Origin of the sequence: Shewanella sp. NKUCC05_KAH (assembly GCF_019345585.1) — a bacterium.
In the GTDB taxonomy this organism is placed as follows: Bacteria; Pseudomonadota; Gammaproteobacteria; order Enterobacterales; family Shewanellaceae; genus Shewanella; species Shewanella oncorhynchi.
The window spans coordinates 57,672-115,342 of record NZ_JAHKQZ010000001.1 but is presented as its reverse complement, the minus strand read 5'-3'; the positions used below and the strand labels follow the sequence as shown (position 1 = coordinate 115,342).

General features: G+C 43.2%; 59 protein-coding genes, 3 tRNA genes and 1 pseudogene (2 of these 63 cut by a window edge). 41 read left to right on the top strand and 22 right to left on the bottom strand.

Going from position 1 to position 57,671, the window contains the following annotated elements; translation table 11 throughout:
- The 3 genes in view from KO533_RS00570 to KO533_RS00560 are tightly spaced (at most 3 nt apart) and all read left to right on the top strand, a layout consistent with a single transcriptional unit that may run on beyond the window.
- Positions 1-500: the 3' portion of a CheR family methyltransferase gene (locus KO533_RS00570; RefSeq protein ID WP_028759906.1), read on the top strand. It extends 346 nt beyond the left edge of the window; the window shows 500 of its 846 coding nt (coding positions 347-846); its start codon lies off the left edge, out of view; it ends in the stop codon at positions 498-500.
- Positions 487-1,107: a chemoreceptor glutamine deamidase CheD gene (gene cheD, locus KO533_RS00565; protein WP_105252529.1), complete on the top strand. Its 621-nt coding sequence runs from the start codon at positions 487-489 to the stop codon at positions 1,105-1,107. The genes KO533_RS00570 and cheD overlap by 14 nt, the downstream gene beginning before the upstream one ends.
- A 3-nt stretch (positions 1,108-1,110) precedes the next feature.
- Complete coding sequence (locus tag KO533_RS00560) at positions 1,111-2,160, top strand: chemotaxis response regulator protein-glutamate methylesterase (protein WP_219252389.1); 1,050 nt, start codon at positions 1,111-1,113, stop codon at positions 2,158-2,160.
- A 108-nt stretch (positions 2,161-2,268) separates the two neighbouring features.
- Here KO533_RS00560 and KO533_RS00555 read toward each other — a convergent pair whose 3' ends face one another.
- Complete coding sequence (locus KO533_RS00555) at positions 2,269-3,903, bottom strand: diguanylate cyclase (protein ID WP_028759909.1); 1,635 nt, start codon at positions 3,901-3,903, stop codon at positions 2,269-2,271.
- Between the two features lie 391 nt (positions 3,904-4,294).
- Here KO533_RS00555 and KO533_RS22820 point away from each other — a divergent pair, with 391 nt between their 5' ends.
- The 7 genes from KO533_RS22820 to KO533_RS00525 all read left to right on the top strand — a co-directional run bounded on the left by KO533_RS22820 (position 4,295) and on the right by KO533_RS00525 (position 9,098).
- On the top strand, positions 4,295-4,528 hold the full coding sequence (locus KO533_RS22820; protein WP_263172147.1) for a hypothetical protein: 234 nt from the start codon (positions 4,295-4,297) through the stop codon (positions 4,526-4,528).
- Complete coding sequence (locus KO533_RS00550) at positions 4,417-4,974, top strand: class I SAM-dependent methyltransferase (RefSeq protein ID WP_263236197.1); 558 nt, start codon at positions 4,417-4,419, stop codon at positions 4,972-4,974. The genes KO533_RS22820 and KO533_RS00550 overlap by 112 nt, the downstream gene beginning before the upstream one ends.
- Positions 4,964-6,025 (top strand): HNH endonuclease signature motif containing protein, encoded by a 1,062-nt coding sequence (locus KO533_RS00545; RefSeq protein ID WP_219252387.1) that lies wholly within the window; start codon positions 4,964-4,966, stop codon positions 6,023-6,025. The genes KO533_RS00550 and KO533_RS00545 overlap by 11 nt, the downstream gene beginning before the upstream one ends.
- Before the next feature lie 19 nt (positions 6,026-6,044).
- Positions 6,045-7,202 (top strand): DUF1570 domain-containing protein, encoded by a 1,158-nt coding sequence (locus tag KO533_RS00540; protein WP_219252385.1) that lies wholly within the window; start codon positions 6,045-6,047, stop codon positions 7,200-7,202.
- Positions 7,203-7,317: 115 nt separating this feature from the next.
- The gene (locus tag KO533_RS00535) at positions 7,318-7,746 is read left to right on the top strand and encodes a hypothetical protein (protein WP_219252384.1); all 429 of its coding nucleotides are present in this window, start codon (positions 7,318-7,320) and stop codon (positions 7,744-7,746) included.
- Between the two features lie 21 nt (positions 7,747-7,767).
- Positions 7,768-8,352, top strand: coding sequence for a hypothetical protein (locus tag KO533_RS00530; RefSeq protein WP_219252380.1), 585 nt, complete (start codon positions 7,768-7,770; stop codon positions 8,350-8,352).
- Between the two features lie 119 nt (positions 8,353-8,471).
- Complete coding sequence (locus KO533_RS00525) at positions 8,472-9,098, top strand: Fic family protein (RefSeq protein ID WP_219252378.1); 627 nt, start codon at positions 8,472-8,474, stop codon at positions 9,096-9,098.
- A gap of 3 nt (positions 9,099-9,101) precedes the next feature.
- Here KO533_RS00525 and KO533_RS00520 read toward each other — a convergent pair whose 3' ends face one another.
- Positions 9,102-9,257 (bottom strand): hypothetical protein, encoded by a 156-nt coding sequence (locus KO533_RS00520; RefSeq protein ID WP_173913200.1) that lies wholly within the window; start codon positions 9,255-9,257, stop codon positions 9,102-9,104.
- A 206-nt stretch (positions 9,258-9,463) separates the two neighbouring features.
- Entirely contained in the window at positions 9,464-11,074 is a 1,611-nt protein-coding gene (locus KO533_RS00515) for an ABC-F family ATPase (protein ID WP_131524739.1), read from the bottom strand.
- Positions 11,075-11,751: 677 nt separating this feature from the next.
- Here KO533_RS00515 and KO533_RS00510 point away from each other — a divergent pair.
- From KO533_RS00510 to KO533_RS00475, 7 genes are all read left to right on the top strand, one after another.
- On the top strand, positions 11,752-12,366 hold the full coding sequence (locus KO533_RS00510) for a VF530 family DNA-binding protein (protein ID WP_219252376.1): 615 nt from the start codon (positions 11,752-11,754) through the stop codon (positions 12,364-12,366).
- Between the two features lie 1,528 nt (positions 12,367-13,894).
- A complete protein-coding gene (locus tag KO533_RS00500; protein ID WP_105253121.1) occupies positions 13,895-14,863 on the top strand; it encodes a helix-turn-helix domain-containing protein in 969 nt (322 codons plus the stop codon).
- Complete coding sequence (locus KO533_RS00495; RefSeq protein ID WP_173496905.1) at positions 14,860-16,053, top strand: EAL domain-containing response regulator; 1,194 nt, start codon at positions 14,860-14,862, stop codon at positions 16,051-16,053. Before KO533_RS00500 ends, KO533_RS00495 begins: the two co-directional genes overlap by 4 nt.
- A gap of 3 nt (positions 16,054-16,056) precedes the next feature.
- Positions 16,057-16,356 carry a hypothetical protein gene (locus KO533_RS00490; protein ID WP_219252374.1) on the top strand — a complete coding sequence of 100 codons (300 nt, stop codon included), beginning with the start codon at positions 16,057-16,059 and terminating at the stop codon, positions 16,354-16,356.
- The gene (locus KO533_RS00485; RefSeq protein ID WP_219252372.1) at positions 16,346-18,250 is read left to right on the top strand and encodes an ATP-binding protein; all 1,905 of its coding nucleotides are present in this window, start codon (positions 16,346-16,348) and stop codon (positions 18,248-18,250) included. The genes KO533_RS00490 and KO533_RS00485 overlap by 11 nt, the downstream gene beginning before the upstream one ends.
- Positions 18,251-18,425: 175 nt before the next feature.
- Positions 18,426-19,460: a sensor domain-containing diguanylate cyclase gene (locus tag KO533_RS00480; protein ID WP_219252370.1), complete on the top strand. Its 1,035-nt coding sequence runs from the start codon at positions 18,426-18,428 to the stop codon at positions 19,458-19,460.
- Positions 19,461-19,632: 172 nt separating this feature from the next.
- Positions 19,633-20,421 (top strand): CLCA_X family protein, encoded by a 789-nt coding sequence (locus KO533_RS00475; protein WP_219252368.1) that lies wholly within the window; start codon positions 19,633-19,635, stop codon positions 20,419-20,421.
- Positions 20,422-20,549: 128 nt separating this feature from the next.
- Here the strand turns inward: KO533_RS00475 and KO533_RS00470 are convergent, their stop codons facing one another.
- Together KO533_RS00470 and KO533_RS00465 are read right to left on the bottom strand one after the other, a co-directional pair.
- Positions 20,550-21,512 carry a hypothetical protein gene (locus KO533_RS00470; RefSeq protein WP_219252365.1) on the bottom strand — a complete coding sequence of 321 codons (963 nt, stop codon included), beginning with the start codon at positions 21,510-21,512 and terminating at the stop codon, positions 20,550-20,552.
- A 175-nt stretch (positions 21,513-21,687) separates the two neighbouring features.
- Positions 21,688-23,775 (bottom strand): TonB-dependent siderophore receptor, encoded by a 2,088-nt coding sequence (locus KO533_RS00465; protein WP_219252645.1) that lies wholly within the window; start codon positions 23,773-23,775, stop codon positions 21,688-21,690.
- Positions 23,776-23,903: 128 nt separating this feature from the next.
- Between KO533_RS00465 and KO533_RS00460 the strand changes: the two genes are divergently transcribed.
- The 7 genes from KO533_RS00460 to KO533_RS00430 all read left to right on the top strand — a co-directional run bounded on the left by KO533_RS00460 (position 23,904) and on the right by KO533_RS00430 (position 31,217).
- Complete coding sequence (locus tag KO533_RS00460) at positions 23,904-25,073, top strand: PepSY-associated TM helix domain-containing protein (RefSeq protein WP_219252364.1); 1,170 nt, start codon at positions 23,904-23,906, stop codon at positions 25,071-25,073.
- Positions 25,073-25,549, top strand: a complete 477-nt coding sequence (locus tag KO533_RS00455; protein WP_105252512.1) for a hypothetical protein — start codon at positions 25,073-25,075, stop codon at positions 25,547-25,549. Before KO533_RS00460 ends, KO533_RS00455 begins: the two co-directional genes overlap by 1 nt.
- A 271-nt stretch (positions 25,550-25,820) precedes the next feature.
- Positions 25,821-28,007, top strand: a complete 2,187-nt coding sequence (locus KO533_RS00450) for a TonB-dependent siderophore receptor (RefSeq protein WP_219252363.1) — start codon at positions 25,821-25,823, stop codon at positions 28,005-28,007.
- A gap of 641 nt (positions 28,008-28,648) precedes the next feature.
- Positions 28,649-29,107, top strand: a complete 459-nt coding sequence (locus tag KO533_RS00445; RefSeq protein WP_113940432.1) for a hypothetical protein — start codon at positions 28,649-28,651, stop codon at positions 29,105-29,107.
- 184 nt (positions 29,108-29,291) lie between these two features.
- Entirely contained in the window at positions 29,292-29,921 is a 630-nt protein-coding gene (locus KO533_RS00440; RefSeq protein WP_219252362.1) for a DsbA family protein, read from the top strand.
- 815 nt (positions 29,922-30,736) lie between these two features.
- Positions 30,737-30,922 (top strand): CsbD family protein, encoded by a 186-nt coding sequence (locus KO533_RS00435; RefSeq protein ID WP_028759929.1) that lies wholly within the window; start codon positions 30,737-30,739, stop codon positions 30,920-30,922.
- A 142-nt stretch (positions 30,923-31,064) separates the two neighbouring features.
- Positions 31,065-31,217: a DUF3309 family protein gene (locus KO533_RS00430; RefSeq protein WP_346014695.1), complete on the top strand. Its 153-nt coding sequence runs from the start codon at positions 31,065-31,067 to the stop codon at positions 31,215-31,217.
- A 423-nt stretch (positions 31,218-31,640) separates the two neighbouring features.
- Here KO533_RS00430 and KO533_RS00425 read toward each other — a convergent pair whose 3' ends face one another.
- The 4 genes from KO533_RS00425 to KO533_RS00410 all read right to left on the bottom strand — a co-directional run bounded on the left by KO533_RS00425 (position 31,641) and on the right by KO533_RS00410 (position 34,152).
- Positions 31,641-31,943 (bottom strand): ferritin-like domain-containing protein, encoded by a 303-nt coding sequence (locus tag KO533_RS00425; protein ID WP_028759930.1) that lies wholly within the window; start codon positions 31,941-31,943, stop codon positions 31,641-31,643.
- 388 nt (positions 31,944-32,331) lie between these two features.
- A tRNA-Val gene (locus tag KO533_RS00420) sits at positions 32,332-32,408 on the bottom strand.
- Between the two features lie 37 nt (positions 32,409-32,445).
- Positions 32,446-32,522, bottom strand: a tRNA-Val gene (locus tag KO533_RS00415).
- A 250-nt stretch (positions 32,523-32,772) separates the two neighbouring features.
- Complete coding sequence (locus tag KO533_RS00410) at positions 32,773-34,152, bottom strand: MATE family efflux transporter (protein ID WP_168827724.1); 1,380 nt, start codon at positions 34,150-34,152, stop codon at positions 32,773-32,775.
- 33 nt (positions 34,153-34,185) lie between these two features.
- On the opposite strand from KO533_RS00410, the gene KO533_RS00405 reads away from it, so the two are divergent.
- Complete coding sequence (locus KO533_RS00405; RefSeq protein ID WP_028759933.1) at positions 34,186-34,809, top strand: riboflavin synthase; 624 nt, start codon at positions 34,186-34,188, stop codon at positions 34,807-34,809.
- 34 nt (positions 34,810-34,843) lie between these two features.
- Here the strand turns inward: KO533_RS00405 and KO533_RS00400 are convergent, their stop codons facing one another.
- Positions 34,844-35,044 (bottom strand): CPXCG motif-containing cysteine-rich protein, encoded by a 201-nt coding sequence (locus tag KO533_RS00400; protein WP_028759934.1) that lies wholly within the window; start codon positions 35,042-35,044, stop codon positions 34,844-34,846.
- A 249-nt stretch (positions 35,045-35,293) separates the two neighbouring features.
- A complete protein-coding gene (locus KO533_RS00395) occupies positions 35,294-35,527 on the bottom strand; it encodes a hypothetical protein (protein WP_131525575.1) in 234 nt (77 codons plus the stop codon).
- A 291-nt stretch (positions 35,528-35,818) separates the two neighbouring features.
- Between KO533_RS00395 and thrS the strand changes: the two genes are divergently transcribed.
- The 4 genes from thrS to rplT all read left to right on the top strand — a co-directional run bounded on the left by thrS (position 35,819) and on the right by rplT (position 38,945).
- Positions 35,819-37,747 (top strand): threonine--tRNA ligase, encoded by a 1,929-nt coding sequence (gene thrS, locus KO533_RS00390; protein ID WP_219252359.1) that lies wholly within the window; start codon positions 35,819-35,821, stop codon positions 37,745-37,747.
- A 3-nt stretch (positions 37,748-37,750) separates the two neighbouring features.
- On the top strand, positions 37,751-38,293 hold the full coding sequence (infC, locus tag KO533_RS00385) for a translation initiation factor IF-3 (RefSeq protein ID WP_012089240.1): 543 nt from the start codon (positions 37,751-37,753) through the stop codon (positions 38,291-38,293).
- 84 nt (positions 38,294-38,377) lie between these two features.
- Positions 38,378-38,572, top strand: a complete 195-nt coding sequence (gene rpmI / locus KO533_RS00380; RefSeq protein WP_006081653.1) for a 50S ribosomal protein L35 — start codon at positions 38,378-38,380, stop codon at positions 38,570-38,572.
- Positions 38,573-38,588: 16 nt separating this feature from the next.
- Positions 38,589-38,945 carry a 50S ribosomal protein L20 gene (gene rplT, locus KO533_RS00375; RefSeq protein WP_006081652.1) on the top strand — a complete coding sequence of 119 codons (357 nt, stop codon included), beginning with the start codon at positions 38,589-38,591 and terminating at the stop codon, positions 38,943-38,945.
- Positions 38,946-39,210: 265 nt separating this feature from the next.
- Here the strand turns inward: rplT and trxB are convergent, their stop codons facing one another.
- Positions 39,211-40,164: a thioredoxin-disulfide reductase gene (gene trxB / locus KO533_RS00370; RefSeq protein WP_219252356.1), complete on the bottom strand. Its 954-nt coding sequence runs from the start codon at positions 40,162-40,164 to the stop codon at positions 39,211-39,213.
- A gap of 336 nt (positions 40,165-40,500) precedes the next feature.
- Positions 40,501-41,616 (bottom strand): alanine dehydrogenase, encoded by a 1,116-nt coding sequence (ald, locus tag KO533_RS00365; RefSeq protein WP_028759938.1) that lies wholly within the window; start codon positions 41,614-41,616, stop codon positions 40,501-40,503.
- A 179-nt stretch (positions 41,617-41,795) separates the two neighbouring features.
- Between ald and lrp the strand changes: the two genes are divergently transcribed.
- From lrp to KO533_RS22720, 7 genes are all read left to right on the top strand, one after another.
- Entirely contained in the window at positions 41,796-42,302 is a 507-nt protein-coding gene (gene lrp / locus KO533_RS00360) for a leucine-responsive transcriptional regulator Lrp (protein ID WP_006081649.1), read from the top strand.
- Positions 42,303-42,643: 341 nt separating this feature from the next.
- Entirely contained in the window at positions 42,644-45,409 is a 2,766-nt protein-coding gene (locus tag KO533_RS00355) for a DNA translocase FtsK 4TM domain-containing protein (RefSeq protein ID WP_219252354.1), read from the top strand.
- Positions 45,410-45,464: 55 nt separating this feature from the next.
- Positions 45,465-46,091 carry an outer membrane lipoprotein chaperone LolA gene (gene lolA, locus KO533_RS00350; RefSeq protein ID WP_219252352.1) on the top strand — a complete coding sequence of 209 codons (627 nt, stop codon included), beginning with the start codon at positions 45,465-45,467 and terminating at the stop codon, positions 46,089-46,091.
- Between the two features lie 8 nt (positions 46,092-46,099).
- Positions 46,100-47,431, top strand: coding sequence for a replication-associated recombination protein A (locus KO533_RS00345; RefSeq protein WP_219252350.1), 1,332 nt, complete (start codon positions 46,100-46,102; stop codon positions 47,429-47,431).
- Positions 47,424-47,798, top strand: coding sequence for a fluoride efflux transporter CrcB (gene crcB / locus KO533_RS00340; RefSeq protein ID WP_028759942.1), 375 nt, complete (start codon positions 47,424-47,426; stop codon positions 47,796-47,798). Before KO533_RS00345 ends, crcB begins: the two co-directional genes overlap by 8 nt.
- 18 nt (positions 47,799-47,816) lie before the next feature.
- Entirely contained in the window at positions 47,817-49,103 is a 1,287-nt protein-coding gene (gene serS, locus KO533_RS00335; RefSeq protein ID WP_219252348.1) for a serine--tRNA ligase, read from the top strand.
- A 19-nt stretch (positions 49,104-49,122) separates the two neighbouring features.
- Positions 49,123-49,245: a hypothetical protein gene (locus KO533_RS22720; RefSeq protein WP_028759944.1), complete on the top strand. Its 123-nt coding sequence runs from the start codon at positions 49,123-49,125 to the stop codon at positions 49,243-49,245.
- Between the two features lie 99 nt (positions 49,246-49,344).
- Here KO533_RS22720 and KO533_RS00330 read toward each other — a convergent pair whose 3' ends face one another.
- The 6 genes from KO533_RS00330 to punR all read right to left on the bottom strand — a co-directional run bounded on the left by KO533_RS00330 (position 49,345) and on the right by punR (position 52,681).
- On the bottom strand, positions 49,345-49,683 hold the full coding sequence (locus tag KO533_RS00330; RefSeq protein ID WP_219252346.1) for a TusE/DsrC/DsvC family sulfur relay protein: 339 nt from the start codon (positions 49,681-49,683) through the stop codon (positions 49,345-49,347).
- Positions 49,677-49,958 carry a sulfurtransferase complex subunit TusB gene (tusB, locus tag KO533_RS00325; RefSeq protein WP_219252344.1) on the bottom strand — a complete coding sequence of 94 codons (282 nt, stop codon included), beginning with the start codon at positions 49,956-49,958 and terminating at the stop codon, positions 49,677-49,679. Before tusB ends, KO533_RS00330 begins: the two co-directional genes overlap by 7 nt.
- Entirely contained in the window at positions 49,958-50,314 is a 357-nt protein-coding gene (gene tusC / locus KO533_RS00320; RefSeq protein WP_028759947.1) for a sulfurtransferase complex subunit TusC, read from the bottom strand. The genes tusB and tusC overlap by 1 nt, the downstream gene beginning before the upstream one ends.
- Positions 50,315-50,328: 14 nt before the next feature.
- Positions 50,329-50,718, bottom strand: coding sequence for a sulfurtransferase complex subunit TusD (gene tusD / locus KO533_RS00315; RefSeq protein WP_028759948.1), 390 nt, complete (start codon positions 50,716-50,718; stop codon positions 50,329-50,331).
- Between the two features lie 69 nt (positions 50,719-50,787).
- The gene (locus KO533_RS00310; protein WP_028759949.1) at positions 50,788-51,447 is read right to left on the bottom strand and encodes a Bax inhibitor-1/YccA family protein; all 660 of its coding nucleotides are present in this window, start codon (positions 51,445-51,447) and stop codon (positions 50,788-50,790) included.
- Between the two features lie 331 nt (positions 51,448-51,778).
- On the bottom strand, positions 51,779-52,681 hold the full coding sequence (punR, locus tag KO533_RS00305) for a DNA-binding transcriptional activator PunR (RefSeq protein ID WP_028759950.1): 903 nt from the start codon (positions 52,679-52,681) through the stop codon (positions 51,779-51,781).
- Between the two features lie 115 nt (positions 52,682-52,796).
- Here punR and punC point away from each other — a divergent pair, with 115 nt between their 5' ends.
- Both punC and KO533_RS00295 read left to right on the top strand, forming a co-directional pair.
- On the top strand, positions 52,797-54,068 hold the full coding sequence (gene punC / locus KO533_RS00300) for a purine nucleoside transporter PunC (protein ID WP_219250788.1): 1,272 nt from the start codon (positions 52,797-52,799) through the stop codon (positions 54,066-54,068).
- Between the two features lie 80 nt (positions 54,069-54,148).
- Positions 54,149-54,239: transfer RNA gene (locus KO533_RS00295), tRNA-Ser, on the top strand.
- Positions 54,240-54,432: 193 nt separating this feature from the next.
- Here KO533_RS00295 and KO533_RS00290 read toward each other — a convergent pair.
- Both KO533_RS00290 and KO533_RS00285 read right to left on the bottom strand, forming a co-directional pair.
- Positions 54,433-54,996 carry a hypothetical protein gene (locus tag KO533_RS00290; protein ID WP_219252342.1) on the bottom strand — a complete coding sequence of 188 codons (564 nt, stop codon included), beginning with the start codon at positions 54,994-54,996 and terminating at the stop codon, positions 54,433-54,435.
- On the bottom strand, positions 54,993-56,606 hold the full coding sequence (locus KO533_RS00285; RefSeq protein ID WP_219252340.1) for an MATE family efflux transporter: 1,614 nt from the start codon (positions 56,604-56,606) through the stop codon (positions 54,993-54,995). The genes KO533_RS00290 and KO533_RS00285 overlap by 4 nt, the downstream gene beginning before the upstream one ends.
- Before the next feature lie 384 nt (positions 56,607-56,990).
- Here KO533_RS00285 and KO533_RS00280 point away from each other — a divergent pair, with 384 nt between their 5' ends.
- Positions 56,991-57,137 (top strand): hypothetical protein, encoded by a 147-nt coding sequence (locus KO533_RS00280; protein WP_219252338.1) that lies wholly within the window; start codon positions 56,991-56,993, stop codon positions 57,135-57,137.
- Between the two features lie 72 nt (positions 57,138-57,209).
- Here KO533_RS00280 and KO533_RS00275 read toward each other — a convergent pair.
- A pseudogene (locus KO533_RS00275) lies at positions 57,210-57,468 on the bottom strand (transposase); the annotation flags it as partial.
- Here KO533_RS00275 and KO533_RS00270 point away from each other — a divergent pair.
- On the top strand, positions 57,380-57,586 hold the full coding sequence (locus tag KO533_RS00270) for a hypothetical protein (RefSeq protein ID WP_219252650.1): 207 nt from the start codon (positions 57,380-57,382) through the stop codon (positions 57,584-57,586). The pseudogene KO533_RS00275 and the gene KO533_RS00270 overlap by 89 nt on opposite strands.
- 60 nt (positions 57,587-57,646) lie before the next feature.
- Positions 57,647-57,671: the 5' end (the start) of a heavy-metal-associated domain-containing protein gene (locus KO533_RS00265; protein ID WP_173247046.1), read on the top strand. Its footprint extends 224 nt past the window's final position; only the first 25 of its 249 coding nucleotides appear in the window; the start codon lies at positions 57,647-57,649; its stop codon lies off the right edge, out of view.

The following is a 57,671-nucleotide window of genomic DNA, read 5'->3' as shown; positions in this document are numbered from 1 at the left end:
GGGAAGAACCTTACTCGATTGCGATTGTCGTCGCTGAACATTTCAACAGTTTTAAAACGCCTATCGAGATCATTGCTTCCGATATCGACAGCGGCGTGCTTAAAAAGGCTGAAATGGGTATTTATCCCTTAGACAGGATCGATACTGTTAGCGATATTCGCAAGAAACGGTTTTTTCACCGTGGAAGGGGTTCACAGTTGGGCAATGTGCGCGTGGTGCCCGAATTAAAGCAGATGCTCAAGTTTACCCGCATCAATTTGCTCGATTCTTTTTGGCCGCTAAAAACGCCAATCGATGTGATTTTTTGCCGTAATGTAATGATTTATTTCGATAAAGAAACGCAGGAAGTCATATTAAAACACATGATGAACTCCCTTAGCGAGGATGGGCTTTATATTGCGGGACATTCGGAAAATTTTAATATGTTCCCGCAAATCATCACTGCCGTTGGTCAAACAACCTATCGGCCAGTGAAGGGGCTCATGAGTGCTAAAACCTAATATCGAATATGCCATTGCAGAGCCGAATCGCTATCACGATCATCATTTTGGTTGCGATGCGGTAAAAATATTACCCGGTGAGTATTTTGCAACCCGTGAAGATACCATGATAGTGACAGTGTTAGGCTCCTGCGTCTCAGTGTGCTTGTATGATCCTAAGCTCAAAATCGGCGGAATGAATCACTTTTTATTGCCAAGTGACAATAGTAATTGTACTGGGGTGCTCGCCGATTCAGCCCGTTACGGTGTGTATGCCATGGAGTTGTTAATCAACGACTTGCTCAAGCTTGGCGCACAGCGCAATTCACTCGAAGCTAAGGTGTTTGGGGGCGGTAATATGTTACGTAGTTTTACTGTGCACAACATTGGTGAGCGTAATGCTGAGTTTGTGATTGAATACCTCAATCTTGAAAATATCCCTATCGTTGCTGCCGATTTACTCGATGTGTATCCGCGCAAAGTGTATTTTTTCCCCCATTCGGGCAAAGTGAAAGTCCGTAAAATTAAATCCATGCATAACAGCACAATTCTTGACAGGGAAAGTGAGTACCGTTTACGGGTTCGTAATTTACCTTCGGGCGGCGACGTTGAACTATTTGGTGATTAAGTTATGACGATCAAAGTGTTAGTTGTTGACGATTCTGCGCTAATGCGCAGCTTGCTCGGTAAAATGATTGAGGCTGACTCTGAACTGTCTCTGGTTGGGCTTGCTGCCGATGCCTACGAGGCCAAAGATCTGGTGAACCAATTTCGCCCCGATGTGATTACCTTAGACATCGAAATGCCCAAAGTAGATGGTTTAACATTTTTGGACCGCTTGATGAAAGCCAGACCCACTGCGGTAGTGATGATTTCATCGTTAACCGAGCAGGGCGCTGATGCGACCTTTAATGCCTTGGCCTTAGGCGCGGTGGATTTTATCCCTAAACCGAAATTAGACTCGCCCCAAGGTATCCATGATTATCAGGATTTGATTTTAGATAAGATCAAATCTGCCGCGAAAGCCAAAATCATCAAGCCGCAGAAATTTGTTGAGCCAGTACGCCCTGTTTCAAGTAAGCGGCCAATATTGGCCAATACAACCCTGACACAGCATTTAGTCGCGATAGGCGCATCTACTGGCGGTACTGAAGCCATTCTTTATGTATTACAACATTTACCCGCGGCTATGCCGCCGATAGTGATCACCCAACATATGCCAGCGGGGTTTACCCGCACTTTTGCGGAACGTTTAAATCGACAGTCACGGATTACTGTCAAAGAAGCCGAGCATGGGGAACGACTCTTACCCAGTTATGCCTATGTTGCACCTGGGGATCATCACCTTGAGATCATCAAAGTGGGTGGTAGTTATAAAGTCAAATTAACCCAAGATGAAAAGGTCAGTGGCCACAGACCTTCGGTCGATGTGATGTTTACGGCCTTGGCCCAATGTGCCGCGCCCAATATCAGCGCGATGATTTTAACCGGTATGGGCAAAGATGGCGCCGAAGGCATGGTGGCGCTACACCAAAAAGGCGTCACTACATTTGCCCAAGATGAACAAAGTTGTGTGGTATTTGGCATGCCACGAGAAGCAATAAAGTGCCGTGCAGTAGATTATGTGGTGGAGTTATCGCAGATGCCGAGCAAGCTCATTAACCATTTAAGCTCACTGTGACCGCCCACGCTGAGTGGGATTAAAAAGTAACGAATAGAGCGTGAGTCTCGCAGGAAGATCATTACGCCGAACTGATTTGTGTGCTGCAGTGGCTCATTCTGTTTAGGGTTAGTCAGTCGTAGAAACCACGAGCTGATTTCTACCTAAACGCTTAGCTTCGTAAAGGTTTTTATCTGCCAGTAACAGGCAATCTTGAAATTCCTCACATTGATCCGAAAAGGCTAAACCGCCGCTGAGCGTCACCTTAAATTCGACGCCATCTTCAACAAATACGATATGGCTAAAGCTTTCACGGATCGCATTCAACTTGGCAATCGCCAGTGGTTTTTGCATATCTGGCAGCACTAACATAAATTCTTCACCACCGTAGCGGCCGGTAAAGTCAGTTTGACGTAAGGATTGTTGTAACAGGTGGGCAAATGCCAACAACACCTTATCACCACCGGAATGACCATAAGTATCGTTGACCTTTTTGAAGTGATCTAAATCGAACATAGCGATACAAACTTGAGAGTTAATCCGTTTCGCTACGTTAAAACAGCGTCTCGCAGCCACCAGAATTTGGGTATGATTTAACAGCCCAGTTAAGCTGTCGCGACTAGCCGAACTGCGAATATCATGACCCCGTTGCGCACGGGAAATCACCTGCGCGACGAATAAACTCGGTGCGGTTTGCTTTGAAATTAAGTCATCTGATCCCGCTTGTATGATGCTGACCTTATTCTGCATCGTATCGTCTGAGCTCAACACGAGAATTGGGCTCGAGGTGTATTTATCCAATTGGCGGATCATCTTTGCCAGCTCAAGCCCGTTCACTTCGGGCATGTACAAATCGAAGATAAACAAATCAGGCTCAAATTGCTCAAGGGCAGGCAAGACTTGCTCGGCACTGGACAACCCTTTTACCATCAAACCATGGCTGCGTAACAGGCTTGAAAAGTAATCCACCATAGATTGTTGATCATCCACCAGTAACACCTTAAGCGGCTGTTTCTCTGACATCTTGAGAGATTGATGGATTTTGCGCACCAATAAAGTGGTTTCCGCAGGTTTAACAAAATATTCGCTGACGTTGGCACGAATGGCCAATAGCCGCATGTCAAAATCCCCCCGCGAGGATAAAACAAATACTCGGGTATTGTTCTTCTCAAACTCAGTGGCAGCTTCGAACAAGGCCTCTTCAGTCCAATCGGGTAGAATTAAATCTAATAAAATCAGATCGAAGGGCGTTTTATTTTGCACCACCAGAAAGCTCGTGAAATTCAAAAAATGCTGCACACTAAAACCGAACTCTCGCAGCTGCTTTGTGATCATAGCGCCGACATTCCCATCGTCTTCTATGATGGCAATATGGTGCTCATGGCGCGCCTTTGACGGTTTATAGGGGCTTTGCTGCATTTGCGCCTCTACTACTGGCGCCGACGGTTGGCCGCGCATATTGTTTTGTAACAACTGGTGGAAGAGGGTATCTAAGCCTTTGATCGTAGGAAGTTCGGGGGCTGGCGCATTGAGCAGCCCCTTAAGCAGCAACTCCAGTTTATCGACTATGTGTTTGGTATCTGATAACCCAAAGGTCTCGCTCGACCCTTTTAAGTTATGCACCTCTCGGTACACGGCAGACAGCATGTGTGCGTCCCAATTTTTACGCAATGAAATCCACAAGGTAATGATTTGTTTCTTTTTATCCGGCAGTGCATGTAAAAACTGTCGTTTAAGTTGCTCTAACGAATCTTCAAAACTCATAGGCAATAGATATCCTAAATAATTGAGCCCTAGGTCTTAATCTCTATGTAGACGCTACGCCAAGACGTTAAAACCCGTTCACTCCAACACTGAAATGGAAACTGCTCTGGAGAAGCATGTAACAGATTTAATCAATTGCACTTATCTTTACACTAACTCATAGAGTGTAAACCACTGCGACAAAAACGACGGGGAAATGCTGAGATTGCATAGGTATTGATAAGAATTTTGGGTCGAATAGCCGAAATCAGCACAGTGATCGCGAACAACATAATGCTAAATATTTTATGCAAAACAGCATGATAATGATGACATATATTTTTTATCAAATACGACTGTGATAAGTTAGCGTCTGTAAAAACAATCACTTGTTGCAAAAGGATCGTTGTCAGTGAGCACAGTGTTTTATAATGACCACGCCGAAATACTCGCGGCACAGTATTTGTCTAAAACCTTTGAAGAAGTGCATTCGAGTTGGTTGCATCATCTTTTGCCTCTACTTACCAAAAATACATTGTCGATATTGGATGTGGGAGCAGGTTCTGGGCGGGATGTGCATTATTTAGCCGAAAAACAGAGGGCAAAGAGACACAAATTATTGCAGTCGAACCTGCGGTTGTTTTAGCGAAAATGGGGCAGGTGTTAACTCGGGATCTACCCGTGCGTTGGATTGAGGATGGTTTACCTCAGTTGCAAAAAGTGGTTGGCCTAGCGCAACAGTTTGATCTGATTTTACTCAGCGCTGTGTGGATGCATTTATCTCCCTCAGAGCGCCCACTTGCACTAGCAACACTCTCACGCTTACTCAATTCGACTGGACTTTTAGTCATCAGTTTGCGCCATGGCCCAAGCCCCGATGCGCGCGTTATGCACCCAGTCAGTGCCGATGAACTGCTCACACTTGCTGCAGATTGTCAGCTACGACTTTTAGATTTGAGCCAAGATGAAACCGATAAACTCGGTCGCTCACAAGTGCATTGGCAGACGTTAGTTTTTACACCCAAACTGATGCCAAACGTAAATGCACCTGAAGCAAGCGTTATTATTCAGGAGCGACTGAATGCCGATTGATGCGAGAAGACAAGTTGAATTTATTAGCTATTTACAACGTCTGTTAGTTGAAGGGGATTTCGTTGCAACTTACAAATTTGCCTTACTGCATGCGATCGCCGATATCTGTATCGAACGGCCATTAATACTCAATGCCGATCCTGCGCTGAAAACCGCCATCAGTATTGATGATTTGGTAGAGAAGTTTATTGAACTTTACTGGCAACACTCTTTGCCTTTTGGTGCCAATGATGGGTATTTTGTCTTGATCCAAAATAGTGGAAAGCAATCAGCCTTGATCAACAGTTTGATTGAACTACGCCATCAAGGTGTTAACAGTCTATCCCAGTTAAAAGCGCATCTTAGTTATCCAGCTTTATTGCGTAAAACGCGCGGTACGTTTAAAGATGGCCCCTTATGGCGCTTACAAAACTTGTCACGTAATGAAGAATGTTTTCTTTATCCCCATGATAAAACGAAAAATTACATCGAGTTGAATCCGGGTATCGCATTTTGCTTCAGGCGATTTCACGATTTAGTGGTGTCATTGGCTCGTACTCAATGGGTACAAAAAATCGCCGAGTTTCCAGCAAATCAAGTGATTATAGGCAGTAAAGGCAATTTAAGTGAGTTTCTGTTTGGTAGCGACAGACAGACGATCACCCATGCTAGACCTGTACTGCTTGATATCCAAAAAGGCCAATGCTTCTATTGCCAAAAATCATTAAAAGAAACAGGCGAAGTGGATCATTTTATCCCTTGGGCACGATATCCTAATGATTTAGGCCATAATTTTGTCCTCGCACATAGCAGTTGTAATAATCAAAAACGCGATCATCTTGCCGTTCAGCACCATAAAGATAACTGGTATGAGCAAAATATTATCCAGCATGGCCAAACGTTACACTCTGAACTCAGTCGATATTTCGTCTGTGAGAGTGATCGCTCTGAAGCCATTACGACTTGGGCTTATCAGCTTGCAGGACAAAATCGCTCGCCTCTCTGGCTCGATAAAAAGACCTTTGTGCCTTTTAATGCATTAGACAATGACCTGTCAAATACTGCAATTTAGAGATTGAGGAAAACGGGCGATGGATAGCCGATTCAAGCGTAGTTTTTTGATGTTGTTCATCATGGCGATTTTAGCGCTACTGATTGATCATTATCATGGTCGTTGGTTTCGTGTTGAGTTTTCCCAAGTATTTGCAGAGCTAGCTCAGCCGTTACAGCAAGTTTGTATAAAACAGAATTGGCAATGGTGTTCAGCGAGCTCTATGCCATTAATGACTCGTGTTAATGATCTGCCTAATATTAATCAGCAAGTAGATGAATATCATGGTGAAGATCAGTACCTAGGTTGTGATTTGTTGACAGTGCAAGAAGGACGCATTGCACAACAAAAAGTGGGGGGTGTTTATACTTGGGTTGATGAGAATGGCATAACTCATTTTTCTGATGTAAATAATGCATCAGCTGAGAGTAAGTTAACTCAATATACTGAACCGAAATACAATTTCAAATTGCACATTGATTCCTTAGTCAGTACTCCTCCGCCATTTTTTAGGGACCGACTGACCAGCACTATCAATCAAATTGATCAAATTTATCGTCAATATCTACCCAAGCGCCCCCTACAGCCCATTAAGGTTAACTTGATGCTTGCAGGTAGTTTAACTGCGTACAATAAACTTAAAAGACAGTACGCATCCACGGTAGGTGCAAGCCAAGGATTCTATTCAAGTCAGCATAATTTGGCCGCAGTTTGGCACAGAGAAGATGCTCAAGCGTTTCGTACTGCAATTCACGAAAGCGTTCATGTCATTAATGCGGGTCAATTTGGTCATACTCCGCGCTGGTTTAATGAAGGCATGGCGGAATATTTTGAATCGCCCGCTTTTCTAGAAACGATTGATACAAATAATCGCTATGATGCCATCATTCAAAACAATACCAGCCGAAGTCGCGCATATCGTGTCGTCGACGAATCTATTCCTTTATCAATGGGATTGAGTGAACTATTAACGGCTTCAGACCATGATTGGCAGGGGCAAAAACAAGCTGCGTTATACCAGCATGCTCACAGTTTTATGGCTTTCCTCTTTAGCACTCGCCAAGGTCGAGTGACCTTAAAGCAGCTTTTGCTGCAATTGAGTGAGCAACGCTGCCAAGCTAAAGTAATCGATGAACTATTTACACGTTATCCTGATGGTATCAAACAACTGGATCATGATTGGAAAACGTGGCGTTGATTCAGTTTAAAAATCTTAATTATCTATTTTTAAAGGAAAGGTATGACAGAGTTACTAAAAGGGATTATTTCAATTTCACTTTTATTGATAATACATGTCTAGTTTTGGAGGTTCGATGATGAAATCGATTTTCTTACTGCCCATATCTGTGCTTGTGCTGATAGGTTGTACAACGCCTAAATCGCCGAGCGAAGTCTATGACGAGTACAATGCTAAGGTACAGCAGGGGATGAGTTATCAAGAGGACAAGGCTTACTATACCCAACGTAAGCAAGCGGATGTTGAGTCTAAGTTCCCACAGTATATGCAGCAGATGAAGCTGTCCCGCGATGAAGTGATCGCATCTTATCTTTCATTTTCAAAAGCGGCTGCCAAGTGCAAAGCACTCACCTTAGTGTCGCAGGTGATAGAAGGGGATACGGCCGTTCTTGAATATGCACAAAAAGATCTCTGTGGTAATGCATCGGAGGCGAATGAAAAACAAAGAATTAGCATGATAAATGAAGGTGGTTGGAAAATTGATGAGCTCCAAATTAGTCTCTAAATCATTTGGAATATCGTATCAATGACAGGATTTTATGAGTTTTTTAGCCTGCCAAACGGAGTCGAGGTTACTTGCCCCCATTGTGCTGGCAGCGCCACTTTTACCTTTGCCCATGTTTTTCGTTTAGAGAAAAAAGATGTGCATTTATTTGAGGGTAGGCAGTTTGAGATCAAGCAGTTTAATCAAAGATTTGCTCAGAAATGGACAGGTGTGCTGTTTTTCCCTCCGCTATTGGATGCATCTTGGCGGGAAAAATTGCCAGAAAAATACCAAGGTACTTCGACTTGGGAACATAGGGCAAACAGTGCTTTTACAGATGGTACAGATCTTGGTCTTATTTGTTGTTATCAGTGTATGGCAAAACAGAAACATCTACTTGAATGGCCCAATGACGCATTTTATTCCCTTGAGTTTAAAGGTCATTCACTTTGGGCATTTAATAAACAGATGATGCTTCAGATCCGTGATTATATTCAGGCCAAAGATCGCAATGCGGTATTCGAGTCTGAGCCGATAGTCATTCGACATTTGCCGACAATTTTTAAACTGGCTAAAAATCGTGAGATATTGGTTAAAAAAATTAATAAGCTAATTTATAGCCCATAGTTTCTACATACCTATTTCAAAGACTTGTGTGGTCAATCTCATCGAGTAGTTGTGTTAAGTTGTCTGTGACTCGGATATTTGCTTTTCTATTAGTTATTACAGTTAGCGGGTCTATTATCATGTCGAAATATCATATTGGCACTACCGAGGATGAATTCGAACCCGGTTCTGGCGGCCATATACTTCGTAACAAACTCGCGATAACCGATGAAGAGGATATGGCAGAGGTAGAGACTCAGTTGTTACTAAAGCTTTATGAGTACGTGTTTCAATCTGGTGTTATTGAAAGCGAGCATCTATCGGTTGGTATGCTCTTTGATTGGCATCGAAAATGGCTCGGTAATGTTTATTACTGGGCTGGTGAGCGGCGTACAGTCAATATGGGAAAAGGTGGTTTCGAATTTACGGCAGCGGCTCAAATACTTAAGTCTCTCACTCAGTTTGAAAAGGAATATTTAAGCAAGTTCAATGGTTTAAATTCGTTTTCTAGAGACGAAGTTGTGAGTTACTTGGCTGAAAGTCATGTGGAATTTATCCTAATTCACCCATTTAGAGAGGGAAATGGACGTTTGTCACGTTTGATACTCGATGTGATGGCAGTAAAGGCGGGTTATCTCCCACTTGATTATGGGATTTGGGAACAAAATAGAGATTTTTATTTTAAGTCAATTCAAGCAGGGTTGGGTGGGGATTATCAACATATGGCTCGTTTGGTAAACGATGTGCTCAGCGCTAAAAACGAATGAAGTTTAGGCTAAGGTCAAATGACTGAAACGGCTTTTTTTGGCCTTCAATTTTGCTTCAACTTCAGCCGTAGTTTTACCCGTCTCAATAGCGGTTGAACTGGCCACAGCGCGATAGAGTCGATTTTGAGTCACTTGTGTGTTTTTTGATTTAGTTTTCATCGGATCAACCTCAATTAAGTGCATGAATTATAGCACTCTAGATAACGAATAGACAGCTGTGTATCCAAGGCCCAAAGCAGCAATACTTCATGTTTTACCAATCATATCGCTCTTTAGATATCGATAAAAAGTCGTCAGTAGGCTCTCCAATGACGACCCTTTTAATCAAGCTGACATAGCCGATTAAGGTTTATCAAAGCACAACATTACGCGCTTTTTCTCGCTTCCATTTCAGCTTGACTTGAAAGGTACTCATCGAAAGTGCCTTGGAAGTTAATCACTTTTTTATCTTTAATATCAATGATACGTGTTGCGAGTGACGATACAAACTCACGGTCATGACTGACGAATATCAAAGTGCCTTCAAAGTCTTTCAACGCATTATTGAGTGCTTCAATGGCTTCCATGTCCATGTGGTTAGTCGGTTCGTCCATGATCAGCACATTGATGTCTTGCATCATTAACTTACCGAATAACAAGCGGTTTTTCTCTCCGCCTGAACAGTTACGGGCTTTCTTATTTGCGTCATCTTCGGTGAACAGCAGACGGCCTAACATGGCGCGTACCATAAGATCGTTGTGCTTAGGTTGGCGCCACTGTGACATCCAATCCATTAATGTGTAGTCATTATCAAATTCGTCACTGCTGTCTTGTGGACAGTAGCCGATTGATGCGTTTTCTGACCACTTGATCACGCCTTTATTATGTTCTAAATCATTGACTAAGCAACGTAGGAAAGTGGTTTTACCCACGCCGTTTTCGCCGATAATCGCTAATTTTGCACCGGCTTCGAGGATTAAGTCGCCGCCTTCGAATAGCAGCTCACCATCAAACCCGTGGGCCAAATCTTCGAGGATCAGTGCTTGGCGATGCATTTTCTTGCCAGCATCGAAACGAATAGAAGGGTGAATGCGGCTTGATGATTTCACTTCATCAAGCTTGATCTTGTCCATTTTTTTCGCGCGCGAGCTAGCTTGTTTTGCCTTAGATGCGTTGGCTCCGAAGCGGTTGACGAAGTCTTGCAGTTCTTCGATTTCAGCACTTTTCTTGGCGTTGCCCGATAATAATTGTTCACGGATCAAAGACGATTGTGCAAGGAAGTATTCGTAGTTACCAGGGTAAATGCGCAGTTCGCCGTAATCGATATCGGCCATGTGGGTACAGACGGCATTCAAGAAATGCCTATCATGGGAAATAATGATCATGGTGCATTTGCGTTTGTTCAACTCGGCTTCTAACCAGCTAATGGTATGTATGTCCAAGTTGTTGGTTGGTTCGTCGAGCAGCAAAATATCTGGGTTGGCAAATAGTGCTTGTGCCAACAATACCCGCAGTTTCCAACCCGGTGCTACTTGTTGCATTAGGCCGTAATGGAAAGATTCTTCAATACCCGCTTCGAGCAGAATTTCACCGGCGCGGCTTTCGGCGCTGTAGCCATCCATTTCGGCAAATTCACTTTCAAGATCGCCAACGCGCATGCCATCTTCTTCGGTCATATTCGGATTGGCGTAGATTGCATCGCGTTCCTGTTTGACTTTCCACAGGGCAACATCCCCCATGATCACCGCATCGATCACACTGTATTGTTCAAACGCGAACTGATCTTGGCTTAGGGTACCGACTTTTAAGCCGGGCGTGATGGACACATTGCCAGAGGTTGGCGCTAACGCTCCGCTGAGGATCTTCATAAAGGTCGATTTGCCACAGCCATTCGCGCCGATCAAACCATAGCGGTGACCGTTGCCAAATTTCGCTGAAATGTTTTCAAACAATGGCTCAGGGCCAAACTGCATCGTGATGTTCGCGGTAGAGATCAAAGGAGCTTTCCTAGGTATTTGCTAACGGGGATTGTGACAAACAAGCCTCAAAAAATGAAACATGCGCTTCACCCACTCTAAGCCAAAACATTAAAGTTGGGATAATAAGGTCGCGGAGTATACAGACTAAGGGCTAAAGATGCGAGCAAGGATGTGATGCGCAGCTATAAATCGAGCCGTTTCAGTTGCGTTTATTTTGAGGTTGACCCAAGGCATCAGCGGATCATAGGTAAAATTTAGAAACGGGTTTGAGCTTGATGCTGAGTTCATACCTGTTAGCGTGATATCGCGGATATGCAGATTAAAACTGTCAGCTGCGGCGTATTTTCTTTACCTTAAAGCAGATGCCAAACCTCGCTAGCGCAAATAAAAGAAGGCGTTTAGCTTATTTACCGTTATTATTCCCGCAGTTTTGTCGAGCAGCAGATTTTACGGCTAATATTTAATGGCTCAGTTTGGAGGCTTTAGGTCCGTAAGATTTAAGATCTAAGCATCACGAGCAATAAGGCTTAACGCCCTATGCTATTGCCGTAGCAACGTCAGTGGCTTATAACTTCATAACTTAAGTGATTTCTCTAATCGCGAATTTTAGTAGCGAATTGAGTCACTCGTTTAACAACTCAAAACCGTAAACTAATACAGTAAACTCAGCCAATAGGGCTGAACTTGGAATTCCCATGATTGAAGAGCAACAGAACAACCCATTACACGGCCTCAAACTCGAGACAATGATCACTGAGTTAGTCGATTTTTATGGCTGGAAAATTTTATACGCGGCATTAAAGCTAGGTTGCTTTAACACCAACCCGACCATTGAGGCCTGTATTATTTTCCTCAAGAAGACTGAGTGGGCGCGGGAGAAAGTGGAAAACTTTTACCTGTATCGATTCAAGCGTATGCCTAAAGCCATCGGTGAACAGTTTGATCTTAAGCCACGCGAACGAGGTTTTGCCTCAGGTATCGCGCCGCGTAAACCGATGGAACTCACCATAGAATCTATCGCTAAAATGCAGGCACAAGCCAGCGCCGAGTACGAAGCGGGTAATAAACGTCCTAACTCTGGTTATGGCTCAGGTAAGAACTTTGGTAATGGTTCAGGTTCAGGTAAAAGCTCAGGTAAAAAACCTACGGGTGGACGTGGCACCGGCTCTGGATATGGTTCATCGAATAGCAACTCACAGCGCCGCAACGAACCCAGAAACGAGCCAAGAAACGATTCAAGAATGACTGAGCGTTCAGGACCAAGCCCATCGACGGATGACAACGATCCGTGGGGCACTAAACGCGGCTAATCCCATGTCTGCCGAATTGAGTGGGCATGGTTTTTCACAGGCGTTAGTTTTACATTCGTGATTTACAGTGACTAGCCTCAACTTGCTATTTTCGTACCCGTAAAAAAATTAGCTCTGGTATGAGTTAGCTTTTGTAAGAGTCGTTTTGAAGTCATGGCTCTGGTTGTATGATAGAACATCTGATTTATCGCCTGATTTAAAGAGAAGAGGTTAGCTGTTGAATACAGCCAACCTCTTTTTTATGATTAACTATTCACTTTATTGCATTAAGGTGAGAAAAATCTCGGGGATTATAGTTTTAGACTTGCATATTAAGTGCATAACCAGTTAATTCATCAATTTGCAATCAGATGGTGCCGGTTGCTCATTTTTACGACCAATACCAGCACCTTCTCTAACACCTGTGCTTTATACTTTGTGCCTTTTGTTTATCTTAGTCTGCTAAATGTCCAGAGTTAACGTCAAGTTGTTTGACGATACAGCTCCAAGGTAACCATTTAAATGTTTGATTATCTTTGGGTAAGTAGTTTTAGCCGTCTTGCTCCACCAGCATTCCCTGTTGCCAAACGCCGCTGCCGACTTGCAGATGCGTAACGGTCAAACCATAGGTTTCGGCGCTGCCGTCATTCAGCGCCAAGGGATATGTCAATCACTACTATATGCGAACTGCGGTTAGGCTTAGTGGTTGGTATTCTTTTGTGTCTAATGCGGGATAACTTAAGTTTGCCTGACATAGCGGAAAAACTGACAATGGGCCCAGCCACCTTAAAACGGTGTTTGGCCGAGATGGATTTAAACTTTGGCCAACTTGCCGATACTTGCTGATGAGACCCGTTTAATCAAAGCACGCTATGACTTAGCGACACCTGCGCAAGATGCTCACAGTATTCTTCTTTATGCTTCAGCGACGCCAGTGATGATAGGCGTTCCTTTAAACGCTGGACTGGCCAATTACCCACTTATTTTCGCAGCTGGCTTGCTTAAGCCATTAAAAACTTTCCTACTTATATCTCTAAGCTGATACTGTCGCGGCTTGCCTATTCCAAACACGAATAACCATGCATAAAAACGTAGATAAGTGAGAGAAATCCCGAGGTTATATCCCATATTTTGAATATTTAGCGCATAAATAATCAATTTGGCGTTTTGTGGCCATTGCTGGTGAATCTTATATTTTATGCGGTTTTATAGGAGGGTCTGTTGATTGCGGTTTTATCGATGATGCAATGATTTAACCGAACGAATAACTAGACACTTTTTTCCATCGCTTTTTTGACTGTGCCATGGTCTCAGATAAACAATGGCATTTATACTCGTTTTCCTATTGCAAAAAACGTGGTGAATAAAAGGCTGAGATGGAGGAACTGAGTGATGAGTGACGAAAAAATCACTGGACTTTATTTCATCGAGAAACTTCAACGCATTTGGATTACTTTTACATTTAGACATCCAGAGCCAGTAGATGACATCGACCATAAGACGTATATGGAGCTGCTAGATAAAATAAAAAATTCAGATGGAACGCGATATGATTTGTACACCTATCTCCTATCAAAGCAAAACAAGTGCACAGACATTCTCCAATTTCTTAAAACACACCCGCAGTGAGAATAATTTATCTCAAGAAGATTTATGTAGTCTGCTCAGGCAAAAAAGCTGCCTGTTCGATATGTTAGATTCCATCACTATTAGCCGTTGGGAGCGGGGAGTTAACATTCCATCCCTAGCTAAACAGTCTGAAATCGTTGAAATATTTGGCTCTGAACTGTTTGATATTTATCGGGAGGACAAAAAATTCATCAACGAAGGTTTAGCGTTAATTAACCTTTTTGAATCGACCATAGAACGCAGCGATCATCCGTACTACCGTAATACTCCTTATCGTGTCGAGTTTATCGAAAGCCACCATCAAAACTTTATGACTCTGCTGCAACTCAGCTTGGTTTATGAAAGTAACCCGCGTTTATCCTTTGTGAGCCGTAAGTTATCTCAACCTTTTTTTCGTGGACTCTCATTGGTGGTGGCTTTTAGCTTTGGGGATCAAATCATTGGACACAGTCTATTCTGCCGCACTCAAGGCAAAATTGCCCTCGAATTTATGAATGATGAGGTGGACTTATTTGAGGTCATTAACCATAACAGTCAAGCTTTGCCAGATACCTTAATGGTGTTCTCCTCCTTTGGCGTAACGCCTTATATTGAAAATTATATGATGTCTGTTTATCTCAATGAATTGGCCACGAGTCGCTCACTTAAGTTTTTGAGTTTTAATATCTGTGATGAGTCACTAAAACGAAAATTGACGCAATTTAAGTTGCCCATATTTAAAGTAAGAACGATAGAAGGCGGCTTCAAACCAGTCAAAAACTATTCGTTTTTCTCCAGTCGCACAGAAGTCATGGCGAATCGTAATTTACTCAAGCTTTCTGTCATCCCTACATCCAAATCCCAGACGATCGATCCCATTTTCTTTATGCAGTTAGAGACCAATATATGAATATTCTCATCATAGATGATCAACGCTTTATTAGAGAAACCATGAAAGCTGATATCCATAAGTACTTAGCAGAGGACAATGTGGAGATCTATGAAGCCAGTAATGGTAATCAAGGAATTGAACTCATTTTAGCTGTAGAAGCAAAACTTGATTTAGTCATTTTAGATTTAAAAATGGATCAAGGTGACGGTATTGCGGTGATTAATATGTTGGCTTCCGAGCCCCGATTTACTGCCATTCCGATTGCGGTGATAAGCTCCTCGGATAAACGGACTTTAGAACTGGTGGATAGCATTATCACGGGTTTGAAGCTCAACTTGCTTGGCGTATTTGCTAAACCTATCAATGTGAATGACATTTTAACGCCATTGCTAGACGCCTCCGACGATAGAAACCGTGCCCATCAAGATGAGTCTATCGTGCAAGACATGGCGGCGAATATCAATGTGCGGCAATTGCTCAAAAATGAACAATTAATTTTGTGTTATCAACCTAAGATTAACCTTAAAACAAAGGAGATCATCGGTTTTGAAGTGCTTTCGCGGCTTTGCGATCAATCCAATGGCTATATTTATCCCGACGTTTTTTTGCCACTGGTGAATCAGCAGGGGCTAAATAGCTTGTTTTCGCGGATGGTTATTTCCCAAGCATTGCAATGTTGGTCGCGCCAACCGTTATTAATGGCGTTTGCCCTGTCGATTAACATTACCGCAGATGATTTGACCTGTGATGAACTCATTGAGTACATCATCGAATGTGGTCGTGAGTATAAACAAATCCATTTGATTTTAGAGCTCACCGAATCACAGGAAATCATTAACCAAGATAGAGTGCTTAACTCAATTGCACGGCTGATCATCAATAATATTGATATTTCCCTCGATGATTTCGGTAAAAGTTATTCTACCTATGATCGTCTTGATGCCATTCCCTTTAAAGAGATCAAAATTGATAAAAGTTTTGTCTCCGATATGGATATCAATCACCAACATTATCTCATCGTAGAATCCACCATCGCGCTTGCGCAGAAGATGCACGTAAAGGTGGTTGCAGAAGGCGTTGAGACAAGTGCAATAGAGTTAATTCTCTCTGAGTTGGGGTGTGATGTTGCCCAAGGTTATTTGTACAGTCCCCCGATTGAAGGTCGTTATCTTATTGATTGGATTGCTCAATATAATAGGAGTGCCTAATGTATGAATGCTAATACTGAGTTACCCAAGGCCTTATCTGTATTCTTTGAGCAATACAGCCAAGAACAGCAATCACGACTGCGATTGACACTGATTGCTGAATTACAGCGAATGCGACTTGAGCTAGAACAATATGAGTCCTCTGACAGTATTGAAGGGCTGAAACATCAATTTACGGGTATTGCGCGCTACTTGCAGCTTAAAGATATGCTGTCTGTCATGGATGTTTGCGAGCGAGAGCTGTTTGAATATCAGTTATGCAGCTTGCTAAAGGCCGTAATGGATTACGCTAATGAGCTTTAAATATAGCGCTTGTATCAATATGTTCAGTGGCTTATGGGTCACTCTGTTGGTGCTGTGGTTAACCTTGTCCCACTCACGTTATGAATTTGACTCCATTTACAATAAAAAAGCAGAAGCGGTTTTTACTTCTTCACGGGATATGTTCTTACAACATGAAATTATGTTGGATGCGCTAAAATCGTTTTTTTATGCTTCGAGTGAGGTAACGTCACAGGAATTTGAGGTTTTTGCTAAGGACTTACTGAAGATCAAATCTGCTGTCGCTTTTACACTGACCCCCGAACTTGAACTGGCCTATATCTCTGATCAGACAATGGCGCGAGAACTTAAGCCACTTAAATTAGTCAAGAATAGTAAAGGGGAACTTCAGGCTAGCCTTGCCGATTACACGTTAGCGGTTGTTAATATCGATGGGCCTAATATGCTTTATTTAGTCTATGCCATTTCTCACCAGCGGATATTAGCGCGGATTGAGCAGGAGCAGGGTGTATGTATTAGCTATCAATTTGAACAATCGTTATTGCAAAGTTCATCCTGTAACCATGAGTTTTCCACAGGCATATTTTCAATGTTTAGCTACTCAGATAGCCGAACTTTGGATATTCCTGGATACCAAACCCGTGTAGATTTACGCATAGAATATCAAGTGCCACAAAAAGAGGTTGTCGAGCTAATCGTGATTATCTTACTGATTGCTTCTCTTGGTATTACTCTGTCTTTTCTTTTGTACTTTAAGTCTAAAAATCAGCATATTGTAGAGCAGATTAAGCTCGATAATCGATCTAGATTAGCAGTACTTTCCAGCATAAATCATGAGATCCGCACTCCTATCAATGCCATTCTTGGCTACAGTCGCATGTTAAAAAAAGCGCGTTCACAACCACAAAAACTGGACGAAATTATCGATAAAATGACCTGGTCAGCTAACTTACTTTACTCGGTTGCCGAAAATACGTTGAATTACAGTAAGGCTGAAGCTGGGCAGTTAAAATTGAATCGGCATTTAGTCAATTTGCACGAATATCTGAGCAATATTGAGGATTACTATCGTGCTTTTAGTGCGACATCGGGTAAACGTTTACAGGTTGTCGTGAATGAGTCTTTGCCGAAGTTTATCGAGCTCGATGGGACTAAGTTATTCCAACTCATGACGAACATTATCAATAATGCCTTTAAATACAGTACGGGTAGCGAAGTGCATTGTTATATGGACTTACGCCTTAAACGTAACCATAAAGACCATAGTCCTATGCTTAGGGTACTGATCCGCGATTTTGGTGAGGGAATGTCAAAGGAAGCACAGCGTGCTTTAGTTGATCCCTTTATGCACGCATCTAACTCATATACAACAACATCGGGCATGGGATTAGGACTCTATACTTGTAATCGATTGCTTGAGCAAATTGGCGGTAAGTTTATGTTGCGCAGTCAAAAGGGCAAAGGCACCACAGTGCTGTTACATTTTCCCTGCCAACTTACCGAGGTGAAAGAACGATTAACGATTCAATATGATCAACAAAAAGTGTTAATCATAGATGATAATCTGTTTAACCTTGAGATTTGCAAAGCCATGCTAGAGCACTATCATTTTCAAACCTTCAGTGTTGATAACGCAGCGCAAGCACTTAAGATGTTGATTCACTCATTGCCACATATTGTTATTGTGGATTACCGTTTACAAGATATGAATGGCTTACAACTTATTAAACAGATGCAACAAACATTACAAAACCTTGCCAGTGATACCCAGCTTGAGCATCACTGTCGGTTCTTTTTGCTTTCAGCTAATGATAGCGATGATATTTCTGAGTTAGCATTATTCCCTGAGGTACATTTCATGCAGAAACCTTTTAGTGCTGAAATATTTCTCAGTAAATTGGCCGTAAAATCGTAAATTATCAAAGCATTGGATCTGGTTTTTAAAGCTTATTTGCCGAATGTGTGGGATTTACATCGCGGTAGAGCCAATCCCGTTGCGGTAAAACAAAGACGCTGTGATTAGTGTAGAACGCTGCTAATCTAAACATGTCGGAGATCTTCTCTAAAAGCGTCATTGCTAGGAATAATCGATGGAAAAAGAATCTCTTGAGTCTGTGTACCCCTTTTTAACCGAAGCCTTACGGCTAAGCGAGAATGGCCTCGCTGTTTTGGACAAGCACAATCATTTTATCTTTTATAACCATACCTTTGCGAAAATGTTTGGTTTTGTTGATCAAGACATGGCTGGCCGGCATTTTGACGACATGATGCACTTTGCCTTTACCTATAAGCAAGGGCCTAAAATTGATCATGAAACCATAGAGGAATGGCTTGAACTTATTCATGCGAATCAACGTAAATCAGCTTTTCGACGTTTTGAAGTGGATCTGGTCGACGGTAGCTGGTTGCAACTTTCTGAGCAGGTCTATCACAATGGCGATATGGTCATTGTTTGCACCGATATTACCCAGTTAAAACAGGTCGAATTTGCCCTAAGGAATGCGCAGACTGAGTTGAATCGACTCGCACTCACCGATGAATTAACCGGTATTGCCAATCGACGGCATTTTTTCCAGCAGTTAGAGCATGAAATCAAACGCTTGAGTCGTCTACAGTTACCTTTGTGCCTTGTCATGATGGATATCGATTATTTTAAACTCGTTAATGATCGCTATGGGCATCAAGTGGGTGACAAGATACTGCAGCATTTTACCCAATTTATCAGTGCTCGCACGCGCCCATACGATATCTTTGGTCGCTTCGGCGGTGAGGAATTTGCGCTATTACTGCCAGAAACGTCGGTCGATGTCGCGCAGAAAATTGTGACGCGTATGATGTTAGCGCTTGCGAATGAAGATATTTCAGCGATAGTCGCCGATTTTCACTATCAATTTTCGGCAGGAGTGAGTGTGTTAACACCTGTGATCACTCATCATGCCATCGAAGAAAACTGCGGTATTTTAGCGCTTCAGTCTGTACCTTCACCGATTGAAATAGGGAGTCAGTGCCGTTCAGATGCTGAAAAGCTGGTGGCCGAGGCCGATAAAGCCTTGTATCACGCTAAAACGACGGGGCGAAATCGTGTCGTGGTTTGGGATGATGTGATATTAACGGCTAAAGCTTAGCTAACCCAATGGTTGACGAAATCTAAGCATCGCGATAACAAACCAAGAGTAAGCGCTTGGCTCCTATTCTTAACTTGATATTGCACTCAATACAGCGTTTTGTTCCTGTGCATTTTCACCTAAAATAGCCAGCTTAATTTGTCTCTCACTGCCATAGGGTTCAAGGTAAGTCGTGTTAATTAATCAGCAATATAACCGCCATGGACCCGATTATCGATTTGGTGAACAAATCACTTTTCTTGATATTAAACAAACCTTTGGTTTTAGCCATGTGCGTGTTGGCCGCTGGGTGACGCGGGATGAATCGCGGATTGCTGCGGATTTAGTATTTGATTCGCTCGCCGATCTGGCCTTTATCTTAAAATTGCCACCTTTAACTTTAGGGCTGCGGGAAACCGTCAGCCTAGCCTTTGGTCATGGCGGCCAAAAGGGCGTTCAGGCCCATTATGCACCCGCGACCCGAGAGTTGGCATTGGCTAAAAATGCAGGTGCAGGTGCTTTAGCCCATGAGTTTTGGCATGCGTTTGACCATTATATTGCCGCTAAATCATTCAAACCTACTAATAAGCGGTTTCAGTGTGCGAGCGATCTTTGGCTATCCGATCTGCCCATCATAGAGCATCCATTAAATGCTCGATTATCTGAGATCTTCAAAGTGACATTGTTGAGTGGACAGGGTGATGAGCCCCATGATTATGTTCGCCGAGCGATTGCATTAGATAAAAAACATGGGATGCAGTACTTCTCTCGGCCAACGGAGATGATGGCGCGAGCATTTGAAGCCTGTATTGAATCTTATACTGATATTTCGAATCCGTATTTAGTGTCGGGAACCCGTTTTTCAGCAATGGCAAAGGAGGGGGCTTATCCCGATGAAGCCCACAGAAAAGTGATTTTTCAGGCGCTGATCAATTACTTTGAACCGCTGGGGATCGCATTGGGTAAAAATTCCCTTAACTAGGGTGTGTTGACGTTTTGAGTCATGCATTTAAACAGAGGTTGGTTTAGCGTCGCTAGAGGGCAAGGTAAAAGGTAAAACGACATTCGCCTTAGGTATTTTGAATGCGAATGGCAGTAGACAGGGGAAGGTCACGAGCCGTTTGAAAGCTCGTTGCCAATCAAGCTCGCCTGCTTAGTCGACAACGTTTGCCAACAATAGGCCAAACTATGGCGAATCGCATCAAGATATTGAGATGCCTGAGTATCCATTAAATACCAATTGCTGGGTTTTGATTCTGGCATGTGGTTGAAAAATAAAGCTTCAGTATTGATGAGCTGGCTAGGATGAGCAAATTGCTGCCAAATATTAATGGGGGTATGCGCCAGTGTGATTAGCCATTCAAGTTGCATCTGCCGCGTGGCTGGATTTAGTGCATCTGCGATTAATGAATTCGACTCCTGTAAACGCTCAAGCAAATCAAAGGGATTATCTGCGTTTATCCTAGGTGCGACTCGGCATGGTTGCATTTGGTTTATTGCGGATAGGCGAGGTAAAAATACGGACGCTAAGCTAAATTCAGGCCAGTCGAGCGAGGGTACCAAAGCCTGGGCAATCCGTCGTTCGCCTAACCAATTATGCACCATGCAAGGTAAGTGATCGTCAAGCGGTAAATCATTGGGTCTTGATAAACTCGGAAACAGCGACATCCGCTGCACTTGCACATGCTGAGACAACTGCTGCATCAACACGATTGTGGTTAACCCAGATGAAGGCCAGCAACCGAGTTTAGGGGTTAATTCAATCGCGACTTGTGTCAAGGCTTGCGTAAGCAGACCACTTTGTGGATGACCTTGTACCACAAAGGCATATTTTGATTCAGCAAAACCACCGTTGGCGATATTCACTATCTGATTATTTACATTGCTGTTTTCAGCCCATTGAGTACCGTTAAAAATAAATGTCGTACCTGTGGTCGCAGGCTGCCAATCGCCAGAAGCATTACCAATAATGGTCACTTGCTCAAAGGCAAGGGTGCCCGCTAGAGCTTGCAGATCTAATTTAGCATGTGGCATCTGCAAATGTTGATGCATGTGGGTGTGAGACTTAGGCATAGGCGGAACATCTGTTTTACGAACTCAAAATGGACTTCATTGTAATGGATTATCCCCCTGAGCCCAAAGGGTTAATCCATTGAAGTTTACCGGATGCTGTTTTAACGCAGGATAGTTTAGCTTTAGGTATACCGCGCATAAAAGTGATGCGCGGTATTGGCGATTAACAATTAGACTAAAAATTATAGCTCAGGCTAAGTTCGACATTTCGCGGTTCGCCGAAGAAACCTTGATTGTAGAAATCGATACTAGAGTAGTACTTTTCATCAAACAAGTTTCGAATATTCAAACGGACAATCGCATCATCAGTGAGTTGATAACTTGCCATAAGATTGGTAAGGAAATAACTGGCTTGTTCAGAGCTTTCGCCGTTAGGCCCCGCGTTTTCTACATAAATCTTGCTCTGCCAGCTTAAGTTGCCACCTAATGTGAGATCTTCTAGAGCGCCATCAAAGTGATAGAGCGAAGATAATCGTACTAAGTTTTTAGGCAAATGTGTGCCAAAGGCCGAACCATCGGCTTTTTCAGATTCACTGTAGGTGTAACTGAAGTACAGATCCCAATCCTCTGTGGGTCTACCCGTTAGTTCCATTTCAAAACCACGGTTACTGGTGCCATCCACTGCGCGCATTGGAAAGCTACCATCAGGAAGTGGGTCTTTAATGTTAGGATCTTTTTCCGCCACATTTTCCTTTTGAACTTTAAACACTGCAACACTGGCGGTGAGTTTTTCGTCGAAAAAATCGGCTTTACTGCCAAGTTCAATATTATTGCCAGTTGTCGGGTCTAAGCGTTTGTTATTAGCATCTTTGGCATCTTGAGGCTGAAAAATCTCAGTGTAACTGGTATAAATCGACACACTGTCACTGATATCGTAAATCAATCCTGCATACGGCGTAATGACATCATTGTGCTCATAACCTGGATCGACTTTATATTGGCTGATACGGCTACCTAACAGCAGTGTGATCTGATCGTGCAGATTGAGTTGGGTAGCAATATAGGCACCTTTTTGGATCTCTTCAGTCTCTTCATTGGTGGGAATCGATGGATAATTTGGCTCTGCAATCGAGCCATCCCACTCAAAGAAATTGCCTACGCTTAAAACATCTGTGGTGTAGAAAGAGTCGGCGCTAATATCTTGTTTTGAATAGAGTAGGCCGGTTGTTAGCTTATGTTCTCGACCCAATAGTTCGAATGGCCCTGAAGCAAATATTCGCGCCGCATCTTGCTTACGGGTTGATTGGTAGATCATAGGCAATGCACTCATCCCCAAACCTGTGGTTTTATCTGGGGAGCCATATAAATATAGCAAGTGTCCATCCATCTTATCCTCACGATGTTCTATGTCGAGTTTGAGTTCCCAGTTATTATCGAAGTTGTGTTCTAAAGTAGAAAAAACGTTCGCACCATGGCGTTTCCAACTAGACCAAGATGCTGCAGTGGTAGTCGAACGGGGAAGGTCACTCGCTAAACTGCCGTCGGCATAAAACAGTGGCAGCGCTCCCCAAGTGGAGCCTTTAGGATCGCGGTCACTATAGTCCGCGCCCAAAGTGAATAATGTGCTATCACTTAATCTTGCAGTAACGACGCCATAAATTTGCAGATTTTCATCTTCGGCTAGATCGGTAAAACTATCTGATTTTTCATAGGCGGCGGCAAAACGTGCTTGGACATCGGCATCTTCTGTTATGTCAACTGAACTATCACCTTCTACACGATAACTGTCCCATGAACCTACTTTTGTACTGAGGTAACCTCCTGGTGAAGATTTTGGACGTTTACGAATGAGGTTGATGGCGGCCGAGGGTTCTCCTGCACCAGTTAATAATCCTGTTGCACCACGAACCACTTCTACTCGATCGAAGATAACCGTATCGGTCGAAGCATCATTGAAGAAACTAGAATAGTTAACAGGCACACCATCAAATTGGAAGTTAGTGATTGGATTACCACGGGCGCTGAAAAAGTAGCGGTTAGTTTCTGCTTTCTGTGCAGAAATACCCGGTGTTAAAAACATTAAGTCAGCAACATTGTTAAGAGAAAAACTCTGAATAAATTCTTGATCTATAATCGTCACTGACTGCGGCGTTTCTCTCAGTGTTAAGGGTAAGCCCGTTGCTGTAGCAGCTTTATCTAAACGACTACCTTTAATACTGATCACTTCGATATTGGCGTCTGCGTCTGATTGAGTTTCGTCGGCGTAGGAACTCGGCGCTAACAATAGGCTCGAAATGAGCGCTGCTAACAAGGTTTTATCCATCATGATTCCCCATCATAGTATTTTGTGACCGGCATTCTAATTGAAAACAATTCCCAGTACATCGTATTGATAACAATTTGCATTACCTTTACACTCGCGAAATACGATAAGTGTTAGGAAAGTCACAAATGGCGAAGATCAGTAACCGATTCTGGTTTATGTTGCATGGTTGGGTGTCGCTCCCAATTTGGTTGTTATTTTGTTTTATCTGCTTGACGGGGACGATTGCGGTACTGAGTCATGAGATCACTTGGTTAACGAATCCTGCATCGAGGGCGTTGAACCCTAATGATTTACCCGTAAAACCAGTTAGTGAATTGATGACGCTTGTTGAGGAAGCTTACCCAAGTGCGGCAGTCTCTGGCGCTATGACCTTAGAACCTTATATGGTCAATGTGATTATGTTCAGTGACGCTGATAAACCCTATGCCATGGCCTATGTCAATCAATACACAGGTGAGATCCAACAGATTAATGAAGGCATGACATTTGCCGGCTTTATCAGATCTTTACATGCTTGGTTATTATTTCCTTGGCAAAGCGGTTACAGCTTGGGCTATTACCTTGTCTGTTCGATGGCGCTGTTTATGCTCGCGTCTTTAGTGACGGGACTCATTGTTTATAAACGTTTTTGGCGAAGTTTTTTTGCTCCAAAATTGCGTGTGAGTCAAGGTAAAAAGACACTATTGGCCGATTTGCATAAATTGTCTGGTGTGTGGTCTATTTGGTTTATCACGATTATGGCCGTTACCGGATTATGGTATTTAGTCCAAGCCATTTTTTGGCATGCTGATATTGATATCGAGCCACATGCGCCATTGGTTGCTGCTGAGCAATTGCCCTTTATCCAAAAGGGTGATGTGAATCCCGTTGATCCAAGCGTGTCATTTGCACAAGCCTTAACATTAGCGCAAACGCACTTTCCAGACTTTCAACCAAGTTATGTGATGAAACCCGAGCATAATCGTGACATGTATCATCTGAGCGGTAGCGGCGAGCACATTTTTTACGATCAGTATTCTTACAACCTTAGCATTAACCCTTGGACGGGGGAGATTTCAAGAGCGACATCACCCGAGACGATGACAGGGATACAAACGCTAATGCATATCGCAGATCCTTTGCATTACGGTACCTTAGGTGGTATCTGGACAAAAATCATTTGGTTTATTTTTGGGGTGATCCTATCGGGTATGTCAATCACAGGATTTATGATGTGGGGACTGCGTAATGTGCGTGCAATTAAAAAAATGGGGTCCCCCAGTACTGTGGCAGATAGGTTAGAGGAGGTACGTTAATGGCTTTCATTCATTCAACTTTTTGGCAAAAAAATAAATATAAACTGAGTGGGTTTATTCTATTGCTCCCTCTATTGTTTTTGTATCAGTCACTAACACCTACATTTCCACCAGCATGGCAGGCTCAAGAGTTAGGTGAATTTAAAATAGCCCCTTTACCCTTAGATCTAAAAGCACCCTATGTGCATCATGATGACTATGTGAAAGATTTCATGTTGGTTTTTGAAAAAGGTGAGGTAGGCAATATACGCCAAGGCTATGCCAATATTGGAACGCAGGCTTTGCCAATAGCAGATTTACAGCGCAGTGAGAATGGTATTTTACACGGTAATAAGCATGGCCAACACGTACACGCCATCGCAACTAAGACGCTAACCTCCGCCGATAGTCTGTGGATATCGATAGAGAATTGGCAAGGTGAGTGGCAAGTGGCAAAGTGGCCTCTGCCTGCCGAGCTAATAGTACAGACACACTGATGAAGTAAAAGCTAAACACTAATGGCGATCCTATGGAGTAATAATCTCAGGGTCGCTTTTAGTGGCGTAGATTAAGAATGATTAACCGAATACGGGTAAAGAATAACCTTTTTCACCGTAAACGCTCACTTTTGAAGGCATAAACACAGCGGGGACGTTTATTCCTCATTAATAAATGATGAATTTGTTATATACATCACCAAAATACAAATGAAAGTGATTCGCAATAGTGTTACCGTATATCCATCCTAAATAAACTCCCTAAATTACTATGCGCTTTTATCTACTACCTCTCGCGTCTGCCATTACTTTGGCATTAAACCCTTTGTCAGTTTTGGCTGCAGAGCCGTCTTCTGCAGCAGATGCAAATGATCAAAATATTGAAAAAATAACAGTGATGGGCAAGTACACTGTGAGTCGAACCATTGATACCGCCACAGGTTTAGGGCTGTCACTGCAGGAAACGCCACAGTCAGTGAGCATCTTGACCGCTGAACGGATCCAGGATCAGGCACTCAATACCGTTGTTGATGTGGTTAATAACACAGTAGGTTTGTCTTCATCTAAAACAGATAACGTTCGAAATGGCTTTATGGCCCGTGGTTTTGCGGTTCAGAATTACCAGATCGATGGCGTACCTTTATCTTGGAGTTTGGGGGGCGATGCAGGTGAAACTGTGTCTGATATCTCTCTGTATGAGCGTGTAGAGGTGGTGCGTGGTGCAACAGGCTTACTAACGGGGGCAGGGGATCCTTCTGCTTCAATCAACCTAGTGCGCAAACATGCCGACAGTGATGAACTTAAGGGCTATGTTGATGTTGCTACGGGTAGCTGGGATAAAAAACAAGTTACCGCAGATGTTTCTAATGGCCTCAACGACAGTGGCAATGTGCGCGGTCGCATGGTCGCGAAATATGTCAATAGCGATTCTTATCAGGATCTTTATCAAGACCGTAAGACCATTCTTTACGGCGTAATTGATTCAGACATTACTGACAATACTATGCTGCGCGTCGGCGGTAGTTACAATAACAATAACCCCAAAGGAGCGATGTGGGGTGCGTTACCAGCAGTATTCAGCGATGGTTCGGCTACTGATTGGGATGTTTCTACTACAACAGCGGCAGATTGGAGCCGTTGGGAAACGACTAACATCAACTATTTTGCTAACTTGAACCATTATTTCAGCAATGGTTGGCAGTTGGTGGCGAACTATAATCGCATGGAATATGAAACCACCACCAAAATGATCTATATGTCTGGCTTGCTGAATAAAGAAACCGGTGCAGGTTTGAGCGGTCAGCGTTATCACAGCCATGGTGAAAGTAACTCTGATAATTTCGATTTTCAGTTGAAAGGCGATTACCAACTCTTTAACCGTGAGCATCAATTTGTGACTGGTGCCTTATACAGCAAACAGAAATCCTATGCTGATACCTATGAACCCATCCGTGAGAATATGACGGGCTGGGACTCAAAGGCAGTTGAAAACTTTTATGATTGGCAAAGCAACGCCTTTGAAGAGCCTGAATGGTCAACAAACGCCAATCGTCAGTTGAATATGGATACCGAGCAGAAAGGTTTCTACGCAGCAACGCGACTGACAATTACCGATGATTTAAAAGTGATTGCCGGTGGCCGTATTTCTAGTTGGAACCGCGAAGGGGTCAGTTATGGTACTGATACCAACTTTGGTGATGATGGCGTGTTCGTTCCTTATGTTGGCGCCTTGTATGACATAAACGAAGAGCATCGTGTTTACGCCAGTTATACCGAAATATTTAATCCGCAGAATAAACAAGATGCTAGCGGTAACTATCTGGATCCACTCGAAGGTAAAGCCTATGAAATCGGTTTAAAGAGCGCTTATCTGGACGACCGTCTACACACCACTGTGGCACTGTTTAAGATTGAACAGGATAATTTTGCTAAGCAAGATACAGACTTTGAGCCGACGGATGAGCAAAAAGCAAATGGTCAGACAAGTGCTTATTATGCAATACAAGGTACTAAAAGTACTGGCTTTGAGTTAGAAGTGGTGGGGGAGTTTATTGATGGCTGGAATATTTCGGCAGGTTACTCTCAATTCACCGCAGAAGATGCAGAAGGCAAAGAACTTGAGACCACGAGCCCTCGCAAACAGTTTAAACTCTTTACTACCTATCAGTTTGTCGAACATTTACCTGAATTAACTGTTGGCGGTGGCGTTAACTGGCAGAGTGATAGTTACGCACAAAATGGTAGCGTTGTAATTGAGCAAGATGCTTATTCACTAGTTAACCTAATGGCTCGTTATAATCTGGCGGAAAATATGGACCTACAACTAAATCTCGAAAACCTGCTGGATGAAAAATACTATGCCTATATGTCTGCAGCATCCTATATGCCTCTTGCATACAGTGTGTATCATTACGGAACCCCACGTAATGTGACCTTGAGCTTTAATTACCGCTTTTAAATTTTCCGCTAAATAAAAGGAGTAGCCGATTTATCGGCTACTCCTTTTTTATCTTCTATTATTGTTATTCCCAATATTTTGATGGCTTGTTTCGTGCGTATTAACGACTCAGTACTAATATCGGTAAATATTGGGCTAGCTCACCTATGGTTCGTTCCTAAATCTAATACTGTTATTAACTGAAAGCGGGAAGATGATGCACTTCAATCTAGTTATGGAATGGCACATATTATATTGGTAGTTTTCCTTCTTTCTTGTGCGCATTGTATTGTCAACAATCAGTGCGGCAACGAACAGAGTCAATAGAAAAATATAGGTATACTCATGTCATTAGCCTCATTACAAGGTTGTGGCTTATCGCCAGCTTTTTAAGCTAAAGACCAGATGTTACATAAATCAAGCCGTTGTTGGACTGATAAAGTATTTTATGTTGATGACAAGTTTTCAACAATTCATCTCATTAATAATAGACATCAGCGTTTGACTATTTAGTCAATAATCATTTCAAAACTGCACTTTTAATGAGACATAATGTCATAGTAAATATGGGCTTGTTTAGTAAGTTTATTTTTATCAATGCATAGAAAAGTGATTCATTTTTCACAGTAAAGACCAAGGACTCCCGTTTTGAGGAGAATAATATGCAAATAGAAACGCTTTATGATGTTATGCAATGGACTAGAAATATACACCAACAGCTGCATGCATTTGCGGCACATTGCGCACTTACAAATGATAGCGAAAGAAGCGGATTACTGTTAGAGTATATTTCAGCCCACGAGCAAAAAATGGCTCTGGTTATCAGACAGTTCGAAGATAATGGCAATAGCAATGCACTTAACACTTATTGTCGGCATTATTATGAAAAAACCGCTATTCCTTTTAACACCATAGGTGAACATCCGTTTAAGAGGATGGATACGGATGAAATAGCGATGGCCACACTTGAGTATCATAAAAATATTGTGGGGCTGTTTGAATATCTACAAAATTGCAGTTCTGCACCTTCCGTAACTGAATTTCTTAGCAATATACTGTCCCTTGAAGAAGCTGAAAAGCGATTACTGGCACGTAATATGAAACAAATTGATGACTTCTAGTATGTCTGCTAAAAATCACATTATTGTACCTATTGCTCGGTTTAGCTTCGGTATTTATTCTGTAGTTCAGATATTGAAATCTTGACTTCATGTAGGTAACAACTAGATCTGCCATCACAATAATTATTGATTAGCCTTGAAACTAGAGTGTATGACTTAAACTGCCACCTTATTAAGGATTAACATGAATCAACCCCTGATCATTGATTACTACTCTGATATTCTTTGTGTGTGGGCTTGGGTTGCACAACAACGTATTGAGGAGTTAAATAAAAAGTTAGAAAATAAAATTCATTTTAAATATCATTATCTTGATGTATTTGGTGATGTTCAAACAAAAATTGAGACACAATGGAAACAGAAAGGTCAATATAATGGTTTTGCAGAACATGTACATAAATCTGCATCTATCCGTGATGACGTTCCCACAAACTCAAAAATATGGACTGAAGTCAGACCGACAACGTCAGCCAATGCTCATTTAGTGCTCAAAGCCATTGAACTTATCTATGACAAAAACACCAGTATCAATATGGCATTGAAATTTCGGAGTGCATTTTTTATCGATGCATTGGATATTGGTAAGCTTGAAATACTTTATGATCTGGTTGATTTCTATGGGCTGGAACAGAAAAAAATCATCTCAAGCGTTCATGATGGTTCTGCTATAGCCGCATTAATGAGCAACTACCAAAAGTCAGCACAACAAAATCTACAAGGCAGTCCAAGCTATATTATCGACGAAGGTAGACAAATATTTTATGGTAACGTAGGTTATCGTGTTCTTCTTGCGAATATAGAAGCATTATTGTAAAAATCAGCAGTCGAGGCTAGTTGGTGCTAAAAACCTTAGACTACCAGTCTGTGGTTCTCTAAGTTCTACAAGATGCTATGAACACCTCTAGACCATTTTAACGTTTTTAGAGTTATACCTCTTAGTTCCTTCTTCGTTTAGCCACTGAATACTCATATTCATATTTTTAATGGCATCTATGACATACCAAAATGTAGCTACATTAGGTATCAACTGATGTTTCATTGTGTTTTAAGTTAAATTGCGGATTAAAATATTTATAATGTGTACGCTATCGCACAGACACACTTTTAGATAAATTATATATTGGATACAGAGTTTAGATTGATATGCCTTTAATGGGTAATCTTTATCTTAATAAGATGGTTTATGTTGTTTGTCTTGATATTTTGGCTCATCATTAGGATGTCAGCTTTAGCTAAAAAATCACTAGATAATTAAATAATGGAATTCAGCCGTGACTAATACTAAATTTCAGCAAATAAAATAATCTCCACAATTTATACTTAAGATAAAATTCAAGATTGCTACATAACCACCCCTATTTAAACCAATGTTATATTGTAGAATTCATACCTAAGTTGACGCGGTGTGATTGATGTGTAACCAGTCACACAATTTTATGAAAACACAGGAATTTATTTTCCCGTCTAATTTACCATATGGTTTTACTGATATTTTACCAACTAAGATATTTACTAAAAATATTTAGATGTTTGCTAAACGCTATTTACTAAAATGAAAAATAGCTCATAGTTGATTGTTAGCGCTCATTATTATTTAGATGTTATATCAACAACAAAAGGAAATTGACCATGAACAAAGACCAAATAGAAGGTTCAATAAAAGATGCTGCAGGCAAAGTGCAGCAAAAAATTGGTGAGATCGTTGGCAACCCGAAACAGCAGATGAAAGGGGTTCAGAAACAGATAAAAGGTAAAACTCAAAAAGCAATTGGTAATGTAAAAGAAGCGGCTAAGGATGCCGAAAAACACAGTTGATGTCAGAGGCTTTTACAATTAAGTAAGCACCTTAAGCATAAAGTTTGGTAGCTTTATGTGGGTATTTAAAAGGATCTTTGTCATATTGATTAAGATTTCTGGTTCGAGTTATATCCATAATGTCTAGGAGACTCTCATGAGTATAGGAACAATATTATTGGTGGTTTTGATTCTGATGCTGATCGGTGTGGCTCCGACTTGGCCACACAGTAAGACCTGGGGGTACGGCCCGAGCGGTGGATTAGGTTTGGTAGTATTGATCCTCGTTATACTCCTTCTACTCGGTAAAATTTGAGCGATAAAGCCTAAGTCATGTACGACCTCAATATTGAGTCGTCATCTCTAACTGCCGTAGGTAGCTAAAAATAGTGAGTGATGTTTTTAGTCGTTCAAAAATGGCTGACATCGCTCGTTTTTCTTGCACGGCAGTGCTCGCCATTCTGAGATTGAAAGGTCCTATACGCCTAAGATTTACACGCAAGATATTTCGTTAAGGTAGCATTAGGTGAAGTCCTTCACGCTAAAAATGAAAGTCACTAAGTCCGTAGAATACAGTGTCCGTAGTAATACATTTGCACGCTAGTATTCTGCAAGGCTGTATGAAATGAGCTAAATGGTGCAATAACACATGCAGAGGTTTGTTTTATAAGAACGGCAGCTTAGTGACTAAAGGCGTTTGCTCACGAAAATGGCTTGCTCAAACAGCCAGATTGAATACTTATTTGTGAACAATAGGTGTGTGAGCAACAGGCGTATCTGTAAAAAGGTAATGTTTTAGCTGTTTATCAAAGCTCGGATCTTGTCTCCTTATCCATTCTTGTAGCATTGCAGCATGTTCTTTTTCTTCGTCTCGATTATGTATAAGTATCTCTCTCAACTCATTATTTTTGCACGCATCAACTCTTTGGTTATACCAGTCTATTGCTTCAAGCTCTTCCATCAGTGATGTAAGTGCACGGTGCATGTCCTTGGTTTTATCGGTGAGTTCAGTAATAGGTTCATGATAACCTTCATTCGACATTGGGATTTCCTCGCTAAATGCAGATAGGATCGCTCACTATTGAGCGGTGATGATAATTGCAGATGATTGTCTGAACGCTATTTTCAACGAACAGACTTTGAATGCATTATTCTGCGACCTTAACCGTCGAGTGTCTGTTCGATGCCGTACTTAGTCAAAAATTTTTAGGCCGCTCGTTTAAAAGGATTGGAGAGGGCGCAGAAATACCACTGCGAATATTTGATTTAGCACAGGATATTACTTTGGATTTTGAACTTTGAGATATTTGGGAATGAATTTTAAATCAAAAGATAAAGGCAGTGAAAACCATAAACACCTGCTTTAAAAGGCAGATTAATTGTATTTGGCTTGATAAGCAGGGGGGGTTAATGAAATACATAATAAGAAATGGTACACCCGAGTGGACTCGAACCACCGACCCCTACCATGTCAAGGTAGTGCTCTAACCAACTGAGCTACGGGTGCACTGTTTGAATTTCAAATTTAGACTCTTTGAATAGAGTGGTACACCCGAGTGGACTCGAACCACCGACCCCTACCATGTCAAGGTAGTGCTCTAACCAACTGAGCTACGGGTGCATCGCAAAATTTAACAAGCTATTCAAAAGCATTGCGCCTTGGAACGAGCGCTATATTAGGGGCATAGCGCAGGGCTGGCAAGCAAAAAAAACAAATTTGTCGTCAAATGGTGAATTGCTGTGCAACTTGCCCAGTGTTTCAACAATGCCGCCGATAAAACCGCAATTTTTTATTCGCTTTACTTCAGAGAATGCATCGAAATCAAACTGATAAACCAAAAGGCGAGCACTGTCGCTCGCCATTAATGCAATCAATGGTGAACACTGTCACCTTCAATAAGGCTCAAATGCACGCCATGCTTTTGGATGTAACGCAGACGAATGAAAAATAACAGCGCTGCTGAGGTCAAGCCCGCAATCAATCCTGCCCAGAATCCATGGGCGCCCATCGCGGGAACGATATGGTCCGTATAAGCTAAGGTATAACCGAGTGACATACCAATCCCCCAGTAGGAAAACAGCGTGATATAAAAAGCGCTGCGTGTATCTTTATAACCGCGAAGAGCACCCGCTGCGACCACTTGAACTGAATCAGATAATTGATACAGGGCTGCCATCAACATCAAGCTGCCGGCTAAGGCAACCACTTCAGGATCACCATTATAAAGTTTCGCAATTTGGAATCTAAATAATACGGTCAAGACCGCTGTCGTTAGAGCAAGGGATAGTGCCAGCCATAAGCCCACTTTAGTGACCACAGCGGAAATATCGGCGCGATCACGGCCTAAGTAATAACCAATCCGAATCGATACCGCGATACCGATAGATAACGGCAGCATAAATACGATGGCAGAAAAGTTGAGCGCAATCTGGTGACTTGCGACCACTGTTGCGCCAAGTGGCGCGAGTAATAGCGCTATGATGGCAAATAAACTCACTTCAAAAAATAGCGCCATTGCTATCGGCATGCCGAGTTTGGTCATTTTCTTCATAGTTTCAAAGTCTGGGCGATGAAATTTACTGAAGGGAGCTAAAGCCGCGAATTTTTTATGTAACTGCATGTAAATGGTCATGGCAACTAGCATGGCCCAGAATACGAGTGCAGTGGCGATACCACAGCCTGCACCGCCCATGGCCGGTACGCCAAAGTGTCCATAAATAAAAATATAGTTAGCGGGGATATTTACGGCTAGACCGACAAAACCAATAACCATGGTCGGTAAGGTATAGGATATACCTTCACTGCAACCGCGTAGCACTTGATAAAGCACAAATGCGGGCGCGCCCCATAAAATACCGTCGAGATATCCTATGGTTAAGCGGTATAATTCAGGCTCCAAGTCCATGTGGCCAAGCACAAAAGGGGCTGATGCAAGGAAAACCATCACACCAATGCCGCCTATAATGGCAAGATAGGCACCTTGAAAGGCCAAAGGTTGGATGGCTTTTTGATTATTCGCGCCATTATAGTGGGCAAATAAAGGCGTAAAAGCCATCAGCAAACCCTGGACGAACAGAATAGCGGGTAACCAAAGGCTAGTGCCGACTGCGACGGCGGCCATATCAACCGCACTAACACGGCCCGCCATAACAGTATCAATAAAGCCCATCATGGTCTGAGTGACCTGAGCTATCAGTACCGGCAGCGCCAGTTGGATTAAACGTTTGGCTTGATAGCCTGAATGATTCATAAATACAGCCTTTAACGATTAAGCGAGCAAAAAATGTTTACAGGTATAGTTCAAGCCACCTGCGAGGTGGTTGCAATACATAAGAAAGATGGCCTAAATACCCTTGAGGTAGCGTTCGAACCTGATTTGCATGAGGGACTTGCGATTGGTGCAAGTGTGGCAAATAACGGGGTATGTCTTACTGTGACTCAGGTCGTTGATGATAGGGTATTTTTCGACGTAGTGGAAGAGACCTTGCGACTGACGAATCTGGCTAATTTGTCTATAGGTCAAAGCGTTAATGTTGAGCGTTCGTTAACTTTTGGTAGTGAAATTGGTGGGCACATTCTCTCTGGCCATATCCATACTAAGGCCAAAGTCATCGATATTAGCCATACAGAACAGCATTATGATCTGACACTGGGCATTGAGCCTAAATGGATGGATTACATTTTTTATAAAGGTTTTGTTGGCGTTAATGGCTGTAGTTTAACGGTTGGCGAGGTGAGTGACTCCGGTTTTAAGTTGCACTTAATTCCTGAAACCCTAAAACTGACCAATTTAAGTCAGTATAAAGTGGGTGATGAACTCAATATTGAGATCGACAGCCAAACACAAATTATCGTCGACACAGTCGAGCGCGTGCTGGCCAGGCGTTTTAACGAACAAGCACGTTAGTTTTGTGACATCGCAGCGTGTAGTGCAATCTCGTTTAATAGATTTGCTCGTCGTCTGAATCGATATACAGCTCAACCGTTCGTCTCGATTCATCGATGTGTAAGCGTAAGTGAATCGGATTACAACAAATTCGGCAGTCATCGTAATAATCTTGGTCTCCACAGCTGGCATCGATACTGATATCTTGATGGTGCCCGCAGTGGGGACAAGCAATAACTTTGTTCATGACTCTCATGGTGCAACTCCTTATCGCCAATAGAGCGAATCGCTCTGCTCAATCAACGCATCTCATACTTCGTACGCTTATCGCTTATATTGTCTGCGCTTTGACGATTTCGAAACCTGAGTGCGCTTTATGTGCTTCCTATTTGAGTATACAGCAGAGTGCAGTGCACTGACTTAGATGAAGTCGGTCTCAAAACGCAGCATGATAGACCTTCTGGTTAAATATATTTTCTTGTTGGATCATTATCTCTTCTAAAAACTAGTCCTTTGCCGTCACTAACCCCTCCATTTCATTGCTGTGTAACACGCCATCGCGGGCATCTTGGGTAATATCCAGCGTTAAACGCTGCATCTGTTGCTCAAGTTCACTTTTAATATCAACGAGTAACACTTGAGTATCAATCAAAGATTTGCTTGTGATTTTCACCTGCGGCTCAGGTAAAGCGGTTGCTGTGTGCGTGAGTGTTACAGCCAGTAGAATACAGTTCAACATATCAACTCCCTTGTCATGTTTTCAGTGATGCCCAATAAACTGGCGCTAGAATAGGGGAGTTAGATGACCAAGAAGTTACCAAGACACTGCAAAATCATGAATTTGCTTTTTGTTTCCAATCCCAATTCTGGTCAATATGCTTGCGCCTTTTAGCTACAATCCCTTAGAATAAACGCCCTGCTACGCAAGGCGGCTAAGACTCCTGTACTGTCTTAACCTAGCGAGCATTTCTCTTACATTAACTAAAACCAAGTGGCCCTACGTGTGGGTCACCACTGGAAAGGACATTTCATGCCTGTAATTACACTTCCCGATGGTAGCAAACGCGAGTTTGCTCATGCTGTATCGACCCTCGATGTTGCCGCCGATATTGGCCCTGGTTTAGCGAAAGCTTGTATCGCTGGCCGCGTTAATGGCGAATTAAAAGATGCTTGCGATCTCATTGAAACCGATGCTGAGCTATCAATCATTACCGCCAAAGACGAAGAAGGTGTTGAAATTCTTCGCCATTCTTGCGCGCATTTATTAGGTCACGCGATTAAGCAAATGTGGCCAGAAACCAAGATGGCGATTGGTCCTGTTATCGATAATGGCTTCTACTATGATATCGACCTTGAGCACAAGTTGACTCAAGATGACATCGACGCATTAGAAAAGCGCATGCTTCAACTGGCAAAAACCAACTATGACGTAGTAAAACGTGTCGTTAGCTGGCAAGAAGCCCGTGATACATTCGCTGCTCGTGGTGAAGATTATAAGATTGCCATTCTGGATGAGAACATCAGCAAAGACGCGACGCCTGCGCTATATCATCACGAAGAATACACTGACATGTGTCGTGGACCGCACGTACCTAACATGCGTTTCTGCCAGCATTTTAAATTAATGAGCATTGCCGGCGCTTATTGGCGTGGCAACTCAGAAAACAAGATGTTGCAACGTATCTATGGTACCGTTTGGGCCGACAAAAAAGCCCTGAGCACACACTTAACCCGTCTTGAAGAAGCGGCTAAGCGTGACCACCGTAAAATCGGTAAACAGCTCGACTTGTATCACATGCAAGAAGAAGCGCCGGGTATGGTGTTTTGGCATAACGACGGTTGGAGCATCTTCCTCGAATTAGAAAGATTCATTCGCCGTAAGCTAAACCAATACACTTACCAAGAAGTGAAAGGTCCATTAATGATGGACCGCGTGTTGTGGGAACGTTCTGGTCACTGGGATAAATACTCAGAAGCCATGTTCACGACCAGCAGCGAAAACCGCGAATACGCTATCAAGCCAATGAACTGCCCTGGCCACGTGCAGATCTTCAACCAAGGGTTAAAATCTTACCGCGATCTGCCATTGCGTATGGCTGAATTTGGTTGCTGTCACCGTAATGAACCTTCAGGCTCGTTACACGGATTAATGCGTGTACGTGGCTTTACGCAAGATGACGCCCATATTTTCTGTACTGACAGCCAAGTTCAAGAGGAAGTGAGTGCCTGTATCCAGATGGTTTACGATACTTACGCTACCTTCGGCTTTGAAAATATCGTAGTAAAACTGTCGACTCGCCCAGAGAAACGTATCGGTGACGATGCGATGTGGGACAGAGCGGAAGAAGCACTTAAGCAAGCTTTGCGTGCCAATAATATTGAATTCACTATTTTGCCAGGCGAAGGCGCGTTCTACGGACCAAAAATCGAATTTACTTTACACGATTGTTTGGACCGAGCGTGGCAATGTGGTACTGTGCAGCTCGATTATGCGTTGCCAAGCCGTCTTGGTGCAACTTACGTTGCCGAAGATAACAGCCGTCAGACCCCTGTGATGATCCATCGTGCTATTTTAGGCTCTTTGGAACGATTCTTGGGTATCTTGATAGAAGAATATGCAGGACGTTTCCCAACTTGGTTAGCCCCAATGCAAGTTGTCGTGATGAATATCACCGATAAACAGGCTGATTATGTTGAAGAAGTCGTAAAATTCTTCAAAGAACAAGGTATTCGAGCGTCTTTTGACTTGAGGAATGAGAAAATAGGCTTTAAAATACGCGAGCACACCTTAAGGCGTGTCCCTTATTTGTTGGTCGTTGGCGATCAAGAAATGGAAAATAAGGAAGTAGCGGTGCGTACCCGTGATGGTATCGATTTAGGTAAGATGCGACTTGAAGATTTCGCCACTAAAATCCATCAACAGATTTCGCTCCGTAGTCTCAAATTGTTGGAGGAATAGGTCATAAAGATCAAAAAAACAGCAGGGCGTCAGCCGGCCCCTAATAGAATCAATGAAGAAATCACAGGTGTACCAGAAGTACGCTTAACAGGCATTGATGGTGAAGCTATTGGTGTGGTAAGCATCAGAGATGCTCAGAATTTGGCAGATGAAGCAGGTGTAGACCTAGTAGAAATCAGCCCAAATGCTGAACCTCCAGTATGTCGCATTATGGACTACGGTAAGTTCCTTTTTGATAAGGCTAAGTCAGCCAAGGAACAAAAGAAGAAGCAAAAGCAGGTTCAGGTCAAGGAAATTAAATTCCGTCCTGGAACTGACGAAAACGACTATCAGGTAAAACTACGCAACCTGATACGTTTTCTGGAAGACGGGGACAAAGCGAAGATTACGCTTCGTTTCCGAGGTCGCGAAATGGCACACCAAAACCTGGGTATGGATCTATTGAACCGTATCAAGGCTGATTTGGACGAGTATGCGGTTGTTGAATCTTTCCCGAAAATGGAAGGCCGACAAGCAATTATGGTGCTAGCGCCTAAAAAGAAATAAGTAGGGCAAAACTTAAAGTAGTAAAGGTCTATGGCCTTTGCTCGCCTTGCTTTTTATTAAACATCCCAATGCGGAGTTTTAGAAATGCCTAAAATGAAAACAGACAAGGGTGTAGCGAAGCGTTTTAAGAAAACCGCTAATGGTTTCAAGCGCAAGCAAGCACACTTACGTCACATTTTGACGAAAAAAAGCACTAAACGTAAACGTCACTTACGTGCCAAATGTTTAGTATCAAAAGCTGACGTTCCAGCAATCGCGCGTCAATTACCTTACGCTTAATTTAGGAGATTAGAAAATGCCAAGAGTTAAGCGTGGTGTAACCGCTCGTGCTCGTCACAAGAAAGTTTTAAAACTAGCTAAAGGTTATTATGGCGCTCGTAGCCGTACTTACCGTGTTGCTGTTCAAGCAGTAACTAAAGCTGGTCAATATGCTTACCGTGACCGTCGTCAGAAAAAACGTCAATTCCGTCAACTTTGGATTGCACGTATTAATGCTGCCGCTCGTCAAAATGGTCTGTCTTACAGCCGTTTCATCAACGGTCTGAAAAAGGCGTCTATCGAAATCGATCGTAAGATTTTGGCTGACATCGCTGTATTCGATAAAGTTGTATTTGCAACTTTAGTTGAAAAAGCAAAAGAAGCGTTAAACTAAGAAATTAGTTTGTTGCTGTAGAGAAGGGACCATTTGGTCCCTTTTTTTGTGCGCCATTTTAGGCTCAACGAAATGATTTTACTTACCTAAGAACTTATATAAGTACTATCTAAGTGGTGCGGAATTAAGAATCGCAAAGGAAAGACATGTGCGTGCGTGAACAGTACTGACTGGTAAGCCCGCAAAAATTTTTGCTATTGCTTAACGATTTTGACCTAAAAAAATAGCAGGCTAAGCCTGCTATTCGTTGAAAAATCGAGTCTAGTTACTTTTTAGCGTCTAAATAACGCTCTGCATCGAGTGCGGCCATACAGCCTGTGCCGGCAGAAGTAATGGCTTGACGATAATGTTGGTCCATCACATCACCACAGGCATAAGCACCCTCGATACTGGTTTGCGTGGCGTTACCTTGCAAGCCACTCTGAACTTTTAAATAACCGTGGTTCATTTCCAACTGGCCTTCAAAAATACCGGTATTAGGGCTGTGACCAATAGCGACGAACACGCCAGCAACGGCTAAGTCAGTGATCGAACCATCTTTAGTGCTCTTCATCTTCAGGCCTGTCACACCCATGGCATCACCAACCACTTCATCCATGGTTTGATCTAAGTGAAGGATGATGTTGCCATTGGCGACTTTGTCCATCAGACGGTCGATCAAGATTTTTTCTGAGCGGAAGGTGTCACGGCGATGGATGAGGTGAACTTCAGCAGCAATATTGCTTAAGTACAGTGCTTCTTCAACGGCGGTGTTGCCGCCACCGATCACTGCGACTTTTTGATTACGATAGAAGAAGCCATCACAGGTTGCACAGGCTGATACACCGCGACCTTTGAAAGCTTCTTCTGACTCTAACCCTAAGTAACGGGCAGAAGCGCCAGTTGCGATGATCAGCGCATCACAGGTGTACTCGCCGTTATCGCCTTTCAAACGGAAAGGGCGCTCGGTAAGGGTCACTTCGTTAATGTGATCGAACAAGATTTCAGTATCGAACTTTTCAGCATGCTTCTGCATACGTTCCATCAAGGCTGGACCCGTTAAGTCGTCCGCGTCACCTGGCCAGTTTTCAACTTCAGTCGTCGTGGTTAATTGACCGCCTTGCTGCATACCTGTGATCATCACAGGTTTTAAATTCGCACGCGCAGCATAAACGGCTGCGGTATATCCTGCTGGGCCTGAACCCAAAATCAATAAGTTACAATGTCTGACTTGGCTCATTTTTATCTCCGTGCCTTTAGCAAATTGCAAGGATTGTAGGGAATTTACCTGTGGGGGTAAAGTGTTGGAGGGCGATTCTTTTAGATTGCACTAATCGAGTCCATCCGTTTTGGTATGGAGAGTGTCAGTTTTACTTTACTGTGAAAAAATAAATAGCTTAAGTGTGAAGCACGAAATGAAGCACGGGATGAGCTTGTATAAATATGGTGGTGCGATTGTAGTGAAGCCTATTTCTACCCAATAAAAAAATCGGCCTCAATTGTATCGAGACCGATTTGAATTACATACTAATAAAGCTAGCTCAAATCCACATAAAAAGTTAATTTAATTAAAAACTTATACTAATAGTGTCGCAGGAGATGTGAACGCTAAGTTTAGGGCGTGAGCCACTTCCTTACACACCACTTTACCGTGCATGACGTTTAAGCCATTAAGAAAATGCTTGTCTTGCAACAGCGCTTCTTTATAGCCTAAATTTGCTAACTTGAGAATGTACGGTAAGGTTGCATTGTTAAGCGCAAATGTTGAAGTGCGAGCGACCGCACCAGGCATATTTGCAACACAGTAATGCACAACATCATCAACGATGTAGGTCGGATCTTGGTGAGTAGTGGCATGTGAAGTTTCAACACAACCGCCTTGATCAATCGCCACGTCAACGATAGCGCTGCCAGGCTTCATACGTGAAATCATGCTACGAGTAACCAATTTTGGCGCCGCAGCACCAGGAATTAGTACACCACCGATCACAAGATCGGCCTCAATAACATGACGTTCAATTGCATCCGCAGTTGAGTAAATGGCTTTTACAGCAGAACCGAATTGCACATTTAAACGACGTAGAGCATCAATACTGCGATCAAGCACAACAACATCAGCACCCATACCAACTGCCACTTGTGCTGCATTAGTACCAACCATACCGCCGCCGATAATGACGACTTTAGCAGGCTCAACCCCCGGTACGCCGCCCAATAACATACCGCGGCCACCAGAAGATTTCTCTAACGCCATAGCGCCAGCTTGGATTGACATACGACCAGCGACTTCAGACATAGGAGCAAGCAAAGGCAGCCCACCACGATCGTCTGTCACAGTTTCGTAAGCGATACATACGGCACCACTTTTGATTAAATCTTCAGTTTGCGGTAAATCTGGAGCAAGATGCAGATAAGTAAATAAAATCTGATCGTGACGCAACATAGCGCGTTCGACTGCTTGAGGCTCTTTTACTTTTACAATCATCTGCGCTTTAGCAAAAACTTCAGCAGCAGTCGCTAAAATTGTGGCGCCAGCATCAATATAATCTTGATCTGAAAAACCAATACCTATGCCTGCATTTGTTTCAACAAAAACGTCGTGACCTTTGATCGCCAACTCGCGAACACTAGAAGGAACCATACCGACACGATATTCGTGGTTTTTAATTTCCTTGGGAACACCAATAATCATCTTTGAGCCTCAATTGCCTGAAATCCCACTTTTAATGGGCATAATTGTTATTTTATCGTGACCTGAACGTGATTAATTCAGGGATATCTAGTATAGTATCGGCGACGCAGTTTATGCTGCTGAACTTTCGGCATACGTAGAATAAAATGTTGTTTTAGTGATAAAGCAAGGTTAAATAAATGGCATATAATAAAAAGAGTCCTGTAAAAGACTTGGATCGCATCGATCGCAACATTCTTAATGAACTACAACTTGATGGCCGCATTTCAAATGTGGAATTGTCAAAAAGAGTCGGACTAAGTCCAACTCCGTGTTTAGAAAGAGTAAAACGTCTCGAAAAGCAAGGTTACATCAATGGCTATACCGCATTGGTGAATCCTCATTTCTTGGGTGCATCCCTACTGGTATTCGTGGAAATCACATTAAGCCGTGATACTCCCGAAGTGTTTGATAAGTTTAACCGTGCAGTGCAACTACTCGATGATATTCAAGAATGTCATCTGGTTTCAGGCGATTTTGACTACTTACTGAAAACTCGTGTTTCAGATATGTCAGCTTATCGTCGCTTGTTAGGTGAAACTTTATTGAAATTGCCTTCTGTTTCCGACACGCGTACTTATGTTGTGATGGAAGAAGTTAAGCACACCAGTCGTGTAGCGATAAATCATCTACTCTCAGATATCTAATTACCCTGATTGTTTGGTTTTACAATAAGGGGCTTAGGCCCCTTATTTATCAGTAACGTCGATATATCCATCTCATTTAACGCCTATTGCTATTAGCCTTGTATTGCCCTTAAGTTTGCTAACTTAGGGGCTTCTTTTTGTGGCATTTTTAAACAAATTTGTTAACGGAAGTGTTTGTGTAATAACTCATTCCTCCCCAAAAGCACACTAAAACACCTCAATAGACCAAATTTTGCCAATCATGACCAATTCTGTATAGAAAAACAGGCTAATGTGCTCCACATTTAGTGGGATTCTGGTATCGTTAGCCCACCTGTTTTCACTTTTATGGATTACGTCGTTTGTCTCAAGGAAATAGTGTACGCACGCTCACTGGCCTGCAACGTCTGCTGGAAGGCGGACTCATCATTTGTTGTGTTCTCGCCACTTATATTTTGCTCGCATTGACGAGTTTTAGTCCGTCTGATCCTGGTTGGAGTCAGTCGCATTTTCAAGGCGATATTAAAAACTGGACCGGAGCAGTAGGGGCTTGGATTGCCGATATTCTGTTATATTTCTTCGGCGTTACGGCTTATATCATGCCAATCATTGTCGCATCGACAGGTTGGTTATTGTTCAAGCGCGCCCATCATTTACTTGAAATTGATTACTTTTCAGTGGCCCTGAGATTGATTGGATTTTTACTGATCATTCTGGGATTTTCTGCTTTGGCGAGCATGAATGCCAACAACATCTACGAGTTTTCGGCAGGCGGAGTGGCGGGTGATGTCATAGGCCAAGCCATGTTGCCGTATTTTAATAAACTCGGCACTACCTTATTACTGCTGTGTTTCTTGGGCTCAGGCTTTACACTGTTGACTGGGATTAGCTGGCTGACTGTGGTCGAGAAAATCGGCTTAGTCTCTATTTGGATTTATAAAAAGTTAAAATTATTGCCGCAAGCGATGAAGCGTGAGCATGAAACCGAGGATACCCGTGGTTTTATGTCCGTGGTGGATAAGTTTAAACAGCGCCGTGAATCCCAATATGTGCTAGAAAAGCCCCCCATAGTTGAAAAGCCTAAGGTGCGTGAGCGTCATATTGGTCGTAGAGCTGAGATAACCCCAACGCTATATGCTGCCACTGATGATATGGTCATTGAACCAGAAGGTATTATTACCGAAACTGAGAATAATTCGTCGCCAAAAAATAAACTATCGGCGCTTGCAAAAATTCTGAGCTTGAATGGCAGTAAAAGTAAGAGTGCACAACGGGTTGAGCCACAAATCGATAATGATGATTTGGCCGCCCATGGCAATTTTGAAGCGCCACCTTGGTTAGCTGAGCCTCAACATTCAAATGCCAATGAGCAAGACAGTGCCGATTTTAATTCGCATTCATTCGATCATGATGACAATGAGCCAGTGTTTAGCAGTCAAGCATTTACAGAAGATGAGGATGATGAAAGTCTAGGTTTTAGCGATGATGACGTCATTGATTTTGATACTAAAGTGTCAACAGGTGCAGTGAATCAAGCGCAGCGTAATAAGCAAGATCAAAAAGCTAAAATTGTCGATGGCATTGTGGTATTGCCAGGACAAGAAGACAAACCCGCACCGAAAAAACCGATGGATCCTCTGCCGAGTATTAACTTGCTCGACATACCTGACCGTAAGAAGAATCCGATCAGCCCAGAGGAATTGGATCAAGTCGCTCGCCTTGTTGAGCTTAAATTGGCCGATTTCAACATCATCGCCAATGTGGTGGGTGTGTATCCAGGCCCTGTGATCACACGCTTTGAATTAGAATTAGCGCCGGGCGTTAAAGCGTCAAAAATCTCTAATCTATCAAAGGATTTAGCTCGTTCATTACTGGCTGAAAGTGTGCGCGTGGTTGAAGTTATTCCGGGCAAGGCTTATGTCGGACTCGAATTGCCCAATAAATTCCGCGAAACCGTGTTCATGCGCGATGTGTTAGATTGTGCCGCCTTTACTGAGAGTAAATCCAACTTAACGATGGTGTTAGGCCAAGATATTGCTGGTGACCCCGTTGTTGTTGATCTTGGTAAAATGCCACATTTATTGGTAGCCGGTACTACAGGCTCTGGTAAGTCTGTGGGTGTAAACGTGATGATCACCAGCTTACTGTATAAGTCTGGCCCAGAAGATGTACGCTTTATCATGATCGACCCCAAAATGTTGGAATTGTCTGTCTATGAAGGTATTCCGCATTTGCTATGTGAGGTCGTTACCGACATGAAAGAAGCTGCCAATGCGCTGCGTTGGTGTGTCGGCGAGATGGAACGTCGCTATAAGCTGATGTCTATGATGGGCGTACGTAACATCAAGGGCTATAACGCTAAAATTGCCGAGGCGAAGGCCAATGGCGAAGTGATTTTAGATCCTATGTGGAAGTCTTCTGACAGCATGGAGCCAGAAGCGCCTGCGTTAGATAAGCTCCCATCGATTGTTGTCGTGGTCGATGAATTTGCTGACATGATGATGATTGTTGGTAAAAAAGTTGAAGAGTTGATTGCCCGTATCGCGCAAAAGGCCCGGGCGGCAGGGATACATTTGATCCTGGCAACCCAAAGACCGTCAGTGGATGTGATCACAGGTTTGATTAAGGCCAACATTCCCACACGTATGGCGTTCCAAGTGTCATCTCGTATCGATTCGCGCACCATTTTAGACCAACAGGGTGCTGAAACCTTGCTTGGTATGGGGGACATGTTATTTTTGCCACCGGGTACCGCGGTACCGAATCGTGTTCATGGTGCGTTCGTTGATGATCATGAAGTTCACCGTGTCGTTGCCGACTGGTGCGCCCGTGGCAAACCGCAATATATCGAAGAAATCCTCAACGGTGCCAGTGATGGTGAACAAGTATTATTGCCTGGTGAAACCGCTGAATCAGACGAAGAATACGATCCGTTATACGATGAAGCAGTCGCCTTTGTGACTGAAACTCGTCGCGGCTCGATTTCAAGCGTACAGCGTAAATTTAAGATTGGTTATAACCGTGCAGCACGGATTATTGAACAGATGGAAGCGCAAGGTATTGTTTCTGCTCAAGGCCACAACGGTAACCGTGAAGTCTTAGCGCCGCCAGCACCAAAACATTATTAAGCCGCGCTAAGGCGTAGCTTTGATACACCCAAGGGTTTACAGGGTAAGGAATAGAATGAAAAAACGATTATGCGCGGTGTTGTTAGCTTCACCTTTGCTATTTAGTGTGGCTGTGTTTGCCGATGATGCGCAGCAGCTCAGGGAAAAATTGATTGGTACCGCGTCACTAAAAGCCGATTTCAAACAAACCGTAACAGATGTCAATAAAAAGGTTATTCAAACGGGGTCAGGCATTTTTGCCTTAGCGTATCCGAATCAATTTTATTGGCATTTAACCCAGCCCGATGAATCGCAGATTGTCGCTGATGGTAAAGATTTGTGGATCTACAATCCTTTCGCCGAAGAGGTGGTCATCATGGATTTTGCTGAAGCAATCAATGCATCTCCCATCGCATTGCTCGTACACCGCGACGATGCGACTTGGTCACAGTATTCAGTGTCCAAGAAACAAGATTGCTATGAGATCAAACCTAAGGCGATTGATTCTGGCATATTGTCCGTCAATGTGTGTTTCAAAAATGCCCAGTTAGTCAACTTTAATGTTGCCGATGATAAAGGTAATTTAAGCCTGTTTGATTTAAGCAATCAGCAAGCCATCACAAATAAAGACAAAGCCTTGTTCACCTTTGTGATCCCAGACAGCGTCGATGTTGATGATCAACGTCGTAAAGCAGCGCATTAGGCTATCGCGTGAGCAGTTTATCGTTTAATTTTGCGCCCGATTTTCGTCCCTTGGCCGCGCGCATGCGGCCAAGAACGATTGGCGAGTACATAGGTCAAGCCCATTTACTGGGTGAGGGCCAACCACTACGCAAAGCATTGGAAGCTGGGCGCGCCCATTCCATGATGTTGTGGGGACCGCCGGGCACAGGTAAAACAACCTTAGCCGAATTAATCGCACATTATTCAAATGCTCACGTTGAACGCATTTCCGCGGTCACCTCTGGCGTTAAGGACATTCGCGCCGCGATTGAGCAAGCAAAAGCCGTTGCAGAATCCCGTGGTCAACGTACCTTATTGTTTGTCGATGAAGTCCACCGATTCAATAAGAGTCAACAGGATGCTTTTCTGCCATTTATTGAAGATGGCACAGTGATCTTTATCGGCGCGACCACAGAAAATCCGTCTTTTGAAATCAACAATGCCTTACTCTCGCGGGCAAGGGTCTATCTTATCAAGCGCTTAAGCCATGATGAAATCGCCCATATAGTGACTCAAGCCTTAAACGATAACGAGCGCGGTTTAGGCCTACGACAATTTGTAATGCCGACCGATGTGCTCACCACATTGGCACAACTTTGTGATGGTGATGCCCGTAAAGCGTTAAATCTTATTGAGTTGATGAGTGATATGCTCATCGACGGTGGCACCTTTACCACTGAAATGTTAATTCAAGTGGCGGGGCACCAAGTTGCTGGTTTTGATAAGAACGGCGATCAGTTTTACGATCTTATTTCAGCGGTGCATAAATCCATCCGTGGCTCGGCACCCGATGCGGCTTTATATTGGTTTTGTCGAATTCTAGAGGGCGGCGGCGATCCGCTTTACGTGGCAAGGCGCTTACTGGCGATTGCCTCTGAAGATGTGGGCAATGCCGATCCTGCGGCGATGACAATCGCACTGAATGCCTGGGATTGTTTTCACCGTGTTGGCCCCGCCGAAGGTGAGCGAGCGATAGCACAAGCCATTGTTTATCTTGCCAGCGCGCCGAAGAGCAACGCTGTGTATACCGCATTTAAGGCGGCGCGTGCGTTAGCTCGCGAAACAGGACAAGTCGAAGTACCGCACCATTTACGCAATGCACCGACTCAGTTAATGAAAGACATCGGCATGGGAGCTGGGTATCGATATGCCCACGATGAAGCCAATGCCTATGCCAGTGGTGAGAATTATTTCCCTGAATACCTGCAAACAGCACAGTTTTATTTTCCAACTGAGCGAGGGTTTGAGAAGCGGATCAAAGATAAATTGGCGCAATTAGCCCAGTTAGATCAAGCCAGTGAGAACAAAAGATATGACTAACATCTTATTAGTGGCTTTCGGCGGGTCAATTGGAGCAGTTTTACGCTATCTTATTTCAATATTCATGATCCAAGTATTTGGCAGCAGTTTTCCTTTTGGTACACTGTTGGTTAATGTTATAGGTTCATTTTTTATGGGCGTAATTTACGCTCTGGGGCAAATGAGTCATATCAGCCCTGAACTCAAAGCGCTTATAGGTATCGGTCTATTAGGTGCTTTGACAACGTTTTCGACTTTCTCTAATGAAACCTTGTTGCTGATGCAAGAAGGGGATTGGCTGAAGGCGATTTTGAATGTGGTGTTGAATCTAAGTCTATGTTTATTCATGGTGTACTTAGGTCAACAACTGGTTTTTTCTCGCATTTAACTATTAAGAATATATCACATGTTAGATCCTAAATTTTTGCGCAACGAATTAGAAGTTACCGCTGAGCGACTGGCTACCCGTGGCTTTATTTTAGACATAGCTCATCTCATTCAATTAGAAGAAAAGCGTAAGTCACTGCAAGTGGCTACCGAAGAATTACAAGCGTCGCGTAATGCCATCTCCAAATCTATTGGCCAAGCTAAAGCCCGTGGTGAAGATGTTGACGCGATCATGGCGCAAGTGGGCGATTTAGGTTCACAGTTGGATGCCAAAAAGATTGAACTGGCCGCCGTACTTGAAGAAGTCAATGCCATTGCCATGTCTATGCCTAACCTGCCTGATGAATCAGTACCAATGGGTGCCGATGAAACAGAGAACATTGAAGTGAGACGTTGGGGTACGCCACGCACTTTTGATTTCCCGATTAAAGATCATATCGATTTAGGCGAAGGCCTAAACGGCTTAGATTTTAAAAATGCCGTTAAAATTACTGGCTCACGTTTTATCGTAATGAAAGGCCAAGTCGCCCGCTTAAACCGCGCCATTGGTCAGTTCATGTTGGACTTACATACCACAGAGCACGGTTATACCGAAGCCTATGTGCCATTACTGGTTAACGAGGCAAGCTTACTCGGCACAGGCCAGCTACCTAAGTTTGGTGAAGATTTATTCCACACTAAACCTGCAACTGAAGAAGGCCAAGGTTTGAGCCTTATCCCAACTGCAGAAGTGCCATTAACGAACTTAGTTCGCGATAGCATTGTTGATGAAGACGAGCTGCCAATAAAGTTAACAGCGCATACTGCATGTTTCCGCAGCGAAGCGGGCTCATACGGCAAAGATACCCGTGGTCTGATCCGTCAGCACCAATTCGATAAAGTTGAAATGGTGCAAATTGTTAAGCCTGAAGATTCAATGGCGGCACTTGAAGCGCTGACAGGTCATGCTGAAACTGTATTGCAGCGTTTAGGTTTACCGTATCGAACAGTGATTTTATGTACTGGCGATATGGGCTTTGGCTCAAGCAAAACCTACGATATCGAAGTCTGGTTACCAGCACAAAATACCTATCGTGAGATTTCTTCTTGCTCAAACATGAAGGATTTCCAAGCCCGTCGTATGCAAGCACGTTACCGCGTGAAAGCAGATAATAAGCCTGCGCTATTGCATACGTTAAACGGCTCAGGTTTAGCTGTAGGTCGTACTTTAGTGGCTATTTTAGAAAACTATCAAAATGCTGATGGCAGTATCACAGTCCCTGAAGTTCTGCGTCCTTACATGGGCGGTTTGACTCAAATAGGCTAATGGAACACAAAATAATACTATGGATAAAGGCCAGCGCTATCTCCGTTGGCTTTCCTATACCGCTGTGATTGCAGTATTTTTTGCTGTAATGCTTGCCACCGTAGGCAAAGCCATCTGGGTTGTGTTAGAAAACGTCAAATAACCCTATCAACTTTGTTCAAGTAAAAAGAAAGGCATGTTTCCCAAGGGAACATGCCTTTTTGTTTGTGTCATGTTTACGTGACGACTTAACCCTATGCCATTAAATACACTTAGCTGGTTTGGGCAGGCCCGCGATTTTCGTTGCTTGTTTCGCAGGTCCAATCGGGAATAGGGTATATAAGTATTTTGAATTGCCTTTGTCTGGTCCTAAGGCTTGGCCAATGGCTTTAACTAATACACGGATAGCAGGGCTCGTTTTATATTCGAGATAGAAATCTCGAACAAAGTTAATCACTTCCCAATGGGCTGGCGTAAGTAAAATTTGCTCTTCTGCTGCTAACAACTGGGCCATATCGGGTTGCCAATCGTTAAGATTTTTTAAATAACCTTGATGGTCACGGGCGATTTCTGCGCCATTAAATTGCAATGGATTTACCACGTTATCACCTTGTCATGGAGTAATGATTGAGCCACAAACTCATTGTAATCGATAAGCATCACGTTCTTTAAACGTTCAGATAGGCCACGTGCGACAACATCGTCTTTTAAGACCATCAACTTGAAGGGCGATAATGCCATTGCCCACTGGCGCAGCAGTAACGCGTTAACGCCATCGCTCGATAATAAAATCACATCTTCCTTACAGGCGTAACGTAAACAAAGTTTTAGCGCGCTATCTCGACTGGGAGATGTTTGAATATGATGTAAAATCATTAGAATACTAAGACCTCATCCACTTGGTTTAAATGGGCTGCGATGGCTTCATCGTTGACCACTGTCACTGGGATCGACAGTAAGCCATGGCTTAAGCCGTAATCGGCTAAGGATTGCTTACAGACAAACACAGAGCCAATATCATACAGCGGCAGTGCTTTAAAGGTGGAGATGTAATCTTTAGCACCGATAAGCTCAGGCTGTTGATCTTTAATCAAATGCAACACACCTTCATCCACAAACACTAAACTCACTTCTTGTTCGAAGCTAGCGCTAAGCAGGGCAAGATCTAAACCTTCGCGGCCACGAACAGTACCATGTGGCGAGCAGCGAAATAGAATACACAATTTTTTCATAGTAGCCCTGAGAGTTAAAAACTGATCAAACGATCGGCCGATTCAATACCTGTGATTAGCTCACCTAAACCGCCCATGATAAATGACTCGCCCACATTCCAGTGGCTTAGGCCATTCTCGCTGGCATCTTGCTGACTCACAATGCCACGACGTAGCGCTGCAGAAACGCAATTGACTAACGGGACCTGATGGGATTGCGCCAGCTGTTTCCAGTCACTGATCACATCATTTTCATCGGAGGCGGGTAAGCTTAAATCTGTGGAGTTATACACGCCATCTTGATAAAAAAACACACAGATAATCTGATGCCCAGCTAAAAGTGCAGCTTGGGAGAAGCGTAAGGCATTAACACTCGCCGACGTGCCATAAGCGGGCCCGTTCACTTGGATAATAAATTTGCTCATTTAAAATAAAAATGGCCCTAAAAGTAGGGCCATTCTAACGCAAGTTAAGCTAAAAATCGCTAACTAGGATTAGTCATCGTTGCCTATGCCCATCAGGTGCAACAGTGCGATGAAGAGGTTTAAGAAGTCTAAGTATAACGAGATAGTCGCGCGAATGTAGTTAGTTTCGCCGCCATTGACGATACGGCTAGTATCAAACAGGATAAAACCTGTCATCAGTAACGCCAAGCCTGCGTTAATTGCCATAAAGGCAACACTGTTACCCATAAAAATATTAATCACAGCGGCGGCGATCACCACAATCAAGCCGGCGAACAAGAATCCACGTAGGAAAGAGAAATCTTTCTTAGTGGTCACGGCATAGGCTGATAACGCAACAAAAATCACTGACGTTAACCCCAGTGCTTGCATGATCAGCTGTGGACCGTTTGCCATACCCGCGTAGTGATTGAGCATGTAGCCCAGTGAGGCACCTTCCATACCTGTAAAGGCAAACACCCAGAAGATACCCGCTGCAGACTCGGCTTTACGTAAAGTGACAAACAACAGTACTAGGCCACCAATCGATAAACCAATGGAGACTAACGGACTGATATTTAATGCCATTGCTAAACCCGCACACAGGGCAGAGAAGGCCAATGTCATCGATAACAGCATATAAGTGTTTTTAAGAAGTTTGTTCACTTCCAGTGTTGACGCACTCGTCGAATATAAGGTTTCTTGGGTCATGTTGATCTCCGTTGACACATTTCCAAACTGATCATTTTGATTTTTTACAGCACACTAAGTTCCCGTAAAATCCTAAAATGAACTTAACTGGTGCAATGATACCGTACATGAGATACGGGTGAAAGTCATAGAACCATGAATAACAAATTGTTAATCTTCAAAATTTTACTCAATTATTTATTTCAACTTTAACTGCAAAGCAAAAAAATAAGATTCTTGTATCTGCGTCTTCATCCACTATGAAGGTAAAGACTTAGTCTGTACATAAACGGTACACAATCAATACTGATCTCAACAATGACTAGATCAGCATATTGAGTTTAAACCAAGCTTAAGCCAGCCACTCTTTGTGCAATTTTTCAGTATCGCCAAGATATTCCAGCACCCAAGCGAGAGCAGGCGACATCTTGTCAGCATTCCAGGCCAAGCAACAAGGGCTTGTCTGCTTTGGATTTTCCAGTTGTTTCTCAACGAGCGCCCCCGCCTTAATAAACACGCTCGCTAAATGCACTGGCATATAGCCGACGCCTAAACCTTCGCGGAAACAGTTAATGGCACGGATCCAATCAGGTACGACTAACCTGCGTTGATTCTCTAGCAACCAAGTCATACGTTTTGGAATTTCCCGAGAGGTATCTTCTAAACAAATCGAGGGAAAAGGGCGCAGCTCATCGTCACTTAATGGGCGGTCAATACTGGCCAAGGGATGATTTTTACTAACAAGAAACGCCCACTCAATATCCCCCATGTCTTTATATTGGTAAACACCACCGACTGGAATTGCGGTTGTCGCACCAATAGCAATATCACTGCGACCCGTGGCGAGCGCTTCCCAAACCCCGTTAAAGACCTCAATGCGAATAATTAATTCAATATCATGGAAGTGTCGATAAAAGTCAGCAATTAATACGCTGATCCTGTCGGCACGGACGATATTATCAAGGGCAATGGATAAGGTAGGTTGCCAACCATTTGCCACGCGCTGAGTGCCACGTTTCATCTCGTCCATCTGCGTGAGCAAGGTTCTGGCTTGCTTCACAAAATGTTCACCCGCAGGGGTTAAGGTTACACTGCGATGATGCCGTTCAAAAAGAATGACGCCGAGTTCTTCTTCTATTTGCTTGACCGCGTAGCTCACGGCAGAGGGCACTTTATGTAGCCGATTCGCCGCCGCGGTGAAACTACCTACACGAGCCACAATATCAATGAGTTCTAGCGCTTGTTCTGAGAGCATAACTGACGTCCATTCCAATGAAAATAATTGATAGCACAAGTCAAAAATAAACGTTTCCAATAAATTTAACAAGTCTTTAGACTGCACACTTTAGTCAATCTGACCCGATTATTTTATGAAAACGTCTAGTAACACCTTTGTAAACATAAAGTTCTTTATGTTTCTATTCTATTTAGCCATGTTGAGCATGCTTGGCTTTATTGCCACTGACATGTATTTGCCTGCTTTCAAAGCAATTGAAGGCTCATTTGACAGCACACCATCACAGGTGGCGATGTCACTGACCTGTTTCCTTGCGGGTCTTGCCTTAGGTCAGCTGCTTTACGGCCCCTTAGTCAATAAAATCGGCAAACGTTGGGCACTGATCTTTGGCCTTGTTTTATTTGCCATTGCTAGCGTGTTTATTGCCAACAGTGATTCTATATTAATGCTCAATACCGCGCGCTTCTTCCAAGCCATTGGCGCCTGTAGTGCAGGGGTTATTTGGCAAGCGATTGTGGTTGAACAATATGATGCCGATAAAGCCCAAGGTATTTTCAGCAACATTATGCCATTAGTCGCATTATCGCCTGCATTAGCACCGATCCTTGGCGCTTATATTCTGAACGAATTAGGCTGGCGTGCAATCTTTATCTCCTTGTGTGTTATCGCTTTTCTGCTGGTATTGATGACCTTGTACTTTGTTCCAGGCAAGAGTCAACATAAACACAGTGAACATGTCGCTGTATCTTATGGGCAAATTTTGAAAAACACCCGCTATTTAGGCAATGTCGTGATCTTCGGTGCCTGTTCCGGTGCTTTCTTTGCCTACCTAACTGTGTGGCCGATTGTGATGGAAATGCACGGTTATCAAGCGACTGAAATTGGGTTAAGTTTTATCCCGCAAACCATCATGTTTATTGTCGGTGGTTATGCGAGTAAGTTACTGATAAAACGCATTGGCGGGCATCAAACACTCAATATCTTGTTGTCGGTTTTCGCAGCCTGCGTTATTTCGATCATCATGTTCACGCTGATTTATCCCGCGAGCACGATTTTCCCACTGCTTATTTCGTTCTCGATTTTAGCGGCGGCCAATGGTGCAATTTACCCAATAGTCGTGAACAGCGCGCTACAGCAGTTTAGTCAGAATGCCGCTAAGGCCGCAGGATTACAGAACTTCTTACAGATCAGCATTGCCTTTGGTGCATCAAGCTTAGTCGCTATGTGGGCAAGTCTTGGTGAAGTGGCGATTGGTTGGGGTATCCTATGTTGCGCTATTTTAGTTGTGGTCGGCTATATACTTAAGAGTCAACAAGAGTGGGGCGACTTTGCCAAACATTTCACTAAGCCAGATCCCGCACGGGTAGGCATAATGTCCGATGTGAAGCAAAATCCAGCGGATTGAGTGTAATAGCAACAATTGGCGCATAATTGAGAGTTAGTGCTTTACAGTCAACAGACTTACTTATATTATGCGCCTCGTTCGGAGGGGTGGCAGAGTGGTTTAATGCACCGGTCTTGAAAACCGGCGTGGGTTTATAGCCCACCCAGGGTTCAAATCCCTGCTCCTCCGCCATATTTAGTCAAAAAGCCGCTAAGCAATTAGCGGCTTTTTGCATTTTAGCTATTTTAGCCTTGCGTTTCTGATCCGAAACGCAGTGTTTCAGCCATATTTCACAAGCAAAGCCATCAGCAATGATGACTTTGCTTGTATTATTTAACTCTAGATTTCCTCATTCAACATGATGCACTAACAATCTCAGCCATCATTACACTTTGGGTAATTTGTGTTGGACCATGGCCAGCGCAAAGGAGTTCCAGTTTGCATTAGCATAGCTACTCACCAGATCCTGGAGTGTTGTCGGTTCGCCTGCGTTATCCACTGGTTGCAAAATTATCTGCAAATTCAGCGCATTGCAGTAATCCTGCCGCTCCACCACAAAAAACTGCTTCTTGTAGGGGAGTAGCAATGTGTCCTCAACTTGCGCATTAAAATCACGCGCGGCTAAATAGCCAGTAAACCAATGATTGAGTAATGTGTCGCATTGTTTAGTATGGAATAAACTTCCCCAATCATCCCCAAGTATGGCTTGACCCGACAGGACTCGCTGGCAATGATGAAAATCGATAAACCCTAGCTCACGTGTAATCACTTGTTGGCAATGCTTAAGCTGGAGATCTGAGTGTGATATGCCCAATTTCGCCATTAAGGTCGCGACTCTTTGCTTGGCTAACGGCTCATCCTGCTGACAAGCTTTGAGCAGTTTTTTAGCGCGAACTTTGGTTTCATTTAATGCGATGGCGCTTGAGTCTTTCATCTTGGCTAACTTCATTTTGCATTACCTCCATGACTGACTCGATTTGCTCGTGGCACGTGAATGAAAGGCCAAATACTGATGATCAATAAACTCAATAGACAAGCTAAGATGTCCGCAATTGGAAAGGCCATCCATAACTCAATCAAAGCGTTTGGCATGATATAAATGTTTAATGCACCTGTGATAAATGAAATATCTGCAAAGGATAGTTGAGGTAACAGGACCAGCAGAGGCAGTAATAAACCATAGATTTTTATCCCAGATAATAGCAATGCAAGCTTAGGGCGGTTTGTGCCTTGATACATAGCAATCGCAATACCTGTGATCCCCGCCAAAGGTAAGGCGATAAACGTCACACTCGAGATTTTAATACAGGCGGCAATGAGTGCGGGGGCATCGGTGAACGCGCGAAATACCGAGTTAGGAAAACCCATAAATACGATTGTCACTATACTCAGATAACAGCAGGTCAAGACGATTCCCCATTTAGCACAAGCTAACACCCGAGAAGATGCCATCGCCCCATAGTTATATGCACTGATCGTTTGCGCTGCGCTGGTAAGTGCCATGAGCGGCAGGGCGATAAAGATATTAAAGCGTCCGATCAAACCATAAGCGCTAATCATGTACGCAACCTCATTCGCCGCTGACGTATTGGGCACTACATTGGCTAAATGACTGACTAAAATATGATTTACCGATGAGATCACGCAGGCAATCCCAAGATATGATAATAGTATTGGGCTACCCAGGCCAAGAATCGCTTTTATCTCAGTGAGATTGAGCTTTATCTGCTCCATTCTAAAACAAATAGGCTGGGCAGCTTGCTTATGAAGCGCCTGTTTACTGCCAAAACGGTTATTGGGGACAAAATAGACGGCTGCAATAAATAGACTCACACATTGACCCGCCACCGTTGCCCACGCCGCACCACTCACGCCCATCTCCAAAACAGCAATAAAGAGTGTATCGAACAAGATGTTCATGACCGCCGACAACAAGATAACCAGCAGCATCACCACGACTTTTCCTTGAGCTCTGAGTAAATCGCCGCTAAGAGATAACAAAAAAGTGAATAGACTAAAACAGAGAATGGGTTGTAGATACTTTGTAGCAGCTAAGGCAAGTGTTGAGCTTACCCCAATAAACGCCAATAAATGATCAAGCTGGGCGAGTGACACGATAGTCACTATCAGGCCGTAAGCTAGGGCTAACGCAAAACCAGTGTTCGCGATTTGACTCGCCTTATCAAACTCGTTTGCCCCTAAAAATCGGCTTACTAAGGTCGCAGTACCATTTCCTATCATGCAGGCCAAAGCAAAAATCATCATTTGTAACGGGAAGGCAATCGTCACCCCAGCCAATGCATCGGCACCGATGTATTTCAAAATAAAATAAGAGTCGACTAAGTTGTAGCTGCCGCTGAGCATCATGCCCAATGCCATGGGTAACGCAAAGCGCAAATACAAAGTAGGGATAGCTAACGTACCTAAGGACTCAGTTGACTGAGATCCTGAGTGATATTTCCCGTGGGAGGGCGTTTCGGTGGCTGCCAAGGGTACAATGTCAGAAGGTTCAACAGTGATACCGGCGGGTTTGAAAGTGTTAGCGGTTGCATGTTTCACAAACAATTCTCCTAAGTTTATTGGCATTCCGCTTAGCCAAACTTATTTGATTGCTGTGGGTTCGATATGAAATCGATTCGCAACGCTGTTAATTTATCAGAGTGATATCATCTTTTGCGGACAGGCTTCTCTGCAACCTGCCGCGTACTATCGCGTACTATTCTCATTCCTCCGCCCTATGTCAATCACCAGCTTGTCGTATTTAACGGTAGCATTGAACCACTTCACATGTTAGTAGTAGATGAGCGATAAATTAATTACGTCATCCAACAAGCCACTTAAACCACTTTCTGTACCACAAGCTATCGCAAATTCAGTGCCTAGCGATGATATAAGAGTCCGTTGTACAAATACCTTTTAGTTGCGACACAAGCTGTCGCATCTATGCGTATAATATTAAAAAATAACGAATTGAGGTGCACTATGGATGGTCTAGTTATTGAGTCAATCAGCCTACTGACCTTGCTTGAAGTGGGTGATGTTCCATATACCGATCTGATGTTATGTTTCGCAAGCTGCCGTTTGCTGTAGTAAAAAACGTTATTGCTGATTTTACAGCTCGGGGCAGGGGGTTGGCTCGACCTTATTTAACCTGAGATCGGTTTAACTAGCCATAACTGCAATAGCATTAAACTCCCCGTTAGTGAGGTTCAGTTGTGGCTTATTGTCTTTTAATTGATAGGCGATGAGTCCCGCTATCATATTGAGCATAAATCCATGCACGCTGCGGTGTCTGGAGTGCTCTACTTAGGATATATTTTTTGATGGTTTCTATGATGAAAAGTCTCGACAGCATCGCTCTATCCCACAACAACATCGCCTTTTCTTTCATATTCTTACGCACGTTTGCCACCAGTGTGACCGCCTTTTTCCAGCAAGTACTGCAGCTGCTATCAGATTGCAGCACTGGCGACCCCTGCTCACATTATGCCATTTTGGCACAACAGGTACTGGGTAACATCACAGAAAATAAGCCTTGACCTTCTCCCTGTAGCAAGGTGCAGAATTTTAGCTGCCCACTTTAGCAAAGGAGATTTACGATGTTAACGTTAAAAATTACCGATA

What these genes read in the sequence shown, in the direction of transcription:
- KO533_RS00450 (WP_219252363.1), top strand. Translation starts at nt 25,821, where the DNA reads ATGCGCTTTTATCTACTACCTCTCGCGTCTGCCATTACTTTGGCATTA.
- KO533_RS00410 (WP_168827724.1), bottom strand. Translation starts at nt 34,152, where the DNA reads ATGAATCATTCAGGCTATCAAGCCAAACGTTTAATCCAACTGGCGCTG.
- KO533_RS00435 (WP_028759929.1), top strand. Translation starts at nt 30,737, where the DNA reads ATGAACAAAGACCAAATAGAAGGTTCAATAAAAGATGCTGCAGGCAAA.
- KO533_RS00510 (WP_219252376.1), top strand. Translation starts at nt 11,752, where the DNA reads ATGATTGAAGAGCAACAGAACAACCCATTACACGGCCTCAAACTCGAG.
- trxB (WP_219252356.1), bottom strand. Translation starts at nt 40,164, where the DNA reads ATGAGCCAAGTCAGACATTGTAACTTATTGATTTTGGGTTCAGGCCCA.
- rpmI (WP_006081653.1), top strand. Translation starts at nt 38,378, where the DNA reads ATGCCTAAAATGAAAACAGACAAGGGTGTAGCGAAGCGTTTTAAGAAA.
- KO533_RS00485 (WP_219252372.1), top strand. Translation starts at nt 16,346, where the DNA reads ATGAGCTTTAAATATAGCGCTTGTATCAATATGTTCAGTGGCTTATGG.
- KO533_RS00555 (WP_028759909.1), bottom strand. Translation starts at nt 3,903, where the DNA reads ATGAGTTTTGAAGATTCGTTAGAGCAACTTAAACGACAGTTTTTACAT.
- tusB (WP_219252344.1), bottom strand. Translation starts at nt 49,958, where the DNA reads ATGATTTTACATCATATTCAAACATCTCCCAGTCGAGATAGCGCGCTA.
- punC (WP_219250788.1), top strand. Translation starts at nt 52,797, where the DNA reads ATGAAAACGTCTAGTAACACCTTTGTAAACATAAAGTTCTTTATGTTT.
- KO533_RS00440 (WP_219252362.1), top strand. Translation starts at nt 29,292, where the DNA reads ATGAATCAACCCCTGATCATTGATTACTACTCTGATATTCTTTGTGTG.
- KO533_RS00540 (WP_219252385.1), top strand. Translation starts at nt 6,045, where the DNA reads ATGGATAGCCGATTCAAGCGTAGTTTTTTGATGTTGTTCATCATGGCG.
- KO533_RS00535 (WP_219252384.1), top strand. Translation starts at nt 7,318, where the DNA reads ATGATGAAATCGATTTTCTTACTGCCCATATCTGTGCTTGTGCTGATA.
- KO533_RS00465 (WP_219252645.1), bottom strand. Translation starts at nt 23,775, where the DNA reads ATGGATAAAACCTTGTTAGCAGCGCTCATTTCGAGCCTATTGTTAGCG.
- tusC (WP_028759947.1), bottom strand. Translation starts at nt 50,314, where the DNA reads ATGAAAAAATTGTGTATTCTATTTCGCTGCTCGCCACATGGTACTGTT.
- KO533_RS00425 (WP_028759930.1), bottom strand. Translation starts at nt 31,943, where the DNA reads ATGTCGAATGAAGGTTATCATGAACCTATTACTGAACTCACCGATAAA.
- KO533_RS00545 (WP_219252387.1), top strand. Translation starts at nt 4,964, where the DNA reads ATGCCGATTGATGCGAGAAGACAAGTTGAATTTATTAGCTATTTACAA.
- KO533_RS00525 (WP_219252378.1), top strand. Translation starts at nt 8,472, where the DNA reads ATGTCGAAATATCATATTGGCACTACCGAGGATGAATTCGAACCCGGT.
- tusD (WP_028759948.1), bottom strand. Translation starts at nt 50,718, where the DNA reads ATGAGCAAATTTATTATCCAAGTGAACGGGCCCGCTTATGGCACGTCG.
- KO533_RS00445 (WP_113940432.1), top strand. Translation starts at nt 28,649, where the DNA reads ATGCAAATAGAAACGCTTTATGATGTTATGCAATGGACTAGAAATATA.
- KO533_RS00530 (WP_219252380.1), top strand. Translation starts at nt 7,768, where the DNA reads ATGACAGGATTTTATGAGTTTTTTAGCCTGCCAAACGGAGTCGAGGTT.
- KO533_RS00290 (WP_219252342.1), bottom strand. Translation starts at nt 54,996, where the DNA reads ATGAAGTTAGCCAAGATGAAAGACTCAAGCGCCATCGCATTAAATGAA.
- crcB (WP_028759942.1), top strand. Translation starts at nt 47,424, where the DNA reads ATGACTAACATCTTATTAGTGGCTTTCGGCGGGTCAATTGGAGCAGTT.
- KO533_RS00270 (WP_219252650.1), top strand. Translation starts at nt 57,380, where the DNA reads ATGATGAAAAGTCTCGACAGCATCGCTCTATCCCACAACAACATCGCC.
- KO533_RS00560 (WP_219252389.1), top strand. Translation starts at nt 1,111, where the DNA reads ATGACGATCAAAGTGTTAGTTGTTGACGATTCTGCGCTAATGCGCAGC.
- KO533_RS00395 (WP_131525575.1), bottom strand. Translation starts at nt 35,527, where the DNA reads ATGTTGAACTGTATTCTACTGGCTGTAACACTCACGCACACAGCAACC.
- KO533_RS00405 (WP_028759933.1), top strand. Translation starts at nt 34,186, where the DNA reads ATGTTTACAGGTATAGTTCAAGCCACCTGCGAGGTGGTTGCAATACAT.
- KO533_RS00455 (WP_105252512.1), top strand. Translation starts at nt 25,073, where the DNA reads ATGGCTTTCATTCATTCAACTTTTTGGCAAAAAAATAAATATAAACTG.
- KO533_RS00280 (WP_219252338.1), top strand. Translation starts at nt 56,991, where the DNA reads ATGCGTATAATATTAAAAAATAACGAATTGAGGTGCACTATGGATGGT.
- thrS (WP_219252359.1), top strand. Translation starts at nt 35,819, where the DNA reads ATGCCTGTAATTACACTTCCCGATGGTAGCAAACGCGAGTTTGCTCAT.
- KO533_RS00480 (WP_219252370.1), top strand. Translation starts at nt 18,426, where the DNA reads ATGGAAAAAGAATCTCTTGAGTCTGTGTACCCCTTTTTAACCGAAGCC.
- KO533_RS00470 (WP_219252365.1), bottom strand. Translation starts at nt 21,512, where the DNA reads ATGCCTAAGTCTCACACCCACATGCATCAACATTTGCAGATGCCACAT.
- ald (WP_028759938.1), bottom strand. Translation starts at nt 41,616, where the DNA reads ATGATTATTGGTGTTCCCAAGGAAATTAAAAACCACGAATATCGTGTC.
- rplT (WP_006081652.1), top strand. Translation starts at nt 38,589, where the DNA reads ATGCCAAGAGTTAAGCGTGGTGTAACCGCTCGTGCTCGTCACAAGAAA.
- lrp (WP_006081649.1), top strand. Translation starts at nt 41,796, where the DNA reads ATGGCATATAATAAAAAGAGTCCTGTAAAAGACTTGGATCGCATCGAT.
- KO533_RS00520 (WP_173913200.1), bottom strand. Translation starts at nt 9,257, where the DNA reads ATGAAAACTAAATCAAAAAACACACAAGTGACTCAAAATCGACTCTAT.
- KO533_RS00400 (WP_028759934.1), bottom strand. Translation starts at nt 35,044, where the DNA reads ATGAGAGTCATGAACAAAGTTATTGCTTGTCCCCACTGCGGGCACCAT.
- KO533_RS22720 (WP_028759944.1), top strand. Translation starts at nt 49,123, where the DNA reads ATGGATAAAGGCCAGCGCTATCTCCGTTGGCTTTCCTATACCGCTGTG.
- KO533_RS00460 (WP_219252364.1), top strand. Translation starts at nt 23,904, where the DNA reads ATGGCGAAGATCAGTAACCGATTCTGGTTTATGTTGCATGGTTGGGTG.
- KO533_RS00310 (WP_028759949.1), bottom strand. Translation starts at nt 51,447, where the DNA reads ATGACCCAAGAAACCTTATATTCGACGAGTGCGTCAACACTGGAAGTG.
- serS (WP_219252348.1), top strand. Translation starts at nt 47,817, where the DNA reads ATGTTAGATCCTAAATTTTTGCGCAACGAATTAGAAGTTACCGCTGAG.
- KO533_RS00495 (WP_173496905.1), top strand. Translation starts at nt 14,860, where the DNA reads ATGAATATTCTCATCATAGATGATCAACGCTTTATTAGAGAAACCATG.
- KO533_RS00490 (WP_219252374.1), top strand. Translation starts at nt 16,057, where the DNA reads ATGAATGCTAATACTGAGTTACCCAAGGCCTTATCTGTATTCTTTGAG.
- punR (WP_028759950.1), bottom strand. Translation starts at nt 52,681, where the DNA reads ATGCTCTCAGAACAAGCGCTAGAACTCATTGATATTGTGGCTCGTGTA.
- lolA (WP_219252352.1), top strand. Translation starts at nt 45,465, where the DNA reads ATGAAAAAACGATTATGCGCGGTGTTGTTAGCTTCACCTTTGCTATTT.
- KO533_RS00500 (WP_105253121.1), top strand. Translation starts at nt 13,895, where the DNA reads ATGATTTGTACACCTATCTCCTATCAAAGCAAAACAAGTGCACAGACA.